The 57,671-nt window shown below is 26.5% G+C and carries 62 protein-coding genes and 1 riboswitch (2 of these 63 running past the window's edge); of the genes, 23 read left to right on the plus strand and 39 right to left on the minus strand.

What is annotated here, in order from left to right; all coding sequences use genetic code 11:
* The 3 genes from ACN6I1_RS06645 to ACN6I1_RS06655 form a co-directional block, all read left to right on the plus strand.
* Positions 1 to 161, plus strand: the 3' portion of a protein-coding gene (locus tag ACN6I1_RS06645) for a hypothetical protein (RefSeq protein ID WP_419743200.1). It extends 115 nt beyond the left edge of the window; the window shows 161 of its 276 coding nt (coding positions 116-276); its start codon lies off the left edge, out of view; its stop codon occupies positions 159 to 161.
* A gap of 97 nt (positions 162 to 258) precedes the next feature.
* The gene (locus tag ACN6I1_RS06650) at positions 259 to 492 is read left to right on the plus strand and encodes a hypothetical protein (protein ID WP_419743201.1); all 234 of its coding nucleotides are present in this window, start codon (positions 259 to 261) and stop codon (positions 490 to 492) included.
* Between the two features lie 161 nt (positions 493 to 653).
* A complete protein-coding gene (locus ACN6I1_RS06655) occupies positions 654 to 1,319 on the plus strand; it encodes an N-acetylmuramoyl-L-alanine amidase (RefSeq protein ID WP_419743202.1) in 666 nt (221 codons plus the stop codon).
* A 50-nt stretch (positions 1,320 to 1,369) separates the two neighbouring features.
* On the opposite strand, the gene ACN6I1_RS06660 is transcribed toward ACN6I1_RS06655, so the two are convergent.
* Positions 1,370 to 1,522 carry a hypothetical protein gene (locus tag ACN6I1_RS06660; RefSeq protein WP_419743203.1) on the minus strand — a complete coding sequence of 51 codons (153 nt, stop codon included), beginning with the start codon at positions 1,520 to 1,522 and terminating at the stop codon, positions 1,370 to 1,372.
* 174 nt (positions 1,523 to 1,696) lie between these two features.
* Between ACN6I1_RS06660 and ACN6I1_RS06665 the strand changes: the two genes are divergently transcribed.
* Positions 1,697 to 3,589, plus strand: coding sequence for a tetratricopeptide repeat protein (locus tag ACN6I1_RS06665; protein WP_419743204.1), 1,893 nt, complete (start codon positions 1,697 to 1,699; stop codon positions 3,587 to 3,589).
* A gap of 93 nt (positions 3,590 to 3,682) precedes the next feature.
* Here the strand turns inward: ACN6I1_RS06665 and ACN6I1_RS06670 are convergent, their stop codons facing one another.
* Both ACN6I1_RS06670 and ACN6I1_RS06675 read right to left on the minus strand, forming a co-directional pair.
* Positions 3,683 to 4,312 carry a manganese efflux pump MntP family protein gene (locus tag ACN6I1_RS06670; protein ID WP_419743205.1) on the minus strand — a complete coding sequence of 210 codons (630 nt, stop codon included), beginning with the start codon at positions 4,310 to 4,312 and terminating at the stop codon, positions 3,683 to 3,685.
* 228 nt (positions 4,313 to 4,540) lie between these two features.
* Positions 4,541 to 5,215 (minus strand): Crp/Fnr family transcriptional regulator, encoded by a 675-nt coding sequence (locus ACN6I1_RS06675; RefSeq protein ID WP_419743206.1) that lies wholly within the window; start codon positions 5,213 to 5,215, stop codon positions 4,541 to 4,543.
* Between the two features lie 577 nt (positions 5,216 to 5,792).
* On the opposite strand from ACN6I1_RS06675, the gene ACN6I1_RS06680 reads away from it, so the two are divergent.
* From ACN6I1_RS06680 to ACN6I1_RS06695, 4 genes are all read left to right on the plus strand, one after another.
* Positions 5,793 to 7,175, plus strand: coding sequence for a MotA/TolQ/ExbB proton channel family protein (locus tag ACN6I1_RS06680; protein WP_419743207.1), 1,383 nt, complete (start codon positions 5,793 to 5,795; stop codon positions 7,173 to 7,175).
* Entirely contained in the window at positions 7,165 to 7,788 is a 624-nt protein-coding gene (locus tag ACN6I1_RS06685) for an OmpA family protein (RefSeq protein ID WP_419743208.1), read from the plus strand. Before ACN6I1_RS06680 ends, ACN6I1_RS06685 begins: the two co-directional genes overlap by 11 nt.
* A gap of 87 nt (positions 7,789 to 7,875) precedes the next feature.
* Complete coding sequence (locus ACN6I1_RS06690) at positions 7,876 to 8,523, plus strand: DNA-binding protein (protein ID WP_419743209.1); 648 nt, start codon at positions 7,876 to 7,878, stop codon at positions 8,521 to 8,523.
* A gap of 292 nt (positions 8,524 to 8,815) precedes the next feature.
* Positions 8,816 to 9,085: a hypothetical protein gene (locus tag ACN6I1_RS06695; protein ID WP_419743210.1), complete on the plus strand. Its 270-nt coding sequence runs from the start codon at positions 8,816 to 8,818 to the stop codon at positions 9,083 to 9,085.
* Positions 9,086 to 9,136: 51 nt separating this feature from the next.
* Here the strand turns inward: ACN6I1_RS06695 and lexA are convergent, their stop codons facing one another.
* Together lexA and ACN6I1_RS06705 are read right to left on the minus strand one after the other, a co-directional pair.
* Entirely contained in the window at positions 9,137 to 9,772 is a 636-nt protein-coding gene (lexA, locus tag ACN6I1_RS06700) for a transcriptional repressor LexA (protein WP_021430583.1), read from the minus strand.
* Positions 9,773 to 9,868: 96 nt separating this feature from the next.
* A complete protein-coding gene (locus ACN6I1_RS06705) occupies positions 9,869 to 11,008 on the minus strand; it encodes a tyrosine-type recombinase/integrase (RefSeq protein ID WP_419743211.1) in 1,140 nt (379 codons plus the stop codon).
* A gap of 233 nt (positions 11,009 to 11,241) precedes the next feature.
* Positions 11,242 to 11,432: riboswitch (cobalamin riboswitch) on the plus strand.
* Positions 11,433 to 11,851: 419 nt separating this feature from the next.
* Between ACN6I1_RS06705 and ACN6I1_RS06710 the strand changes: the two genes are divergently transcribed.
* The 4 genes from ACN6I1_RS06710 (at position 11,852) to ACN6I1_RS06725 (ending at position 17,286) form a co-directional block, all read left to right on the plus strand.
* Complete coding sequence (locus ACN6I1_RS06710) at positions 11,852 to 13,324, plus strand: 4-hydroxyphenylacetate 3-hydroxylase family protein (RefSeq protein WP_419743212.1); 1,473 nt, start codon at positions 11,852 to 11,854, stop codon at positions 13,322 to 13,324.
* A gap of 37 nt (positions 13,325 to 13,361) precedes the next feature.
* A complete protein-coding gene (locus tag ACN6I1_RS06715) occupies positions 13,362 to 14,693 on the plus strand; it encodes an acetyl-CoA hydrolase/transferase family protein (RefSeq protein ID WP_419743213.1) in 1,332 nt (443 codons plus the stop codon).
* Between the two features lie 64 nt (positions 14,694 to 14,757).
* The gene (locus ACN6I1_RS06720; RefSeq protein WP_419743214.1) at positions 14,758 to 16,152 is read left to right on the plus strand and encodes an aldehyde dehydrogenase family protein; all 1,395 of its coding nucleotides are present in this window, start codon (positions 14,758 to 14,760) and stop codon (positions 16,150 to 16,152) included.
* A gap of 12 nt (positions 16,153 to 16,164) precedes the next feature.
* A complete protein-coding gene (locus ACN6I1_RS06725; protein WP_419743215.1) occupies positions 16,165 to 17,286 on the plus strand; it encodes a 4-hydroxybutyrate dehydrogenase in 1,122 nt (373 codons plus the stop codon).
* Positions 17,287 to 18,035: 749 nt separating this feature from the next.
* Here the strand turns inward: ACN6I1_RS06725 and ACN6I1_RS06730 are convergent.
* From ACN6I1_RS06730 to ACN6I1_RS06765, 8 genes are all read right to left on the minus strand, one after another.
* The gene (locus tag ACN6I1_RS06730) at positions 18,036 to 18,224 is read right to left on the minus strand and encodes a small, acid-soluble spore protein, H family (RefSeq protein WP_195946241.1); all 189 of its coding nucleotides are present in this window, start codon (positions 18,222 to 18,224) and stop codon (positions 18,036 to 18,038) included.
* 98 nt (positions 18,225 to 18,322) lie between these two features.
* Positions 18,323 to 18,583, minus strand: coding sequence for a stage V sporulation protein S (locus tag ACN6I1_RS06735; protein WP_046824075.1), 261 nt, complete (start codon positions 18,581 to 18,583; stop codon positions 18,323 to 18,325).
* 205 nt (positions 18,584 to 18,788) lie between these two features.
* Positions 18,789 to 19,715 (minus strand): acetyl-CoA carboxylase carboxyltransferase subunit alpha, encoded by a 927-nt coding sequence (locus ACN6I1_RS06740; RefSeq protein WP_419743296.1) that lies wholly within the window; start codon positions 19,713 to 19,715, stop codon positions 18,789 to 18,791.
* 4 nt (positions 19,716 to 19,719) lie between these two features.
* Positions 19,720 to 20,616: an acetyl-CoA carboxylase, carboxyltransferase subunit beta gene (gene accD / locus ACN6I1_RS06745; RefSeq protein ID WP_419743216.1), complete on the minus strand. Its 897-nt coding sequence runs from the start codon at positions 20,614 to 20,616 to the stop codon at positions 19,720 to 19,722.
* Positions 20,617 to 20,634: 18 nt separating this feature from the next.
* Positions 20,635 to 21,990 (minus strand): acetyl-CoA carboxylase biotin carboxylase subunit, encoded by a 1,356-nt coding sequence (gene accC / locus ACN6I1_RS06750; RefSeq protein ID WP_419743217.1) that lies wholly within the window; start codon positions 21,988 to 21,990, stop codon positions 20,635 to 20,637.
* A gap of 13 nt (positions 21,991 to 22,003) precedes the next feature.
* Entirely contained in the window at positions 22,004 to 22,477 is a 474-nt protein-coding gene (gene accB, locus ACN6I1_RS06755) for an acetyl-CoA carboxylase biotin carboxyl carrier protein (RefSeq protein ID WP_419743218.1), read from the minus strand.
* Between the two features lie 101 nt (positions 22,478 to 22,578).
* Positions 22,579 to 23,148, minus strand: coding sequence for a hypothetical protein (locus tag ACN6I1_RS06760; RefSeq protein WP_419743219.1), 570 nt, complete (start codon positions 23,146 to 23,148; stop codon positions 22,579 to 22,581).
* A gap of 79 nt (positions 23,149 to 23,227) precedes the next feature.
* The gene (locus tag ACN6I1_RS06765; protein WP_419743220.1) at positions 23,228 to 23,431 is read right to left on the minus strand and encodes a hypothetical protein; all 204 of its coding nucleotides are present in this window, start codon (positions 23,429 to 23,431) and stop codon (positions 23,228 to 23,230) included.
* Positions 23,432 to 23,619: 188 nt separating this feature from the next.
* Here ACN6I1_RS06765 and ACN6I1_RS06770 point away from each other — a divergent pair, with 188 nt between their 5' ends.
* Positions 23,620 to 23,883 (plus strand): hypothetical protein, encoded by a 264-nt coding sequence (locus tag ACN6I1_RS06770; protein WP_021431236.1) that lies wholly within the window; start codon positions 23,620 to 23,622, stop codon positions 23,881 to 23,883.
* A 10-nt stretch (positions 23,884 to 23,893) separates the two neighbouring features.
* Here the strand turns inward: ACN6I1_RS06770 and trmB are convergent, their stop codons facing one another.
* From trmB to ACN6I1_RS06785, 3 genes are all read right to left on the minus strand, one after another.
* Positions 23,894 to 24,535, minus strand: coding sequence for a tRNA (guanosine(46)-N7)-methyltransferase TrmB (trmB, locus tag ACN6I1_RS06775; RefSeq protein WP_419743221.1), 642 nt, complete (start codon positions 24,533 to 24,535; stop codon positions 23,894 to 23,896).
* 71 nt (positions 24,536 to 24,606) lie between these two features.
* A complete protein-coding gene (locus ACN6I1_RS06780) occupies positions 24,607 to 24,735 on the minus strand; it encodes a hypothetical protein (protein WP_021431238.1) in 129 nt (42 codons plus the stop codon).
* A 339-nt stretch (positions 24,736 to 25,074) separates the two neighbouring features.
* Positions 25,075 to 26,169, minus strand: coding sequence for a hypothetical protein (locus ACN6I1_RS06785; protein ID WP_419743222.1), 1,095 nt, complete (start codon positions 26,167 to 26,169; stop codon positions 25,075 to 25,077).
* Positions 26,170 to 26,333: 164 nt separating this feature from the next.
* Here ACN6I1_RS06785 and ACN6I1_RS06790 point away from each other — a divergent pair, with 164 nt between their 5' ends.
* On the plus strand, positions 26,334 to 26,639 hold the full coding sequence (locus tag ACN6I1_RS06790; RefSeq protein ID WP_114543974.1) for a DUF1540 domain-containing protein: 306 nt from the start codon (positions 26,334 to 26,336) through the stop codon (positions 26,637 to 26,639).
* A 40-nt stretch (positions 26,640 to 26,679) separates the two neighbouring features.
* Here the strand turns inward: ACN6I1_RS06790 and ACN6I1_RS06795 are convergent, their stop codons facing one another.
* The gene (locus tag ACN6I1_RS06795) at positions 26,680 to 27,171 is read right to left on the minus strand and encodes a hypothetical protein (protein ID WP_419743223.1); all 492 of its coding nucleotides are present in this window, start codon (positions 27,169 to 27,171) and stop codon (positions 26,680 to 26,682) included.
* Positions 27,172 to 27,451: 280 nt separating this feature from the next.
* Here ACN6I1_RS06795 and ACN6I1_RS06800 point away from each other — a divergent pair, with 280 nt between their 5' ends.
* The gene (locus ACN6I1_RS06800) at positions 27,452 to 28,567 is read left to right on the plus strand and encodes a tyrosine-type recombinase/integrase (RefSeq protein WP_419743224.1); all 1,116 of its coding nucleotides are present in this window, start codon (positions 27,452 to 27,454) and stop codon (positions 28,565 to 28,567) included.
* Between the two features lie 181 nt (positions 28,568 to 28,748).
* On the opposite strand, the gene ACN6I1_RS06805 is transcribed toward ACN6I1_RS06800, so the two are convergent.
* Both ACN6I1_RS06805 and ACN6I1_RS06810 read right to left on the minus strand, forming a co-directional pair.
* Complete coding sequence (locus ACN6I1_RS06805) at positions 28,749 to 29,582, minus strand: alpha/beta fold hydrolase (RefSeq protein WP_419743225.1); 834 nt, start codon at positions 29,580 to 29,582, stop codon at positions 28,749 to 28,751.
* Between the two features lie 49 nt (positions 29,583 to 29,631).
* Positions 29,632 to 30,588, minus strand: a complete 957-nt coding sequence (locus tag ACN6I1_RS06810; RefSeq protein WP_021432946.1) for a CorA family divalent cation transporter — start codon at positions 30,586 to 30,588, stop codon at positions 29,632 to 29,634.
* Positions 30,589 to 30,981: 393 nt separating this feature from the next.
* Between ACN6I1_RS06810 and ACN6I1_RS06815 the strand changes: the two genes are divergently transcribed.
* Positions 30,982 to 32,208 (plus strand): aminopeptidase, encoded by a 1,227-nt coding sequence (locus ACN6I1_RS06815; RefSeq protein ID WP_419743226.1) that lies wholly within the window; start codon positions 30,982 to 30,984, stop codon positions 32,206 to 32,208.
* Between the two features lie 45 nt (positions 32,209 to 32,253).
* Here the strand turns inward: ACN6I1_RS06815 and ACN6I1_RS06820 are convergent, their stop codons facing one another.
* The 6 genes from ACN6I1_RS06820 to ACN6I1_RS06845 are packed head-to-tail and all read right to left on the minus strand — an operon-like array spanning position 32,254 to position 36,612.
* Entirely contained in the window at positions 32,254 to 33,093 is an 840-nt protein-coding gene (locus ACN6I1_RS06820; RefSeq protein ID WP_419743227.1) for a 4-hydroxy-3-methylbut-2-enyl diphosphate reductase, read from the minus strand.
* Positions 33,094 to 33,103: 10 nt separating this feature from the next.
* On the minus strand, positions 33,104 to 33,703 hold the full coding sequence (locus tag ACN6I1_RS06825; protein WP_021431248.1) for a lysophospholipid acyltransferase family protein: 600 nt from the start codon (positions 33,701 to 33,703) through the stop codon (positions 33,104 to 33,106).
* 22 nt (positions 33,704 to 33,725) lie between these two features.
* Positions 33,726 to 34,373 carry a (d)CMP kinase gene (cmk, locus tag ACN6I1_RS06830; protein WP_025161907.1) on the minus strand — a complete coding sequence of 216 codons (648 nt, stop codon included), beginning with the start codon at positions 34,371 to 34,373 and terminating at the stop codon, positions 33,726 to 33,728.
* Between the two features lie 11 nt (positions 34,374 to 34,384).
* Positions 34,385 to 34,750 (minus strand): chorismate mutase, encoded by a 366-nt coding sequence (aroH, locus tag ACN6I1_RS06835; RefSeq protein ID WP_025161906.1) that lies wholly within the window; start codon positions 34,748 to 34,750, stop codon positions 34,385 to 34,387.
* Positions 34,750 to 35,955, minus strand: coding sequence for an NAD(P)/FAD-dependent oxidoreductase (locus ACN6I1_RS06840; RefSeq protein ID WP_419743228.1), 1,206 nt, complete (start codon positions 35,953 to 35,955; stop codon positions 34,750 to 34,752). Before ACN6I1_RS06840 ends, aroH begins: the two co-directional genes overlap by 1 nt.
* A gap of 12 nt (positions 35,956 to 35,967) precedes the next feature.
* Positions 35,968 to 36,612: a histidine phosphatase family protein gene (locus tag ACN6I1_RS06845; protein WP_419743229.1), complete on the minus strand. Its 645-nt coding sequence runs from the start codon at positions 36,610 to 36,612 to the stop codon at positions 35,968 to 35,970.
* 148 nt (positions 36,613 to 36,760) lie between these two features.
* Between ACN6I1_RS06845 and ACN6I1_RS06850 the strand changes: the two genes are divergently transcribed.
* Positions 36,761 to 37,987, plus strand: a complete 1,227-nt coding sequence (locus ACN6I1_RS06850) for a VanW family protein (protein ID WP_419743230.1) — start codon at positions 36,761 to 36,763, stop codon at positions 37,985 to 37,987.
* Between the two features lie 18 nt (positions 37,988 to 38,005).
* Here the strand turns inward: ACN6I1_RS06850 and ACN6I1_RS06855 are convergent, their stop codons facing one another.
* Entirely contained in the window at positions 38,006 to 38,902 is an 897-nt protein-coding gene (locus tag ACN6I1_RS06855) for a glycoside hydrolase family 73 protein (protein ID WP_419743231.1), read from the minus strand.
* 145 nt (positions 38,903 to 39,047) lie between these two features.
* On the opposite strand from ACN6I1_RS06855, the gene ACN6I1_RS06860 reads away from it, so the two are divergent.
* Both ACN6I1_RS06860 and ACN6I1_RS06865 read left to right on the plus strand, forming a co-directional pair.
* Positions 39,048 to 39,632 carry a DUF2284 domain-containing protein gene (locus ACN6I1_RS06860; protein ID WP_419743232.1) on the plus strand — a complete coding sequence of 195 codons (585 nt, stop codon included), beginning with the start codon at positions 39,048 to 39,050 and terminating at the stop codon, positions 39,630 to 39,632.
* Positions 39,633 to 39,699: 67 nt separating this feature from the next.
* On the plus strand, positions 39,700 to 39,981 hold the full coding sequence (locus ACN6I1_RS06865; protein WP_419743233.1) for a hypothetical protein: 282 nt from the start codon (positions 39,700 to 39,702) through the stop codon (positions 39,979 to 39,981).
* Between the two features lie 47 nt (positions 39,982 to 40,028).
* Here the strand turns inward: ACN6I1_RS06865 and ACN6I1_RS06870 are convergent, their stop codons facing one another.
* Together ACN6I1_RS06870 and ACN6I1_RS06875 are read right to left on the minus strand one after the other, a co-directional pair.
* Positions 40,029 to 41,864 (minus strand): FUSC family protein, encoded by a 1,836-nt coding sequence (locus ACN6I1_RS06870; RefSeq protein ID WP_419743234.1) that lies wholly within the window; start codon positions 41,862 to 41,864, stop codon positions 40,029 to 40,031.
* 254 nt (positions 41,865 to 42,118) lie between these two features.
* Positions 42,119 to 43,288 carry an AI-2E family transporter gene (locus tag ACN6I1_RS06875; RefSeq protein WP_195946222.1) on the minus strand — a complete coding sequence of 390 codons (1,170 nt, stop codon included), beginning with the start codon at positions 43,286 to 43,288 and terminating at the stop codon, positions 42,119 to 42,121.
* Positions 43,289 to 43,471: 183 nt separating this feature from the next.
* On the opposite strand from ACN6I1_RS06875, the gene ACN6I1_RS06880 reads away from it, so the two are divergent.
* Positions 43,472 to 43,648, plus strand: a complete 177-nt coding sequence (locus ACN6I1_RS06880) for a hypothetical protein (protein ID WP_195946221.1) — start codon at positions 43,472 to 43,474, stop codon at positions 43,646 to 43,648.
* A 306-nt stretch (positions 43,649 to 43,954) separates the two neighbouring features.
* Positions 43,955 to 44,455 carry an HdeD family acid-resistance protein gene (locus tag ACN6I1_RS06885; protein WP_021431260.1) on the plus strand — a complete coding sequence of 167 codons (501 nt, stop codon included), beginning with the start codon at positions 43,955 to 43,957 and terminating at the stop codon, positions 44,453 to 44,455.
* Between the two features lie 34 nt (positions 44,456 to 44,489).
* Here ACN6I1_RS06885 and ACN6I1_RS06890 read toward each other — a convergent pair whose 3' ends face one another.
* The 11 genes from ACN6I1_RS06890 to ACN6I1_RS06940 form a co-directional block, all read right to left on the minus strand.
* Positions 44,490 to 45,050 carry a hypothetical protein gene (locus ACN6I1_RS06890; RefSeq protein WP_021432962.1) on the minus strand — a complete coding sequence of 187 codons (561 nt, stop codon included), beginning with the start codon at positions 45,048 to 45,050 and terminating at the stop codon, positions 44,490 to 44,492.
* 154 nt (positions 45,051 to 45,204) lie between these two features.
* Positions 45,205 to 45,627, minus strand: a complete 423-nt coding sequence (mscL, locus tag ACN6I1_RS06895) for a large-conductance mechanosensitive channel protein MscL (RefSeq protein ID WP_053832979.1) — start codon at positions 45,625 to 45,627, stop codon at positions 45,205 to 45,207.
* A 157-nt stretch (positions 45,628 to 45,784) separates the two neighbouring features.
* A complete protein-coding gene (locus tag ACN6I1_RS06900; protein ID WP_419743235.1) occupies positions 45,785 to 47,011 on the minus strand; it encodes an aminopeptidase P family protein in 1,227 nt (408 codons plus the stop codon).
* A 108-nt stretch (positions 47,012 to 47,119) separates the two neighbouring features.
* Positions 47,120 to 49,138, minus strand: coding sequence for an FtsX-like permease family protein (locus tag ACN6I1_RS06905; RefSeq protein WP_419743236.1), 2,019 nt, complete (start codon positions 49,136 to 49,138; stop codon positions 47,120 to 47,122).
* A complete protein-coding gene (locus ACN6I1_RS06910; RefSeq protein WP_419743237.1) occupies positions 49,128 to 49,892 on the minus strand; it encodes an ABC transporter ATP-binding protein in 765 nt (254 codons plus the stop codon). Before ACN6I1_RS06910 ends, ACN6I1_RS06905 begins: the two co-directional genes overlap by 11 nt.
* 110 nt (positions 49,893 to 50,002) lie before the next feature.
* Positions 50,003 to 51,244: a sensor histidine kinase gene (locus tag ACN6I1_RS06915; protein ID WP_419743238.1), complete on the minus strand. Its 1,242-nt coding sequence runs from the start codon at positions 51,242 to 51,244 to the stop codon at positions 50,003 to 50,005.
* Positions 51,234 to 51,911, minus strand: coding sequence for a response regulator transcription factor (locus ACN6I1_RS06920; protein ID WP_419743239.1), 678 nt, complete (start codon positions 51,909 to 51,911; stop codon positions 51,234 to 51,236). The genes ACN6I1_RS06915 and ACN6I1_RS06920 overlap by 11 nt, the downstream gene beginning before the upstream one ends.
* Positions 51,912 to 52,057: 146 nt before the next feature.
* Complete coding sequence (locus tag ACN6I1_RS06925) at positions 52,058 to 53,170, minus strand: DUF1648 domain-containing protein (RefSeq protein ID WP_419743240.1); 1,113 nt, start codon at positions 53,168 to 53,170, stop codon at positions 52,058 to 52,060.
* Positions 53,170 to 53,553, minus strand: a complete 384-nt coding sequence (locus ACN6I1_RS06930) for a GntR family transcriptional regulator (protein ID WP_021432970.1) — start codon at positions 53,551 to 53,553, stop codon at positions 53,170 to 53,172. The genes ACN6I1_RS06925 and ACN6I1_RS06930 overlap by 1 nt, the downstream gene beginning before the upstream one ends.
* 144 nt (positions 53,554 to 53,697) lie before the next feature.
* The gene (locus tag ACN6I1_RS06935; protein WP_419743241.1) at positions 53,698 to 54,705 is read right to left on the minus strand and encodes a sensor histidine kinase; all 1,008 of its coding nucleotides are present in this window, start codon (positions 54,703 to 54,705) and stop codon (positions 53,698 to 53,700) included.
* A complete protein-coding gene (locus ACN6I1_RS06940) occupies positions 54,702 to 55,370 on the minus strand; it encodes a response regulator transcription factor (RefSeq protein ID WP_021431271.1) in 669 nt (222 codons plus the stop codon). Before ACN6I1_RS06940 ends, ACN6I1_RS06935 begins: the two co-directional genes overlap by 4 nt.
* 343 nt (positions 55,371 to 55,713) lie before the next feature.
* Here ACN6I1_RS06940 and ACN6I1_RS06945 point away from each other — a divergent pair, with 343 nt between their 5' ends.
* Positions 55,714 to 57,204, plus strand: a complete 1,491-nt coding sequence (locus ACN6I1_RS06945; RefSeq protein WP_419743242.1) for a PTS transporter subunit EIIC — start codon at positions 55,714 to 55,716, stop codon at positions 57,202 to 57,204.
* 19 nt (positions 57,205 to 57,223) lie between these two features.
* Positions 57,224 to 57,671: the 5' portion of an N-acetylmannosamine-6-phosphate 2-epimerase gene (locus tag ACN6I1_RS06950; RefSeq protein WP_419743243.1), read on the plus strand. Its footprint extends 197 nt past the window's final position; 448 of the gene's 645 nt are visible here — the first part of the coding sequence; it begins with the start codon at positions 57,224 to 57,226; its stop codon lies off the right edge, out of view.

Genomic DNA, 57,671 nt, shown 5'->3' on the forward strand with positions numbered 1-57,671 from the left:
TAAAAATAAATGGACTTAAATGGCTTAATTTAAAAACAGATGTCTTAGACACTGACAACTTAGCAAAAACGGTTATGCAAGCCTTAGATTATAATTTAACTGGTAATATAGTTAATATAAAAACTAAAAATAATGATTTAATAAAAATAAATATAGATTAAGTTTAAATTTCAATGAATTTAATATATAGTCTTGAATAAATATGAATTTTTTTATACTATATTAATAACTTTAAATTAATATCGAAAGGAATTTGTTATGAAAAGCTTTGAAATAATATTAACTAGAGAGACTTTTAGCTTTAGATTTAAACAATATGAGGGAATGTATTTTTTTGGAGAGCTAAATGAGGAAACTCAAATTGTTAAGTATAAGATAACAAAAGATAAAGAAGGATTAGAGTTAAAAGAATTTGGAAACACACACATAAAAGAGGACTTATTATACATCCCTCAAGTGGACGCTTACATAGATTTAAATAGTATAAAATAAAAATCGCCACCGATATATGAGAATCGGTGGCGATTTTTATTTTATAGATGTTAGTAACAGTTTCTTTGAAATCATAATAAGATATATAAACATCTAATGTAGAATTAAGGTTATTTAAGTAAATAGATAATATAAATTTGCAAAAGGAGAATGAGTAATATATGAAAAAAGTTTATATAGATTTAGGCCATGGTGGAAATGATGGTGGTGCTATAGGGGTTAATAACATACTTGAAAAAGACATAGTACTTAGTATAGGAAAAAAACTTGAACAAAAACTTAAAGATTGTGATGTAGATATTAAAATGTCTAGAAGCAATGATACGTTTAAAACCCTTGAGTATAGATCTAGTGAAGCAAATAAATGGGGAGCTGATTGTTTTGTGTCATTGCACTGTAATTCATTTAACAAATTAGCAAAAGGTGTAGAGACATATTGCTATAAGCTAAAATATAGAAAATTAGCAGATGATATACACGAAGAATTAGTAAAGGCTCATTTATACACAGAAAATAGAGGAGTAAAAGAGGGGAATTTTCATGTAGTTAGAGAAACAAAAATGGCTGCAGCTTTAATAGAGTTGGCATTTATAGACAATGTTGAAGATATAGATCTTTTGTTAAATAAACAAGATGAATTTGCAATAGCAATAGCTAAAGGTATATGTAAATTTTTAGGAATTGAATATAAGTATAACAATATCTCAGATAAAGAACAATTATGGGCAGTATGTGTAGGTGCTTTCAAAGAAAGAGAAAACGCAAACAGAATCTTAAAAGAAGCTATAGATAAAGGATTTAAAGATGCTTATATAATTCCTAGGTAATATAAAAACTACCACTGTAAAAAATACAGTGGTAGTTTATGTATAAAATATTATATTAAAATAATGACTTTATATAATATTAGTAGACAAAGTCCCATTAAAGCAATTTTAAATACTATATTTCCAATAAGCTTCACGCTTTTTATAACTATACCTGCAATAACTATAAAAACTAGCAATTTAAATAACATGTCTAAATCCATACTATTATCCTCCTATTCATATAAGAATTATATAAATTTTAACAGAATATAAGAATATATGCAATTTATATAAAATATAGAGGTATAATATATAATATTGGATATATATTGTATAATGATATATTATGGTAAAATATGTATAATATAATACAAAAGGTAGGTAGGGAGTTGTTTATGAATAAAATTAAATTTTCAATAAAAAAAATAAAAGATATCCCAACTGATCCTAAGATAATGTACGCTAAAGCTAGTTTTTACATTAAATTAGGGAAGGTTGATGATGCTATAGAACTATTAACTCAAGCTTCAATAAATCACTATGACAAGGCTCAATATACGCTAGCCAAGCTATATCAGTCTGAGGGGAATATAGAAGAATGTGAAAAATGGTTTAAACTGGCATTTAAAAACGGAGTTGAAGAAGCTGCTTATGATTTGGGAAGTATATATTATAATTTAGAAGCATATGAATACGCTATATATTGGTATGAAAAGATAGCATTGCTAGGACATTTGAAGGCTCAAAATAACTTAGGGGTAATTTATTTTAAGTTAAGAGACTATGAAAGTTCTATAAGGTGGTTGAAAGAAGCTAGCGATGGTAAACTATCTGATGCTCTTTTCAATCTAGGAATTTTATACAGATACGCAAATGATGTTCAAAATGCAATAGATTGTTTTAAAAGAGGTTCTATCTTAGGAAATAATCATGCAAAATATAATTTAGCTATGATATATCAAGAAAATGGAGACTTTAAAGATGCTATTTCAAACTATAAACAATTATCTAAAATAGGATACGAAAAAGCTTGCTATAATTTAGGACTTTTATTTGAATCAGATCAAAATTATGAAGAAGCTAAAATTTACTATAAAAAGGCTGCTGAAAAAGGAAATGAAAAATGTAGTTTTAGGTTAGCGTACATATATGATGAACAAGAAGACTATGAAGAAGCTAAAATTTACTATAAAATTGCTTATGATAAAAATAATATATTATCTAGCTATAAACTAGGTAATATTTATAATAAAGAAAATGATTTAAATACAGCTAAAATGTATTATAAAGAAGCTTCTGACAAAGGAATAATACAAGCTACTAATAATTTAGCCGGACTTTTATTTGAAGAGAAATTGTATGAAGAAGCTATTCCGATGTATGAAAAATGTATAGATTATGGATTTAGAGAATCTATAGAGAATCTAGGAGATTTATATAAACAAATAAATGATACAGATTCTGCAATTAACTATTACAAACAGATAGAAGATTTAACATCTGTTCAAGTTAAACTTGGTAATATATATGAACAATTAAAAAACTTTGATTTAGCAATTAAGTATTATCTAAAAGCAGCTGAAAATAATGACCTCGAAGCAATTTATAGATTAGGGATTATTTATGAAGAATTAGATGATTATGATAAAGCGATAAGTTTTTATGAAGAAGCTATTGAAAAAGATCACTTAAATTCTAGGATTCATTTAGGGAAAATTTTATTTGAGAAAGAAGAATATGAGCTTTCTAAAAAATTATTTGAAGTTCCCGCAAATGAGGATAATGGATACTCACAACATATGTTAGGTATAATATATAGCATTTATTATAAAGATTATGTAAGTGCTAAGTATTGGTATGAAAAAACAAGAGAAAAAGGGTGTATAGAATCTATATTTAATTTAGGCCAATTGAGTCTAAAATTAAATGAAGATAGTGAAGCTGAAAAATATTTTAAAGAAGGAAGCAAGTTAGGCAATAAGAAATGTGAATATATGCTAGCTAGCCTATATTATAAAAAGAGCTTTGAAGCTTATGAAAGTTTAGCAAACGAAAATTATGATAATAGTGAAGAAGTATTTAAAAAACTTCCGAAGTTAATTTTGAATTTTGATCAAATACTCATAGCGCCTTTTGAAACTATTAAACCTAATGAAGAAGAAGATATGTATGTGCCTAAGTATTTATTATATACAGATGAAAAAATAGATAATCTATATGAAAATGAGTTAACTCATATGATTGTAGATGGACATCTGGAGTTTAATATAGAAAATATAACTAAATAATACAAAAAAATGGATAAAAAAGCATATGCGAACAAATGTTCGAGAAGCTAGTTTTATCCATTTTTTATGTTAAAACACATATTTTTTTATAATTTACTTAAAAAAGTTAATAAAATTTGATAAAAATCCTGTATGCTCGTTGAATATGTTAATACCTATACATATTAATATAATACCACCTATAATTTCGGCATAATTTTTTAATATTGGACCTATTTGCTTTCCTATCAAAACACCTATAAAACACACTATAAACGTTATTATAGCTATAGCGCTTACAACTGGGACTATAGATATATTTAAAAATGCAAAACTAACACCAACGGCAAGTGCATCTATACTAGTAGCAACAGACAATACTATTAAATCTTTTGTTCTTATATCATTATCATTAAAGTTATTTTGAGTATTATCTTGAGCGATATCTAAAGCAACTTCATCCTCATCTTCACCTTTAATAGATTCATATATCATTTTTATACCTAAGAATGATAGTAAAATTAATGCGATCCAATGATCAAAAGCTTTTATGTATCCTTCGAAGCTAATTCCTAGTGCCCATCCAATTAGAGGCATTCCTCCTTGAAATAAACCAAAGAAAAAAGCTATTTTAAAAGCTAACTTTGTTGTTATATTTTTAATTGTCATTCCTTTAGTTATAGATACCGCAAATGCATCCATAGATAAAGCAATTGACGTTAATAAAATTGATATTAAACTCATAATTATTATTCCTCCTTAACTTTTTATAATATGCACAAAAAAAACGAGACTTATACACGAAAATAATCGTGTATGAGTCTCGCTATTTAAGACTAGACCAGACTTTATAGTCATTATGTTGATCTAATCACACTTTACGTGCTAGCTACTCCCTCAACAAGAGAATAGAAAGTTTATTCAATTCTTTTATAATTTTACATAATATGTAAGTATAAGTCAATTAAAACTTTATAACTGGCTTAGGTGAATCAATTTATCTCTATTAATTATAGTTATTTTACCTCTTTGAGATATGATTATATCTTTGTTTTTAAAATCTGTAAGTAGTCTAGTTATTACTTCGCGGCTAGTTCCTAACTCCTGAGCAATTTTTTCTTGTGTTAAATATAAATAATCACTATTATTAGTCCTTTTAGAAATATCTAATAGATACTTAGAAACTCTTACATCCATACGTTCAAAAGCTATTTCTTCCAATAAATTTATCACTTCTGTATATTTAGTAAATAAATTTGAAACCATATACTTTTGAAAATCTAGAGTATTATATATATACTTGTTAAAAATGTCAGTTGGAATAAAAATTATCTTTGTAGGTTCTATAACTTCTGCAAATGCCGGAAAAACTTCATTTGATAACATACAAGACATAGATAAATAACAAGTATCTCCGCTAGAAAGCTTATATAAAGTTACTTCTTTTCCTTTATCTGAAATTTTATAAACTCTTATAGATCCTTTTAAAATTAAAGAAAAACCCCTACACTGTTCTCCTCTAGCTATTATTTCAGAGTTTATATCGAAACTTTCAACCACTAATCTAGATTCAATAAGATTTTTAATTGGTTTATCTAATTTATTAATGAAACTGTATGTATCACATAGTTCTTTAAAAACTGTCATAAGATCCCCCCTAAATATAAGTTAAAATTATTTTTTATATACTAAAATTATATATTAATATATATTAATATCAAAGTATTTAATTTCACTATATAAATATATACATAATTTATATTTTAAATTAAACATAAATGAAGAGTGCCTTATAAAAGACACTCTTCTATCTAAATTAGGTTTGGCAGAGCGAGTAATTCTGCATCTCTCACAATTACTTAAAACCTTTAAGTAGAGTATTGGACCCTTTCCAACTTCAAAACCTAACTGATAATAGTATTACCTTTAAAATTAAATTTTATACTAAAATAAGTAACATATTTATATGCATATTCATATTCTTTAATAAGATTAAATATTTAACTATTAAAAATACTCTCTACATTAAATATTAGCTTCTGAGTTATCTACATTAATACAGATAAAACCCATAAATTCATCAGAAGTAGCTTGAGTATAAAAATAGTATTTATATCTTAGAAGGTACCTTGAAGTTAAACTAAAGGTATCTTCTTATTTTTTGTCTATTTTAACTAGTATGTACATATATATTATTAAAACACATTCAATTAAGGAGGTTAGTATGGGAAGTATAATAAGTAATTTATTTACATCGATATTTACAAATCCTATAACATTAATATTTATAGGTATTACAATAATTCACTCAGTTATAAACGTTATAAAAAACAATAAAATCTATGATTTTGTGCAAGAGAAATTGAAGGAGTTAAATTTAAATCCAGAAGAAAGTGATATAGTATCTATTGCTAATAATAAGTACGAATCATATAAAAGTACATATCCATATGCAGAAATAAACATGAACACATTTGTAGAAGAAGTTATATCTGATTTTTCTAAAGATAATAAAATAATAATAAATGAAATAAAGGCTGTTAAAAGCTCACCTTCATTATGTATATTGTTAGGAGTTTTAGGTACATTTGTAGGGCTTACAATAACTCTTGCAAGTATCGATAAGAGCAATATCGTAAATTCAATGACTCTAGCTATTGGGAGTATGCAGATTGCATTTGCTACAAGTATTGTAGGGATAATATGTTCAGTAACTATAAATGCATATATAAAATATAAAAATTGTGAGAGTATACTATTACAATTGATGCTTAAGTTAGAAAATATTATGACCGTTAAATCTAGCAATGACAAAGGAGAAGTTTTAGATTCAAAGTTAAATGAAATTAAGGTATGTATAAAGGATATTAGTAAGGCTATAAGCGCTATAGAAAGATTTGATAAAATTTCTAAAGATTTACATGACTTTAACGATGACTTTATATCTTCTATAGAGCAATTAGGCAATATGCTAAATGGATCAAATGATTCTATAAAGGCATTTGATCAAAGTATAAGAAAATTAGATAAACAATTTAGTATACTTAATTTAAAATTCGTTAAGTTATTTGATACATACGAAGCTCAAAGTGAAATTTACAATGAAATAGTAGAAAATGTAAAAGAGTCTTCAAAAGATATAAAAACAGTAAACCAAAGTCAACTTGCTATTAAAGACTATATAAGGGATGTAAATGCTGGATTTGCATTATATGAAAGAAATATACAAGATCTTATGGTGAAGTTAATTTCTCACGAAAATAATTTACTTATAAAACAAAATAGTATGAATGAAAACAATGTAAACTTAAAAGAGGATATACATAAATTAACATCTGTTATAGATGAACAGGCTAGATCAATCATTGACCAACTAGAACTTGTATTTAAGTATATCGATATATATAAAGAAGCTTTAGACATGTCAAATTCAATGTCACTAGAATCTATTGTTAAAAATAATGAAGGGTATGAAATTGTTAAAGAGTATAAGATAGATAACATAAATGAAGATTATGATAACCCCAACCAAACTTTCGATTTAGATGAATTAGACGAAATTGAATTATATGATGAAGAAGAAGAGGAATTAGAGTATGATAAATAAATATAGAAGAACTGTAAATAAAGAGGAAGAACATAGTAATTTTTGGCCCACATTTACAGATTTATTAGCAACTATTTTAATGGTTGTTATAATGCTTTTAATTAGCTCTGAAAGTATGGTTGGAGGAGTAGAACAAGGAATAGCAAGTAACGTTAATAACTCAGTAAAACAAACTTTAAAAGAAAATGGAATTCCAATAGAAATTGATAAGGACAGTGGAGAAGTTACGTTTGGAGAAACTGCATTATTTGATACAGATAGCGATCAGTTAAAGCCAGAAGCTAAAGAAATTTTAAAAGTATTTGTTCCTAAGTACGCTGAAACTATATATAAAGATTATGGTGATTATATATCCAAAATAATAGTAGAAGGGCATACTGATGATGTTGGAACCTATATATATAACTTAGACTTATCACAAAGAAGAGCTTTTAGTGTTGTAAATTTTATAGTTGGAGAAGAAATAGGGGATTATAAGTATAAAGATAAACTAACAGGAGATATAATAGCTGTAGGTCGATCTAAAGCTGAACCTATAAAAAATAATGATGATAGTGTCAATAGAGATAAATCAAGAAGGGTAGAAATAAAATACGAAGTTAATGTAAATTAAAACTCCGAATATATGTTTGGAGTTTTTTTGTATTTAATGCCAATTACGTGTTATAATTTATAGTGATTAGTTTGGAGGGATAAAAAAATGACAGATAAACAAAAATTAGATAAGTTTTTAAAACTACAAAACAAAGGAATTTCAATTGATGAGATAGCAACTCAATTAAATTCAGATATAAAAGCTTTAAGACGTTTTTTAAATAAAAATGGATATAAATCAGTAAAAGGAAAATATGTAAAAAAAGATGATATTCCTGTGAATGATTCAAAGCAAGATGCAAAACAATTAGAGTTAACAATGAATTCGACTAAATCATCTAAACCAGCAACTAAAGAATCTAAAACATCTACAAAAGCAAAAAATAATAATACTTCTAGCACTACTCCTAAAAAAAGTTCAAAACCTAGCACTACAAAAAGCCAAAAGGTATATAAATCTAAACCAGCAAAGGTTAATGTGAGCGCTGAAGATTTAGATAAACTTTGCGAAGTTTATGACTGGTACTTATCGGTTAAAGATATAAAATCACTTAAGCCAAAGATAACGAAATCTAAAAAGGATATTTTGATAGAAAAATGTGATATGACTGATTTAAAAAGCACTAGAGTTCAAGTTGAAAAATCTACATGGGAAGAGTTTGAACGATTATGTAGCAACTCTGATCATACTAAACAAGAAATAATAACTCAAGCTATAAAGGAGTTCTTAAAACAATATAAGAACTTAATTTAATAAAAAATAAATGAGCTACAGTATTTGCAGCTCATTTATTTTTTATTTATTATTTATTTATCACATAGTTTTTAATGTAAAAACTAAAGTAAACAAGAGCATAGGGATAAGTATTAGTATAGCTATTTTTTCAGAATTTTTTCTCATAAATCCCCTCCTAAAAAGTTTACTTATATACTATATATTATAATTATAGTATATTTATTCCAATATGTTAATTTAAAAATCAGAAAATTTAGTATATAATAAATGATATATAGAAATTTTAATTTAATAAGAAAGAGGAAAAGGTATGTTTTTATTATTGGGAGTACTATTTTTAGTTTTAGGTATAAGTTTATTAATGTCTTGTAAAAATGCAAAGAAAGAATATGATACAAAATTACAAAGTATAGAACAATCAAAAAGTGTAAAGAAAGATAAAAAAACTAATAATAAAATTAAAAACATAAAAGAGAAGTATGAAGCTGAAATAAAAAAATCAAAGGGAAGTGGATATAGCTTTTTAGTAGCAGGAATCTCATGTATGTTAGCAGAAATCATTTTGAAATATTTAAAATAATAAAATCTAAAATTACAAAAATAAAGAGATATGTCTATAAAACATATCTCTTTATTTTATTACTCTAAATACACCTCGTACATGTCCTAGTATACTAACTTCAGATGGGTCTAAAATTATAGGTTCCATAAATTCATTTTCAGGTTGTAATCTTATATGATTTTCTTCTTTAAAAAATCTTTTAACTGTTGCACTATCTTCTCGAACTAATGCAACTACTATTTGAGAATTATAAGCTGTGTTAGCTTTATCAACTATAACATAGTCTCCATCTAAAATACCTGCATTTATCATGCTTTCACCTTTTACTTTTAATATGAAGTTATCTTTTCCTACAATAAAATTTGCAGGTAATGGTATGTATTCTTCTATGTTTTGTTCTGCAAAAATTGGCTCTCCAGCAGTTATTTGACCTATAACAGGTAAATGAAGAACCTCTTGATTAAGACCATTAACACCTTCACCTTTATTAGAGTCTAAAACTTCAATTGCTCTAGGTTTCGTTGCATCTCTTCTAATATATCCTAGTTTTTCTAATTTATTTAAATGAGAGTGTACAGTTGATGTAGATCTTAAATCAACAGCTGCACAAATTTCTCTAACTGAAGGTGGATACCCTTTTTGAGTTAATTGATCTTTTATAAACTCAAGTATCAGTATTTGCTTATTCGTTAAATCTAGATACATGTTATCATCTCATTTCTAATATTAATTTTTAGTTTTATACTATATATTTTAGCATATTGACCAATTTTATACAAACATTTGTTCTTATATTAAATTTTATTCATTAATATCATCTAAGTCATCTATCCATTCAAAGTTATTAACAATATCTCTTTTAACATTTTTCTTATGAGCTGCATATAATTGAGTCGTTGTAACATTATCATGATCTAGTAAGTTTTGTACATCATATATAGAAAATCCATTTTGAATTAATGAAGTAGCCGCCGTAGCTCTTAACTTATGAGGACTATAACCTTTATCTCTAGAAGTATCCATAGAAATAGACGTATACTTTTTAACTAATTGTCTAATTGACTTTGGATCCATTCGTTTATTTTGCAGAGATAGAAATAGTGCATCTTGCATATCTTCACTTAACATTTCACTTTTAGGTCTTTCATTTAAAATGTAATCTCTAACAACTAGCTCACAAGTATTGTTTATAGGCATCAATACTTCTTTACCTCTTTTTCTATAAATTTTAAACTCTCCTCGTGAAAAGTTAAATGATGAAATATTAAGCTCTCTAAGTTCATTTAATCTAAGTCCATATGTAACAAACAAAGCTAATATAGCTTTATCTCGAAGCTTAGTCTTTTTCCAATAAACTTTCTCTTTATCAGTAAGACCCAAACCTGTATCAACAGCATCTAACATTTTAGCAACTTCATCTATTTCTAGGCGTTTAATAGCATCAGGTTGTGGTTTGGGAAGTTTGATTGGATTGAATCCATCTGTTATATTAGCTTCTAATTGATCATTTCTAAAAAGAAATTTAAATAGAGTAGACAAAGATGACTTTTTACGTGCTAAAGCTCGATTGTTATTTTCATATATATGAGTATTTTTATCAGTATACTTATAATATCTAGTACAATAATCTCCTAAGAATAGATTCACATCTCGTGCTTTTATTTGATTAAACTCATTAAGCGTAATATCTTTTATCTCATTAGCAATTGTAATTTCTTTAGTTTCTATTAAATATGAACAAAAAAATTGAATATCTTCTAAATAAGCTAATCTAGTAGTAACCGATACAGATCCTTTTAAATAAATACAGTAATCCTTCATAAACTTAGGAAGGTTGGTTTCAACCTGTATACATTTTTCGATAACTCTATTATCTCTAAGAACGATATTATCAGGCTTATCAGATTTATTATGTATTTTAATAGTTTTACTTTCTGCCATTTTAAAACCTCCAAATTTAAACTTTTAATATTTTTAATATAGCATAGTCTTTTTTTGACTTCAACTATTCCTTAAATAATATAAAAACTCAATTCAAGATTTCAATTATATTATCGATAAATGATACTATGTATTCAAAAAAGTTAATCTTGAAGGGAATTTTTCATTTTTGTTGATTTTATATATTAACAGTGCTATTCTAATAGCATAAAATGTATATGAAATAACAAAACTAAACAATAGAAAATATAGGTTTAATCAATATTGAGTATTGATTAATTAAAAGGGAATCAGGTGAAAATCCTGAACTATCCCGTAGCTGTATTAGAGGAATTTATGTGCAATATGCCACTTGAAAACAGGGAAGGCGCACATAAGTGATGATTCTTAAGTCAGAAGACCTGCCTATATTTAAAAGCATTAACTCTACGAGTGATAGGGATGGCTTTACATTCAATTATACATATTAAAACTATATGACAAATTTATTGTATATAATTTTAATATTCAAACGTAAATTATTTTTATTTTGGACGGAGGACTTTATATTAAGTTTTCAATTCAAGCCTATCACGCCAATAATTACAATTCAAATAATTCATTACAATTTCGTTATTTTTTTCACGCTAAATAAGTATTCGTAGAGTTATAATACCCACAATTTAAATTTGTTTAAATAATACATTTTTATATTTTCACAACACTTCTTTAATAATCTCGTTTTATAAATACTTTTATCATAATAACTTTAATCTTTTAGAGGGACAGTATGTAAAGCCTAGGTATAAAGTAAGTGAAATGAAATAGTGTTTCCAAAATATACACTATATAGGGGGTATTTTTATGTCATTAATGACAAAAGATCAATACATAGCAAGTCTTAGAAACTTAAATCAAAAGGTTTATTTATTTGGGGAATTAGTAGAAAATCCAGTTGACAATCCTATAATTCGTCCATCGCTTAATTCTGTAGCAATGACTTATGAACTAGCTCAAGATCCACAATATGAAGATATAATGACAGCTGTTTCTCACCTTACAGGTAAAAGGGTAAATAGATTCTGTCATATTCATCAAAGTACCGAAGATTTAATTAACAAAGTTAAAATGCAACGTTTATGTGGACAAAAAACAGGTTCATGCTTTCAACGTTGTGTTGGAATGGATGCATTTAATGCAGTTTACAGTACAACATTTGAAATAGATGAGACTCACAAAACTAATTATCATGAAAATTTCAAAAAGTATATGATATATATTCAAGAAAATGACTTAGTAGTAGATGGTGCAATGACAGATCCAAAAGGAGATAGGGGATTAGCTCCAAATAAACAAACTGATCCCGATTTATTCTTAAGAGTAGTTGAAAGAAGAGAAGACGGAGTTGTAGTAAGAGGTGCTAAGGCTCACCAAACTGGTATGGTTAATTCCCATGAAATCCTAGTTATGCCAACTATGACTATGGGGCCTGATGACAAAGACTGGGCAATATCCTTTGCTTTACCAACTGATACTGATGGAATATTTAGTATATATGGACGCCAATCTTGTGACACTAGAAAACTTGAGGAAGGTGCAGATATAGATATTGGTAACTCAACATTTGGTGGTCATGAAACGCTAACTATTTTTGAAGATGTGTTTGTTCCAAATGAAAGAATATTTTTAAATGGTGAAGTTGAGTTTTCTGGTATTTTAGTAGAAAGATTTGCAGGATATCATAGACAAAGTTATGGAGGTTGTAAAGTTGGTGTTGGAGATGTACTTATTGGAGCATCAGCATTAGCAGCTGATTATAATGGAGCCGGTAAAGCTTCACATATAAAAGATAAGCTTATTGAAATGACTCATTTAAATGAAACGCTATACAGTTGCGGAATTGCTTGTTCTTGTGAAGGATGTAAAACAAAATCAGGAAATTACCAAATAGATATGTTGCTTGCGAACGTTTGTAAGCAAAATATAACAAGAATGCCATATGAAATTGCTAGACTAGCAGAAGATATTGCTGGCGGACTTATGGTGACGATGCCTTCTGAAAAAGATTTTAAAGATCCTAAAATAGGTCCTTATATTGACAAGTATTTAAAAGGAGTTGATCAGATTCCTACTGAAGATAGAATGAGAATTTTAAGACTTATAGAAAATATTACTTTAGGAACTGCTGCTGTTGGATATAGAACTGAATCTATGCATGGTGCAGGTTCACCTCAGGCTCAAAGAATTATGATTTCAAGACAAAGCAATATAAATGAGAAAAAAGAGCTAGCTAAAAATATAGCTAATATAAAAGCATTAGCTAAGGCAGAGAACTAATAGTACTATAAGATCCTAGAATTCAAGGGGTGAAATAATGAACTGGAAGGCTTTATATAAAGAAAAATTAATATCAGCAGAGAGTGCTGCAAAAAAAATAAAAAATAACAGTAGAATTGTTACTGGCCATGCAGCAGGAGAACCAAAGAAAGTTATAGAGGCAATGGTTAACGAAAGTGAAAGGTATTCTGATGTAGAAATAGTTCATATGATTGGTATGGGTCCTGGTGAGTATGTGAAAAAGAATAAAGAGTTCAACTTTAAACACAACTCTTTATTTGTAGGAGCATCAACTAGAGAAGCGGTATTAGAAGGAAGAGCAGAATTTACTCCTTGTCATTTTTCTGAAGTTCCAAGACTTTTTAAAGAAGAATACCTAAAGGTAGATGTAGCTATCATTCAAGTTTCACCACCAGATAGAAATGGATACTGTAGCTTTGGGGTATCTAATGATTATACTAAATCAGCATCTGAGTGTGCAGAAATTGTAATAGCAGAGATTAATCCTAAAATGCCAAGGACATTAGGCGATTCTTTTATACATATAAAGGATATTGACTATATAGTAGAAGTTGATTATGACATTATAGAGCTTAAACCTTCTAAAATAGGAGAAATAGAAAAAGCGATAGGAGAAAACTGTGCATCACTTATAGATGATGGAGCGACACTTCAATTGGGAATAGGTGCTATCCCAGATGCTGTCCTTCTATTTTTAAAGGATAAAAAAGATTTAGGCATTCATTCTGAAATGATATCAGATGGAGTAGTTGAGTTAGTTGATGCAGGAGTAATTACAAATAGAAAAAAAACTCTCCATAAAAATAAAATGATAGTAACTTTTTTAATGGGTACACAAAAACTATACGACTTTGTCAATGATAATCCAATGATAGAGACATTTCCAGTAGATTATGTAAACGACCCTGTTATAATAAGTAAAAATGATAATATGGTGTCAATAAATTCTTGTATTCAAATAGATTTAATGGGGCAAATAGCTTCAGAATCTATTGGACTTAAACAGTTTAGCGGTGTTGGAGGCCAAGTTGATTTTATAAGGGGATCTAATATGTCCAAAGGTGGAAAATCAATAATTGCTATACCTTCCACTGCATCAAGAGGAACAGTGTCAAGAATAGTTCCATTCTTAGACAATGGAGCAGCAGTAACTACATCTAGAAATGATGTTCATTATGTAGCTACAGAATATGGGGTAGCAGAGCTTAGAGGGAAATCTTTAAAAGACAGAGCAAGGGAGCTTATATATATAGCTCATCCTAACTTTAGAGATAATCTTATAGAAGAATGGGAAAAGAGATTCAATAGTAAATTTGATAATTTAAAATATTACAAAGCTTATAATTAGTTTTAAATTTCAAGTTAAATAGGAATTGAATAAATATATTTTATCCTAGTATGGAGGGGTTTATATGGATACAAAATCATATATCGATGAATTAGTAAGTAACTCAAGGATAGCACAAAGTAAATATGAAAAATTTACTCAAGAACAAGTGAATGAAATAGTAAGAGAAATTGGGAAAGTTGTATATGATAGAGCAGAAGAATTAGCTAAAATGGCAGTTGAAGAAACAAGAATGGGAGTTTTTGAGGATAAAGTTGCTAAAAATAAAGGAAAATCAAAAGTTATTTGGAATAATTTGAAAGATAAAAAATCAATAGGAATATTAGAAGAAGATAAGAAAAATGCAATTATTAAAGTTGCTAAGCCTAAGGGGGTAATTGGTGCTATAACACCATGCACAAATCCTATAGTTACTCCAATGTGCAATGCTATGTTTGCATTAAAAGGAGGAAACTCTATTATTATTTCGCCTCATCCAAGATCAAAAAAATGTAGCAAATATATAGTAGACTTGTTTAATGAGTCTATTGCAAAATTTGGAGCACCAGAAAATTTAATTCAAATTATAGAGGAACCATCTATTGATTTAAGTTTAGAACTTATGAAATCTGCTGATGTAGTAGTAGCTACTGGTGGTATGGGTATGGTTAAATCAGCTTATAGTAGCGGAAAACCGGCTTATGGAGTAGGTGCTGGAAATGTACAATGTATAATAGATAGAAACACGGATATAAAAGAAGCCGTAACCAAAATAGTTACTGGAAGAACTTTTGATAATGGCATTATATGCTCTGGAGAACAAAGTGCAATAATACCTAAAGAAATATATGAAAAAACTATAGAAGAATTTAAGAAAAACGGAGCTTTCTATGTATCAGATGAAAAAACTATAGAAAAATTCGCAAATGTAATTTTTATAGATGGAAAGATTAATGGAAAAATAGTTGGTCAAAGTGTTCAATTTATTGCTAACTTAGCAGGTGTAGATATTCCAAAGGATACTAAGGTAATTATATTAAAAGCAAGAGGTAAGGGATTTGAAGATGTATTATGTAAAGAAAAAATGTGCCCAGTAATGATTTCATTTGAATATGACCATTTTAATGAAGCGGTAGAAATAGCTCAATCTAATTTAAATTTAGAAGGAAAGGGACATTCTTGTGCTATTCACTCAAATAATAAAGAACATATTAAATATGCTGCAGCTAATTTAACAGTAAGTAGACTTGTTGTAAATCAACCGTCATCAACTTCGGCTGGAGGAACTTTATATAATGGATTTGCTCCAACTACTACACTAGGCTGTGGTTCATGGGGTAATAACAGTATTTCTGAAAACTTAGATTATAAACATTTAATTAATGTATCAAGAGTAGGTTTTTATAATACAAAAGTAAAAGCTCCAACAGATGAAGAAATCTGGAGAAATAAAGAAGCATTGGCAAAATCTTTAAATTAAGGAGGAGTTCTAATGAAAATGATAGAATTAAAGCCTCAAATTTTTAAGTTTAACACTTGTAAAGCTTTTATTGAGGAATTTAAAGTAGGCAATGGAGATTTAATATTCACAAATAAATTTTTGTATGATTTTTTCTTAAAAGATTTTAAAATTGACAGTGAATATATTTTTCAAGAAGATTATAACTTAAAAGAACCTTCAGATGATATAATTGATAAAATAGTTAAATATATAGAACCTAAAAATATTAAAAGAGTCATAGCAATCGGAGGAGGTTCTATTATTGACATATCAAAAATATTAGCCCTTAAAAACGTTGATTGTTCTTGTGCTCTTTTTGAAAAAAGAGTTCCTGCAATAAAAGACAAAGAACTTATAATAGTACCTACTACTTGCGGTACAGGTAGTGAGGTTACTAACGTATCAATTGCAGAAATAAAGAGTAAAGAAACAAAAATGGGTCTTGCTGTACCAGAGTTATATCCAGATTATGCAGTACTTATTCCAGAGCTTGTGAAGGAATTACCTTATGATTTCTTTATGTATAGTTCAATAGATGCTTTAATCCATGCTATAGAAGCTTATGTTTCTCCAAATGCAAATAACTTCACAGAAATGTTTAGCATTGAGGCAATTAAAATTATAATAGATGGATACAAAAAGATTATTGAAAAGGGTAAAGAATATAGAAAAGAAATAATAGAAGACTTTTTAATAGCTAGTAACTATGCAGGAATTGCATTTGGAAACGCAGGAGTTGGAGCAGTTCATGCACTTTCATATCCACTAGGTGGGAAATATCATGTACCTCATGGCGAGGCTAATTATCAATTTTTTATAGAAGTATTTAGATACTATAATACTAAAAATCCTACTGGTAAAATCAAAAATTTAAATCAATTAATATCAGAGCTTTTAGGAATTGCGTCTGATGTAGATGTCTATGAAGCTTTAGAAGGTATGTTAAGCAATTTAATTGCAAAAAAACATTTATATGAATATGGTATGAAAGAACAGGAAATAGATTTATTTGCACAAAGTGTAATTGAAACTCAACAAAGACTTTTAAATAATAACTACGTTGATATGAATGTTCAAGATATAACTAATATTTATAGAAATTTATATAAATAAGCATAGAAACTCCAATAAATTGTTTATTATTAAGATAAACATATTTATTGGAGTTATTTTTAATTCAAATTACACATAAATGCCAATTTTAAAATTAAAATAGCTATTTAATAACTTTGTAAACATAAGAAGCTTAGTGAAGCATAGTTTGCATCAAATAACCATTGATAAGCTCTGTAAAAGCGCATAAATCAGTTTGAATTGCTAAAATGTAAAAACTCAAACAATAATTAGGCTTAGCATGGACAAAGGGTTAAAATCTAATGTTAATTGTCATATGAGTACAAACTATAGTTAAATATAAAATATAGTTTGTAAATTTAAATTATATTATAAGACTAATTAAAAAAAATTTCAAAAATTAATATTAATACAGATTTCAAAAAAATATAAGATATAAAACAAACAAAAAGAGAAGAAATGAATGAAAAAAATTAAACTTATACAAATTTAGTTAAAAATGCTAAAATACATATTTATATGAGTAAATATATTAATATAATACTAACTATACCCTAAATATACATTTAAAGGATAGTTATGTATTAAGAAATGGACTACTCTTCATATATGTATATATAATTAATGCAATTTCACATATATACATATATGGTAATTTTATAATAAGTATATATACATATTATATTAGTTCCTATATACGTTTATATTATATAGGCATGATTGTACTACAAATCCATGATAAAAAAACGTCATTTTAAGTTTAAATTAGCTTAAAATGACGTTTTTTATTATTTTTCGTTTTCATGTAATGATTCTAAATCAACTTCAAATTTTGAATCATCATTTAAAGCTTGTACATACGCTGTACCAATGTTATTGTCAACACTAACTAATTTTACTGGTTTATTGTAATAATAAAGTGTAATATTATTGTTTTCATTACTGTTGCATATCTCTGCTGCTCTTCTAAGTTGCATAATACACCTCCTTATATTTCTTAACTTATATTTTCCTAATATATATATCTTATTCAAAATAAAAGAGACTATTTTCATAGTCTCTAAATTTCTAAAATTTATCTTGGATTTACGACAAGCTTAATAGCTGTTCTTTCTTCTCCGTCTATATTGACATCAGTAAATGATGGAACACACACTAGATCTATACCACTTGGTGCAACAAATCCTCTTGCTACAGCAACAGCTTTAATAGCTTGGTTTAAAGCTCCTGCTCCAATAGCTTGAATTTCAGCACTTCCATTTTCTCTTATAACTCCAGCTAGAGCACCTGCTACAGAATTTGGATTAGATTTTGATGAAACTTTTAATACATCCATTTCAACATCCCCCTCTTATGTTTCTTTGTAGAATATTATTAAATTGTATAGTATCCTATTTAACTACAAATTCTATAAAAAAAATAAAACTCCTTTATTTTAATATTAAAATTAATATTATATTGATATAACTAAGCTTCATAGATTATTTACATATTCTAAGTAGAGATACTTCCATAAAAGTAAAAAGTCTATTAAGGTTTACTTAATAGACTCCTATGTTTCTAAACTTTCCGTATCTATGATTTACTATTTCATCTTTAGAAAAATCTTTATAAAAGCTTAATCTGTTTATTATATAATCTTTAATATCGTTTGATACAGCTTCTAAGTCACTATGAGCTGTACCAGGTGGTTCTTCTATAATATGATCTATTATTCCTAAGTCTTTTAAATCTGAACTCGTAAGTTTCATTATTTCACTAGCATCTTTAGATTTAGACGCATCTTTAAATAAAATACTTGATAGTCCTTCAGGGGAAATAACTGAATAAACTGAGTTTTGAAGCATTGCTATCTCATTTGAGACACCTATTCCAAGTGCTCCTCCACTCCCCCCTTCTCCTATAACAATAGAGAGTATAGGTACTTTAAGTGAACTCATTTCAAGTAAATTTTTTGCAATAGCTTCTCCTTGACCACGTTCCTCAGCTTCTATGCCACAAAATGCGCCTGGAGTGTCTATAAAAGTAATTATTGGTCTATTAAACTTTTCGGCTTGTTTCATAAGTCTTAGAGCTTTTCTATATCCTTCTGGATGAGGCATTCCAAAATTTCTTTTTATTTGTTCATTTATATCTTTTCCCTTTTGATGACCAATTAACGTAACTTCAAAGTCGCCTATTTTTCCGATTCCTCCAATTATTGATGGATCATCTTTGTAAAGTCTATCTCCATGTAGTTCTATGAATAAAGAACATATGTTCTTTATGTAATTTTCGGCATTAGGTCTCTTTATATCTCTACTTATAGAAACCTTATCCCATGCAGATAAATCTTTAGGACTAGTAGTTTCAATGTTTTTAAGCTTAATTTCTAGTTTTTCTATTTCGCAACTTAAGTCTATATTGCTTTGATTTGATAGTTGTTTTAATTGTTTTATGCTTTCTTTTATTTTATTTATATCTTCCATCGAACTAGTGTTCTGTATATGCAATTAAATCACCTTCTTTACAATAATCATAACCATGTAAGCTTAATAAGTTAAATAAAGTATCTCTCATCTGGTCTCTATTAACTATAAGGTCTACAAAACCATGTTCTAATAAAAACTCAGACGTTTGAAACCCTTTAGGTAAATCTTGTTTAATAGTTTGTTTTATAACCCTTGGACCAGCAAAAGCAATCAAAGCATTAGGTTCTGCTATAATTATATCCCCTAGAGTTGCAAAACTAGCAGTAACTCCCCCTGTAGTAGGATTAGTAAGTATAGATATATATAAAAGTCCTGCATCTGATAACTTAGACAGTGCTTGAGATGTTTTTGCCATTTGCATAAGAGAAACCATACCTTCTTGCATTCTAGCTCCTCCAGATGCACAACAAATTAACACAGGGAGTTTATTATCAATAGCATACTCTATAGATTGAGTAATTTTTTCTCCAACTATTGCTCCCATACTTCCCATCATGAATTTAGGATTCATTACACATAAAACGATTTCTACACCATGTATAAGCCCTTTACCTGTTATAACAGCTTCTTTTTCGTTTGTAGCATTTTTATACTTTGATATCTTAGTTTCATAGTCAGGGAAGTTTAATATGTTTTTAAATTCTAAATCATAATCAAATTCTTCAAAACTATTTTTATCTAATAACAATTTAATTCTTTTTCTAGCAGAAAAATCATAGTGTTTATTACACTTTGGACATATATTTAAATTTTCTTCAATATCTTTTCTAAATACTTGGCTTTTACAAGTTTCACAATAAATCCAAAACTTATCATCTACACTATTTTCTTTAAAATTCTGATTTAAATGAACAACTGCATAGTTTTGACCTTTTCTATTTAAGAACTTCTTAATCATAATCAAAATCTCCTTAACTTAAGCGTTTAAGCTTTTTATAAAACTAGTTTCTATAAATTTAGTATGATGAGTATTATCCATAAACTCATTAGAATTTATAAGTTGTTTTTGAAAATCTATATTAGTAGTAACTCCTTCTATGATTATCTCATCTAAAGCTCTATTCATTCTACGTATACATTCTTCTCTACTGTCAGCTATGCAAATTAACTTCCCTAACATAGAATCATATATAGGTGGTACTGTATATCCAGGATATATAAATGTATCAAATCTTACTCCGAATCCTCCTGGTATATGAATAGACTCAATCTTTCCTGGACATGGTCTAAAATCATTATCAGAGTCTTCCGCATTTATTCTACACTCAATGGCATGACCTTTAAATTTAATCTCATTTTGTTTAAATGGTATTTCTTTTCCACTAGCAATAAGCAGCTGTAAGTTTATAAGGTCTATACCTGTTATCATTTCTGTTACAGGATGTTCAACTTGTATTCTTGTGTTCATCTCAATAAAATAAAAATTCTTGTCTTTATCTACAATAAATTCTATAGTACCGGCTCCGATATAATCTACACCTTTAGTTATTTTTACAGCTGTATCATATAATTTTTTTCTTTGATTATCGTCTAGATAAAAACTTAAAGATTCTTCTACAAGCTTTTGGTTTCTTCTTTGCATAGAACAATCTCTATCTCCAAGATGTATTGCATTATTGAAACTATCCCCAAATACTTGAACTTCTATATGTCTTGGATTTTCAATATATTTTTCCATATATAAAGAACTGTCTCCAAATGAAGATAGCGCTTCTGCTTTTGCTATATCAAATAAAGAATCAAACTCACTTTCATTGTAAATTATTCGCATACCCTTACCGCCACCTCCACTAGAGGCTTTTATCATAACGGGGTATCCAATAGTTTTAGCTAATTTTTTAGCTTCTTCTCTATCTTCTAAAATTGATTTCGATCCAGGCACAACTGGAACGTCTAAATTAATCATAGTCTCACGTGCTTTTGATTTATTCCCCATTAGCTCTATTTGATTAGGTGTAGGCCCAACAAAGATTATATTGTTATCAATACATGCTTTAGCAAATTTAGCATTTTCTGATAAAAATCCAAATCCTGGGTGTATAGCATCACAATTCATTTTTTTTGCTAAGTATATTATATTATCGATGTTGTTGTAACTTTTACTTATATTATTAGGTCCTATACATATAGACTCATCAGCTAAGTATCTGTGTAAACTTTCTTTATCTATTTCAGAGTATATAGCAACTGTTTCTATGTTTAGTTCCTTGCATGTACGAATTATTCTAACTGCTATATCGCCTCTATTTGCAATTAATAATCTTTTAATCATAAACTGCCTCCTATTAAATTGTTTTTATTTTAAATATAGCCTGATTATATTCTACTAAATCTTCGTTAGATACTAATATCTCAACTACTTCACCATTTACATCACTATTTATTTCATTCATAAGTTTCATAGCTTCAATTATACAAAGAGTATCTCCTTTTGAAACTTTATCTCCTACTTTTACAAAAGTACTTGATTCCGGACCTGATGCTTCATAATAAGTCCCCATTATAGGAGCTTTAATTACATGGATATTGTCATTACTAACTTCTAAATCAACAGAGGCCTCTTCTTTATTGTCTTCATCATATGCGCTACTTACTTCCGTCAGTTTAAGCTCCTCTTTTTTGTTTTCTACTGTTTTTGTATTTACGGGAATTTCACCTTTAGATACTTCTAAAATAAAGTTCTCATCTTTTAAGTTTACATATGTCAAATTAGTTTTATCTATAGTCAATAATAATTCTTTTATCTCGTTTACTTTCATAATTACCTCCTTGTATTATTACCTGGTACTAACATTATATCACAAAAAATGGTTTTGCAAAGTAAAAAGTGCTACTTTTATAAAAAGTAGCACTTTTATTTTTATTCAATTCTTTGTTCTACACTTTCTAACTCTTGAATAGTAAGACCTGTAATTTCACAGATGAATTTTTTATCGGCTCCTTTTAATAGGAGTTCCACAGCCATATCTATTTTAGTTTTCATAAGATTTTTATTAGCTTCTTCATTTTTCACAATTGTTTTTTTATTTTCTATTACTTGAACTGCTTGAGAAACTTTTGTATTTAGATCTTTTCTGTTACCTATGAAATTTGAATAATATTTAAATAAGATAAATATAGCTGGAATAATAAAAAATAATTTAGACCCTATAAATCCAATTAAAGTTGTTAGTATAACTATAGTCTTATTTATATCTGGTAAATTTTCATTTTTTGAGAAAGATTCAAAAATCCCTAAGAATATTATGGCTATACATAAAGGAATCAATGTATAACTTGCCAAAAGCCCTCCTAAGCCTATTGAATCTATATTGTGAAGAATATTGCCATAAACTGCCATGTCCCCGTTTAAATAAGCACACATGCAAGCTATCAGGCCTATAATTCCACCGAGTGATTGTGTATACCAATTGAAAAAAGATTTGTCCATAATCATTCCCCCGTAATTTAATAATATCCCTATATAAGATATTATTCACTTAATATTATTTGTATTAACTAAATTTTATTTACCTTAAGGTTTTTAAGGCATCTTCTAGAAACGTTGTATCGTTATTTCCTTTTTCCTTTTCTATATCTATAAGCTTCTTAGTTAAATTTTGAGCATTATTTAAGTTATTATTATCTATAGATTCGAAAATTTGTTTTAAAATGAAGTAAGATTCCTCGTCAACAGTGTTAGAATTAAACTTGTTATAATAATATATACACATAATACTCTCCTTTTAATAATTTTTTTATATTTATATTATACTTATAATTTTGATATAAAATTCTAAGTTTTTAAAATTATTTTCATTATATTTAAAATCATCTTGTTAAAATTAATTCTTTTGTGTATACTTTTTGTATGTTTATTTATTAAATTATTATTTATAATCGAGGAAAAGGGAGTCTAACTATGTTAAATACTATTGAGATTATACTTAAAATTTTATTTTTCATTTTGTCTTTTGTATGGGCTGGAAAGATTATGATTTTAAGAAGTGATAAGCAAATAGTTATAAATCCATTACTTATTTCTATATCAGCGATTTTAGCTTTACTACCCGATGCAATATTTGGAATTAACCTTCAATTTGTTAATATAACATTATATTTCATATACGTAGTTATAATTTTATTCGGACTTTATTGTATGAAAAGAAAAAATGGAGTTTTTTAACTCCATTTTTTTATCGTTTAATACCTTCAACTCTATATATTTTCATGCCATAAGACATAAACTTATCTTCATATTCAGTTGTTACATTACCTTCAAATTCACTATTAGCTAAATCTAAAGTTATATTTTTAAGTTTTAGATCAGCTTCTGAAAACTCATTTAAACTAAATTCGAATAGTTTTTCATTATCTGTTTTAAAGTGAATTTCACCGTTTGCATTTAATATAGTTTTATAATTTTCTAAAAATCCTCTATATGTTAATCTTCTTTTGTTCCATCTTTTTTTAGGCCATGGATCACAAAAGTTTACATAAACTCTAGAAAGTTCATTTTCATCGAAATAAGTTAAGATGTTATTTACATCTCCCCATACAAACTTTATGTTAGTTAAGTTGTTTTCAACAGCCTTCTCAACTGCTTTTAATAAAACCTCTTCTTTTATTTCCATAGCTATATAATTGATCTCTGGGTTTTGTTTTGCTAAAGTTGTTATAAATTGACCTCTTCCTGTACCAAATTCAACGTGTATAGGGTTTGGATTTTCAAACTTTTCATTCCACTTTCCTTTGAAGTTTATATCTTCACCTTTTATAACATATTCTTCAAAACTTAATAATCTAATGTCGGCGCCTTTTTTCTTACGTCTTCTCATGATTTACTCCTATTTTATTTATTCAAAATTAAAGAGCATTGGAATCCCAATACTCTTTAATTAGTTATTAATTAATTTCCGCAGCCAGAACATCCGCCGCCGCATCCACCGTCAGCTTGGTTTTCTGGTGCAACTCTAAATCCATAACCAGTATCTTCTATAACTATATCTCCATAGTTATTGTAATCTTCTGTACTCATTATAAAGTTTAAACCTTCTACTTCGTAGTTAAGGTCATCTCCGCTTTGCTCATCCAGAGCAAGTCCAAATGATGGACCGCCTCATCCTGCTCCTGCAAAATAAACTCTTATATTTTTAGGTCTATCTTGACTGTCAGCTAAAATATCTTTTAATGTTTTCACAGCTGTATCTGCAACTTTAACTTTCATTTTAATACATCCTTTCAATTTTATTACATAAATTTATATAAAAACAAATTTATATATATATTATACCCATATAGAGTATATAATCAAACTTTTTTCTTAAATTTTTAAAGTTTTTTGCAAAATTAAAAAGAGTAGTAAATTAATACTACTCTAATGATCAATGTACTCTATTGATGAATTTATAATGAAACTTCCCTTTTCTTCTATATTTAAAACAACTACACTAGGTGAAGTATACACATAGTCCGATAAAACAGGAAATAAAATTGTATACTTTCCTGTTTGTATGTTATTAAATAAATACTTACCATTAATATCAATAGAGGAATAAACTATATCACCATATTCATTAATAAGTGTAACGACTTTATCCCTAAAAGAAGAAGATTCACTTTGTTTTAAATCAACTAACTTCTCCTCAGGTTTTATATATCCAAATATCTTAGATAAAGTAAAATCTGGGTTAGAATTATTAACTTGAGATTCTTTAGATTTTAAGTAAATTGGTTGAATTAAAGTCCCACTTAAGATTCTTGGAAAACTAGTTGTGTCTTCTTTATAAAAATCAGCCTTTAATATACAATTAGATTTTATATTATTTATAACTATCTCTGATATAGAATATAACATAGAAGGTCTTTCATTTGTATGAATACTGTCGTACTTACCATTGACCTGTATATTATCTAAAAAAACAATAGAATTAATATCCCAAATTATATTAGAAGAAAAAAATAATGATTTTTCCATATCAATTTCAATTGGATCAAGTATTATACATTGATCAGTTGCTAAAATAGTCGTGTTTCTAAAACTAGGTCTATTGAACTCTGATAAGTTTGATATCCTGTTATTATCTAAATTTACAGTTCGTAATTCGGTATTGTTAATGTTTGGTATAGCTTTTATATTATTACTATCTAATCCTAATCTTTTGAGCTTCTTTAAGTTTTTTATAAAGCTAATATCTTCAATTTTATTTTCATTTAACTCTAATTCTTCTACTTTGTTAAGTTTTGATAAAGGAGAAGCGTCACAAATATTGTTTTTATTTAGGTTTATATATACAGCATTTATGGCAAACTCTATTCCTTTTATATCCTTAATATTATTACCTGATAAATCTATTTCTGTTAATCCTTTCATGAAATCTTTTGTTATATCTGAAATATGCACGTTAAATTGCCTTGATAAAGCTAATTTAAGGCTGTTGCTTATATATGGATGTTGATTATTCTTTTCCAATGTCTATCATTCCTTTATATAGTAGTCACAATATAATATATGGTTATTTAATGGTACATGACACTAAATATCTATCCTTAAAATAGTACTTATTTTATCAATTTTTTATTGCTTTTTTGTACATACTAATAATAAATACTTATTTTATAAGGAGTGATGTTATTATGTCAAAAATAAACTGTAGTGCTATTACATGTAGTTATAATATAAACGGAAATTGCCATAGTGGAGCAATTAAAGTTGATGGATCTAAACCAAACAATTTAAAAGATGTTCACTGTACATCATTTATAAGTGTACATAAAAACTTAAAAAGTGATATTCAAAGTGAATGTGAGCATATTGTCTGTAATGCTATTGATTGTATCCATAATAAAAATTCAGAATGTAGTTGCTATAATATATTCGTGTCAGGGAATGATGCTAAGAATTTTAAACAAACTAACTGTTGTAGTTTTATATCAAAGTAAAAAAATAGGCGAGTTAAATTCTCGCCTATTTTTTATTTAATCACTTAACTTGTAATTTAGCCCATGCTAATGTTTGGTCTCCAGAGGCTTTACTAAAGTAATAATTTTCTAAGTACTCATTTCTGTCGGATATCGATTGAGTCTCCAAAAACAAAGTTAAAAAGGATAAAGACATACTATAATAATTTAGTGTATTTAAAAGTCCAAGAGAAAATGGATTTCTTTCTTCGTCTCCACTTTTTTCTTTATGGTAATCAGACAATGTTATCCTAAGTTCTCTTATCTGTGTTTTTATATATAATGCTTCTTTTAAAAGATCCTGTGTATCTTTTTTATTAATAATAGCATTAAGTGAGTTAGAAGCTAAAATTTCAACTTGGTTTCCTATCCTAGTCAATTCATTAATATATTTCTCCTCCACTGAACTTGTATTGCTAGGTAAATTTGGAGCGTATATATTTGCATATGAATTGATATTACTAAACATAATTATTGTAATAAAAGCAATTGTTGATACTAGTATTTTTTTCATAATAAAACTCCTTACATAATCTTATTTTATATTGCTTATCTTAAAATTAGTATTACTTTTAAACAAGTCAATTATTCATTTTTCATTATTTAATTACCTATAGAAACAAATATAGACATAAAATATATAGTTTTATGTCAAAAAAATATAAGTTAGTTATTTCAATGTATATATCGATTCAATGTATTATTATGTCAGTTTTATGTCAGATATTTAAATGTTTTTTATTTTGTTTTTATGTTACAATATATACTATAATGTTTCTTATTGGAGGATAAAGATGAGCTTTGCATTTATAAGGAAAAGAAGTAAAAATTACATAGTATATTTAGAATATAAAGACCCAGCAAGCAATAAAAAAATTCAAAAAAATATGGGTTCATATGATAAAAAAAGAGATGCTTCCAAGAAGCTCGCAGAGATAAAAGATAGCATATATAACGAAGATTTATTGCTTCCAAATGCTATGACTTTTGATATATTCTTAAAAGATTTTTTAGAAAAATATAAGATAAATTTATCGATAACAACCTATAATTGTTACACAAGAATATGCAATAAATATATAATTCCCATGCTAGGAAGATATAAAATTGAAGATCTTCGACCAATACATATACAAAATTACATAGATGACTTAGTTGGAATTTTAAGTCCACAGACAATAAAAATACATATAAATATATTAAAACTTGCTACAAAAAAAGCCTATAGATTAAAGTTAATAAGAGAAAATATTGTAGAATATGTAGAAGTTCCTAAGGTTAAAAAATTCAAAAATAACATATATAATAAGCAAGATATGCAAAAACTATTAGAAAAATGTACAGGAACTTCTTTAGAATTACCTATTTTTATAGCCAGCGGATTAGGCCTTAGAATATCAGAAATATTAGGTCTCACATGGAATAATCTAGATTTTAATAATAATTCTGTTACAGTAGAAAAGATAACTGTAAGAAATAATGGGAAAGTAATTTTAAAAGATCCTAAGACAGAAAGTTCTATAAGAACAATTTCTGCTCCAACAGAGCTTATGAATAAGTTAAAAAATTTCAAAAAAGAACAAATCGAATTGAAGCTTCAAGGTAAAATAAAAAATGAAAAAAACTTATTATTCTTTGATAAAAACGAAAATCCTATAGCTCAAGATGTGTTAAGTAAAAAATTTAGTAGATTTTTAAGTGAACATAATTTAGAACATATACGATTCCATGATTTACGTCACTCTCATGTTACACTTTTAATAAACTCAAAAGTTCCTATAAGAGTTATTTCTGAAAGAGTCGGACATTCAAATATAAATACAACCTTGAATATTTACTCTCATGTACTCAAAGAAATGGATAAAGAAGCTAGCGATAAAATATCAGAAGCTTTATTTAATTTAGGATAAAATAGCGAAAAAACAGACCTTTATATTTAGAATATAAGAGGTCTGTTTTTTATTTTTATATATTTGTATTATATTAAAGTATTAGCTTCTTAAAATCTAAATAAAAGCTTTTATCTAAATCAAAAGTTATAACATCAAAATATAGTTTAAAATAATAATATTATGTAAACCAATGTCTCTTTTAAATAAATACAGATCCAAAATCTTTTATAATATTTATTAATTTTGATGAATCCTCTATGTAAGGAGTATGTCTTCCATTTATAGTTTTGATTATGTTATTTTTAAATTCAAAACTTTCGTGATGATCTATTCCTACTGCATAGTCTTCACTTCCCGTTATTATTAAAGTCGGAATGTTTATGCTTTTAGTTAAATAGGTATAATCTAGAAAATAGTTTTTATTTTCAAATGCACGCTCAGACATTTTCGTATTTAAAATTTCTTTATCTAAATTTTCTAGCTTCTCATAGTTACTTATACTTTTAAATTGAAGCATATAATACATATTATATCTAACTAAATTAAAAACAACTTTTTTCCAAATACATATTAAGTTTTGCAAGTTTGTATCACAGTCAATCTGATCTACACCCAAAAGATTACACCCTTCTTTTATTTGGCTTTTTAATGCTTCTTTAAAATCTAGAGTACAGTTTATTAATATTATACCATCTAGATTTTCTCCATATTTACTTGCATATGAAGTTGCTATAATTCCACCAAATGAATGTGCAATTATTATAAATTTTTGTATGTTAAGCTTAACTCTAACTTCTTCTATATCCTCAACTAATCTATCAATAGAATAATTCGAGTTATATTCACCTTCAGATCTACCACAACCTCTTTGGTCTAAATACGTTATATTAAACATGTCATTCATATGAATGCCACAAAACTTTTCGAAATCTTTACTCCAAGCGCCAGGTCCTCCATGTACATATATACAGTCTAAGCCCTCTCCTTCTCTATTTACATAAAGATTTATATTATCATTAGTTTTTATATACATAATCTCCTCCAATTAATTAATGTATTTACATTATAGCAAAATTCAAATGCTAAAGCATTTTTTTAGATTTAAATATCATTATCCCTAATGCCAATATTAAAAACATAAACCCTATTGTACAATAGTATCCAAAACGCCATTGAAGAAAAGGCATGAAACTAAAGTTCATTCCATATATACCTGTTATTATAGTAAGTGGAGCTGAAATAGCTGTAAGTAATGTTAATTTAGTTATTAAACTATTAGTTTTTTCAGCTACTTGAGAAGAGTATATATCCAGCAACTTATCAGCCAATTCTCTAGTAGAAATAGCAAAATTGTACAACTTATCTATGCCAAAGTCGATGCTTTGTAAATTTTCAAGATTATGTTTTTTTATATCTGAATATGTTAAATATCGTATATTCTCTTTTAATATCCTATCTCCTATATAAAGTAATGGTCTAGTGTTTTTAACTACAGTCCTAGTTAAATTTCTAATATCACTGATTTCATGAAAATATTGATCTCTAACTCCTTGAAGCATTTTATCTTCTAACTCCAATATCATATCTTCTAATTTCTCTAAGCTTTCAAAGCTATTTACTATTATTTCTTTGAAAATTAAATAATTTATTTTAAATAGTGCTACAATTGGGTTTTCATCTACTTTAAAGTTATCTTTCATCATTTTTAAAATGTATTTATATATGAATGTATCTTTGTCACTTACTACAAGAATGTAATTATCAGCTAAATATATGTTTATTTCACTTATGATAGCTTTATTGTTTATAAGTTCAAATATATTTAAGCTTAAAAAATCATAGTTATCAAACAAATCTAATCGTATGCTATCATCAAAGTCTAAACAATCTTTAAATGTTATTTCATCTATATCTAAAATAGATTTTATTTTATTTAGTTCGTAAGGTGTTGACAATATCAAGTAACATTCATTACTATCATAAAAATCATCCTTAAATTGATTTAAATGATTATGTGTATTTAAATTAAGTATATTCATTCACTTCACTCCAAACCTGTTATAAATATATTATGTATATAAATTAAATATTAATTCATTGCATAAATACTTTATTTATTATCTATAATTTAGTAATGGTAGTTTTGGCTTTACAGAACATTTGTTCTGTAAAGCCAAAACTAAAACCAGTCAATTTATTGGAAATATAAGCTTTTTCAAAATGTATATTAATGTAATTGATTGATATATATTAATTTTAGTTTTTAAAGGTATTTAAATTGAATTTTATACACTTTAAAGAAAAATTCATAAAATTTGTTTAATATAATAATATTATGTAAACTTAATTCAAAAAAATAATAAAAATTTCAACTTAAGGATGCTTTATTATTATATAATTTAATTAATAAATATGTACTATTGGAGGTTACTATGGAATTTAAAATTAAATTAAAAAAATACGCTGAGTTAGCAGTAAAGGTTGGGGTAAATCTTCAAAAAGGACAAACGCTTCTTTTAAGAGCTCCTATATCTTGTACAGATTTTGCTAGAGAAATAGTAAATGCTGCTTATGATTTAGGTGCTAGAGATGTTGAGATTGAATGGAGCGATGAAGAAAGTTCTTTAATAAAATATTTAAAAGCTCCAGAAGACGTTTTTGATGAATTTCCTAAATGGAAAATAGAAAAATACAATTCATTATTAGACAAAGGAGTATGTATTATAAATATAGACTCTTCTAACCCTACTATATTTAAAGATGTAGATCCTATAAGAATGCAAAAAGCTAGTAAAGCATCTAGTGAAAGTATACCGTTATGGAGAGATGCTATTATATCAGATAAAATTAAGTGGACTATTGTATCTGCACCTAATAAAGAATGGGCATCTAAAGTATTCCCCGAGTTAGATGAAAATGAAGCTATAAATAAATTATGGGATTATATATTTAAGTGTACTAGAGTGGATACTGATAATCCTATAGTAGCTTGGAAAAATCACAATTCTAAATTAGCTGAAAAAGTTATGTTTTTAAATAACTATAAATTTAAATCTTTACACTTTAAATCTCCTAAAACTGATTTACATATAGATTTACCTGAAGGACACATATGGGCTGGAGGTTCAAGTGTAGATCCAAATGGTATAGAATTTACAGCAAATATCCCAACAGAAGAAGTATATACTCTACCTCATAAATTCAAAGTTAACGGTGTTGTTTCTAATACAAAACCATTTATATACAATGGAACTATAATAGATAAATTTACATTAACATTTAAAGATGGTAAAGTTGTTGATTACAATGCAGAGGTAGGTTATGAGTCATTAAAATCATTATTAGAATTAGATAATGGATCTTGTTATTTAGGTGAAGTTGCCTTAGTTGAAAATAACTCACCTATATCTAATACTGGAATAGTTTATTATACTACTTTATATGATGAAAATGCATCTTGTCACTTAGCTTTAGGTGGTGCATATAAAACAAGTATAGAAAATGGTAGCGAGATATCAAAAGAGGATATGGATAAATACGGTGTAAATGATAGTATAACTCATGATGATTTTATGATAGGTTCTAGTGATATGAATATATTTGGTTTAACTAAGGATGGTAAAGAAATACAAATATTTAAAAATGGAAATTGGGCATAAAATAATAAAAAGGGATATATAAATATATCCCTTTTTACAAAGTTTTTACAAAGCTTTAATATAACTTATAACTTCTTCAATTATCCAATCAGGAGTAGATGCTCCTGCTGTTAATCCCACTTTTTTAAACCCTTTAAAATCTTCTGGATTTAATTCATTTACTGTTTCTATAGCTAATGTAGGAACATAGTCCTGACATATTTGAACTAGTTTTTGAGTATTAGAACTATGCTTACCTCCAACTACTACCATCATATCAACATCCGATGATATTTCTTTAGCAGCCTCTTGTCTAACTTTAGTAGCAGAGCATATAGTATTATTGAATATTACATTATCAAGCTTATTAGATAAAGCTTCTAATATTTTATTATATAAATCAATATTAATTGTAGTTTGAGCAACTACGCAATATTTTTTATTTTTATCTAAACTGATATTTTCTAAGTCTTCTAAAGTTTTTATTATTATAGCTTCATTATTACACCATCCGTTAATTCCTATAACTTCAGGATGTTTCTCATCTCCTATAACAATTATATCAAACCCTTGAGAATAATGTTTTTTAGCTACCTCATGAATTTTTTTTACAAAAGGGCAAGTTGTATCAATTACATTAAGACCTTTTTCTTTTGACTCTGTATATACAATCTCACCTACACCATGACTTCTAATGATCATGCTCTTTGATGTAGGAACTTCTCTTACTTCATCAATAGTTTTTAATCCATTTTCTTCATATTTTAAAACCGCTTGTTTATTATGAATTAATGGACCAAGAGCATATATACCGTCTTCGCTTTTTTGAAGTTCATCCCAAGCCATCTTCATAGCTCTTTTGACTCCAAAGCAAAATCCAGCATTTTTAGCTATTTTAACTTCCATATTGATCCCCCTATTTTGCATTCTTATAATAATTTTCTTTTATTACATCTAGTACATTTTGAGATAATCTTTGGTAATCGTCACTTGTTAGCTTTTCTTTATAATAATCTTCAAATGAGATAGGTTTATCTATGTATATTGTAACCCTATTAAATAGTCTATAGTTAGTTATTATAGACATAGGTATTACTAAAGATTTTCCTTTTACCGCAAACATACCTAGACCTGCCTTAGCTTCTAAAAAACCAACATCCTTACTTCTAGTACCTTCAGGAAACATTCCTATGCATCCGTCATTTCTAAGGATTTTTAAAATGCTTTTTATCGTAGATGCAGTTGGATTCTCTCTATCTACAGGAATAACATTTATTTTATTTAATATATATCCTAAAGGTTTTACTTTAAACAATTCTTTTTTAGCAACAGCTGTAATAGGTCTGTTTTTGTGCATACATGCAGCTAAAAATATCGGGTCTAAATTTGACTTATGATTTGCAGCAATTATTATAGAACCTTCTTGAGGTATATTTTCAATTCCTTCAACTCTAAATTTAAAAAACACGCGTGAGAATACATTTAAAACGCCTGTTACAAAGTTATAAAATTTCACATTAATCTCCCTTCAATTTGACTTACTTTATTTTATCTATAACTGATTCAACTACTTTATCTATACTTTTTCCTGTAGTATCAATTTCAATTGCATCGTTAGCTTTAACTAAAGGTGCGAATTCTCTATTAGAATCAATTTCGTCTCTTCTTATTACATCATTAATAACTTCTTCTAAAGTAGTATTATATCCTTTTTTTATAAGTTCTTTATATCTTCTTTCTCCTCTTTCTTTTGAAGAAGCAACTAAGAAGAATTTATAGTCAGCATTTGGGAAAACATATGATCCTATATCTCTTCCGTCTAAAATAACAGAGCTTTTATTACCAATGTCTCTTTGAACATCCACCATTAAATGTCTAACATCTTTTATTTGTGCTACATTAGATACGTTATGGCTAACTTCAGGAGTTCTAATTTCCTCTTTTAAAATCTTTCCGTCAAGATAGATATTATTATCTTTAAAATCTATATCACTTTTTTTTGCAATTTCAATTACTTCATTTTCATTATTAATATCTATTCCACTTTGAAGCACTTTATATGTTATAGCTCTATACATTGCGCCTGTATCTATATAATTTATATTCATTTTATCAGCTACTATTTTTGCTATTGTACTTTTCCCTGCACCTGCTGGTCCATCTACTGCTATTACTAAATTTTTCATATTATTCACTCCTATTCAACTATGTCTGGTCTTAAACTTTTAGCATTATTTAGATATATATGTTTAATCTCAGACTTTGACTTTTCACTATTTATATTTACCATAACTCTAATACATTTTCTGAGACTACCTTGAATATACTTTTCTTCAAAATTAAGTAAAGGTGTATCACAAATATTTAATAAATCTCTTACAGCTACAGATGGATATACCACATCTAAATCACTAGTCATTGTAAAGACCATACTTATAATATCCTCTTCTAATATATCATTTTCTTTTATTATGTTTTCTATCAGTACTTTAGTTTCATTTAATATTTCTTCTATGGAGTTTTGATTAACTGTTGTCGCTCCTCTAACTGCTAATACTTTCATTAATAATCACTTCCTGCTAAATACCCTGTTGAAAAAGCTATTTGAAGATTATATCCGCCAGTCTCGGCATCTACATCTATAACCTCTCCAGCAAAGAATAAATTTTTAATTATTTTAGATTCTAAATTAGATGAATTTATTTCCTTTACACTAACTCCTCCACTAGTTACCATAGCAGCTTTAATTGTTAGCATCTCAGAAATAGTTAATTTCATACACTTTATATATTCAATAATTTTTAATTCATCTTCTTTTTTTAATTCATTAGGTTTTTTATCACTTAAATTAAGTAAAGTCAAAATTTCTTTTAAAAAGTTTTGTGGTAATATGCTTTTTAAATTTGTTAGTATATTTTTATTTGGATTTTCTCTTATTATCTTTGATAATTCATCACTTGAAGTTTTTTGTAAAAAGTCTATTGTAATTTCAATAGGATTATTATCAAGGGGTTTATTTATATATGAAGAAAACTTTAGTACTGCAGGTCCTGATATTCCAAAATGTGTAAATATCATGTCACCTTGAGTTTCAATTTTTTTCTTTTTAATTTTAGTACTTATGCAAACATCTTTCATAGCTACACCTTGTAAATTTTTTACAAAACTCTCTTGTGTAACTAAAGGGATTAATGCTGGATATAGCGGTTTTATTTCATGTCCATATTTTTTTAAAATTTCAAACATATACCCATCAGAACCTGTTGCTGGATAACTTTTACCACCAGTAGTTACAATTAATTTATCGCAACTAATTTTTTCTCCTTTATTAGTTATAACTCCTTTAGCTTCACTATTTTCTATAACTAAGTCACAAACAGTTGTGTTATACATTATTTCAACATTATTTTTTGAAAGGTTACTTAATAGTACATTTATAACATCATCAGCCTTATCTGACTTAGTATATACTTTTTCATCATATTCAACCTTGTACTCTAAATTATTCTCTTTAAAGTATTCTAATAAGTCGTAGTTTGAAAATGTATAAAAAGAACTATATAAGAACTTTTTGTTATTAACTACCTTATCAAAAAAATCTTCTATATTTCTATTATTAGTTATGTTACATCTTCCGCCACCTGTAAGTTTAAGCTTTTTTCCTATTTCATTATTTTTTTCTATTAAAATTACTTCATTTTGTTTTGAAGCTGATATTGCGGCCATTATGCCAGCCGGTCCACCTCCAACAACTATAACTTTTGCCATATTTATATCTCCTTACTCAAGTGCTGAGTTGTTTATTTTTTCATTGTTTTTGATATGAGTAGTATCATTCATTTTTATTATAACTGGTCCATAATCTCTATATTCAACTATATTTAAAGCAGTATTGTCTTGCTTAATTCTATATATATTTTCCATACCTGAATTTAAGAAAGATAAAAGCATAGCCCTAACAGTTACAGAGTGAGTTACAAGTAATATGTGTTTATTATCATATTTCTTATTAAGTTCATTTATAAAATTATCTACTCTATCTTTTATTATATGTAAAGTTTCTCCTTCAGGAATTTCAACTAAATGTGGTTCATTTCTCCATGTATTATATATATCTGCATAATTCATTTTTATTTCATCTATTAATAAACCTTCCCATTTACCAAATCCCATTTCTCTAAGAGCTGGCGTTTCACAAACGCTTATTCCTAAACCGTCTCCAAGTATATTAGCAGTTTGAACAGCTCTACCTAAGTCGCTTGAAAATATATAGTCTATTTTATGATTTTTAGCTAAACTATCAGCAAGCTCAGTAGCTTGTTCTATTCCTTTCTCTGTTAAATCTGAATTACCATGTCCTTGCGTTTTACCTAATATGTTCCAATTAGTTTGTCCATGTCTTACTATATAAAAAGTATTTGCCATAAGTAGCCTCCTATATTTATATATCTTTATTTTTAACGTTCATCAAAATTTTATTATATCATAATTTGACAAATTAAAAAACTTAAACATACAAATATTCATTTAAGGACAATATATATATGAATAATAATAAAGGAGTTTTTAAAATATGAAATCCAAATATCAATATTTAATTATTATAATATTTATATCTTGTTTATTGCTTGGAATAGGAATTAATAAATCAGAAATTGATACTTCATCTAAAATATATAAAAATATATATGTAGAAGATATTGATATTTCATACTTAACATTTGAGGAAGCACTAAATTTGGTTGAATCTAAATATAAGGAAAAGCCAATTAAATTGACCTATGGAGATAAAACTTATGTTATAAATCCATCAGATATAAATTTAAAATTCAATAAAGATAAAGCAATTAAAGAAGCTTATTTTTTTACTAGAAATGATGATATACTGGTAAACCTAAAAAGAAAATCAAATTTAAGATTTAAAGACAAATACAGTATAAATTTAATTAGTACCTATGATGAAGTTAAGTTAAGTAAACTAATTAATGATATCTGCAAAGAAATAGATATAAAAGAAGTTAATGCTACTATATCTATAAATGATGATGGTTCTATTAAAAGGACTAAATCTAAGCATGGTAAGAAAGTTGATAAAATTAAGTTAAAAGAATCCATATATAATATGATAGCAAATAAGAACATAAAAGATTTGAAAATTCCAGTAAATACTGTTGATCCTAAAGTAACCACAGAAAATGTTAACTCTATAAATACAGTACTAGGTCAATTTAGTACTACTTTTAACTATACGACTTCTAGAGGGAATAATATAAATGTTGCAGCAAGCAGTACCAGTGATAAATTAATAATGCCTCATAAAGAGTTTTCATATAATAATGCTACAGGCGCTAGAACATGGCATAACGGATATAAAACAGCTAAGGTTATAGTTGGCGGAAAGTATGTAAATGGCGAAGGTGGTGGAGTATGCCAAGTATCTACCACAATATATAACGCTGCATTACTTTCAGGAATGAATATATCAGAAGTTCATAATCATACATTTGTATCAAAATATGCACCTGCAGGTCGAGATGCTGCAGTATCTTATGGATATACAGATTTTAAATTTGAAAATCCGCTTATGCATCCTGTTTATATTAAAAATACAGTAAATAAAGGAGTTATTACATCTAAAATTTATGGATGTGATAAAGACAGAGAAAGACTTTACCTTATAACAAAAAGCAATTATGAAGAAGATAAAGTTAAGGTAGATACTTATAGAGTATATTTAGATGAAGAAGGAAATATCATTAGAGAAGAACTTATAAATAAAAACACCTACAAAAAGAAATAAGAGAATAGAACATTTGTTCTATTCTCTTATTTCTTGAACATAGCTATCGATTAATTGTAAGTTGTATTGTTGAATTATCTCTATTAATAAGTTTTTATATGTTAAATTTCCACTTTCATCTGAAACAGTACTATATCCAGCATTTTGAAGTTCTTCTGCTTGTTCTATATAAGTAGCTTTAGTAAGAACTTCTTTATATCTAGGGTTTTCACTTAAAAATTTAGCATGGTCTTGTATAGATTCTGATTTTGTTTTATAAACCCTAAATTTATCTGTGATTACTTGATCGTAATATTCACTAGTCTCTATATTAACATATTTACCTTTCCATGAATTGTTTGCTTTTATTCCAAATAAATTATTATACTTAGAAGATAGTTCAGATTTACCCCAATTAGACTCAAGTATAGATTGAGCTATAGTAATAGATGGTAAAATCTTGTACTTATTATAATTATAGATAGAACTATTTTTTACAGAGTCTATAAATGTCATATATTTTCCATCTGGATTTAATCTAGATGGCTTTAAACCAAAATATTTTAAATCATTTATATAATCATGAGTTCTCTTAACTTCTTTTGAACTAAATTCAAGCTTCTTTAAAACATCATCTAAATTTAAAACTTTGTATTTTTCTCCATCTTTAATTATGAATAAATTAGCAACATTTTTTATTTCATCATTACTCACATCTTTAAAATTATTTTTATTTTGTACCCCTATTATACTTGCTACATACTGCCAATTAACTTGAGCTTTTGAACTACTCACTTCGTCACTACATTTTATAAATTGATTGACATCTATTTCGTTTTTATTAATCTCTTTTAAATTAAATACCTTTACATACCAAACAAAAGATAAAACAAATAATAATGCAATCCCACTTAATATAAATAATTTTCTCCTCAAAAGACACCTCCAACTGCTATAAAATCACAAAACATACAAATAATTATACCACTTTTTGTATATTTTTACTGTAACAATGTTGTAAGATGTATCATGATATAATAATATTATAGTATTAGTAAAAAATATATATAGGAGTGTTACTATGATTACACTAAATTTTAAAAAAGATGGAAATGATATAAAACTAAAAGCAAATATATGTAAAAATAAAACTTTAGAAAATTATATGGATTTTAACTATTTCACAGGCCTTTGTAAGGATGGATGTCCTCACTATAATTTAAGTTATACATGTCCTCCAAACAGTCCAAAATTTACTGACTACACAAAAAATTACGAGTACTCTTTAGTTTTAGCAATGTATATGGATGTTGATGATAACAATTCAATAGAAACTGTACATCCATATCTAAGAAAAGTTTTATCTGATTTACTTATACCATTAGAGGAAATATTTGATGGACTTTTATCAGATGGTGGCCGTTGTAGATATTGTGAAAGATGTACATATATAGATAATATACCTTGTAGATATCCTAATAAAATGCGTTTTAGCATGGAAGCTATGGGCATTGATTTAGACAAAGTGTGTAAGGATATTTTAGATCATTCAATTTTATGGAGTAAAACTGGTGAAGCTAATTACTGTACAGTACTTGGTTCTATAAATTTCAATGGAAATTTTAATGAAGATGACTTTAAACAAGCTATACTAAAACTTTTATAATCCTAATAAAATTAGTTTACTTTGGATAAACTTAATTGTGATGACAATATTAATTTGGAGGTAAACTATGGACAATATGAGTGAAATGAGAAATAAACTAGATAATGGTAATTACGATTTAACACTTGAAATAGGCGAAAATGCTTACTTTAAAACATATGATGATGTTAATGAAAAATCAGCTGAAGATGTTGTAAGAAATTACTTAAGAAGTAATGCGGATGATGCACAGTTTAGTGATTTAGAAATAAAACATCACAGAAATAAACACACAGTAAGTGTTTGCGCAAAGTTAAGTTATAATAATGATAAACACACAGATTATTCAAAAAGAAATAAATTAATGTAAAAAAAGAAATTAGTAAATCATCTGATTTACTAATTTCTTTTTTTAGCTTATGCATATACTTTAATGACATCTGAATTTTCAATTATATAAAGTAGATTTTTACATATTACTTTATGATCTATATCATTTGTAGTTTCAATATCTTCTATTATTAAATCTTTAGCTTCTTCTAACTGCGCTAAATTATAGTATATAGGCATTTCATTGTTTCTTTTAAATTTTAAATATATGCAATACATACTATTAATTAATAATCTCTTTTTATTTAAGACTTCATATTGATTTTTATCTTTTACTAAATTATTCATAGATACTAACTTATCTTCTAGTAGGTTAGATATTAATAGAAGATTTTTTACTTTATGAAGATTTCCATAACCATCCACCGATAGCTGAACTTCTGTTTCCATTTCTTTAATTACATTTCTATACATATCTAGTAGTACTTCATATGCAGTGTTTGCATTATATGGTAATATTAACTTGTTTATAATTAACGCTATAATAATACCTAATGCAATAAATGCAACCCTATTTATAATAAATACATCAGGTGAAGTAAGCATACTAACAGAACCTATAGCTGATATTGTAATACATATCATTTCATATTTATAATCTATTTCTTTTGCATAACCACTTATATATCCAGTGAAAATTATAATAATTGCTCTCAAAGTCGGATCTTTAAATATTGAAAACAGTATAAATACTGATATACACCCTAAAATAGTTCCAAATAGTCTTTTCTTCGTTTTAATTATTCCATCTTCAGTGTATGGTTGTATAACAGAAAATATAGTATATAATATCCATCGACCTTCCTTTAAGTTGAAATAGTCCATTATAAATCCACCCAATGCAATTCCTATAGCAACTTTTGTAGCATAAGTAAACTTCATAGACTTAGTACTTATATGATCTTTATAAATATAAGATTTTTTGAAATTATATGGAATCTCTAAATTATCATAGATATTCTTTTTACTGCTATTACTTGTATACTCATTTAAATAAAAATATATATTTTCCATTGCATCGTAAAATTCATATAACTCTTTACTCATTGAATTTTTAAAATTTATTTCACTTTGATTTATATCTTTATTTAAATAAGACTTTAAATTATTTAATTCGTAGCTAATTATTGATAAATCTTCACTATTATACAAACTGGTATCTTGTCTATAATCATCTAGCATAGTATTTATTCTTTCGAAATTAAAAACTATATTAAAAACATTAGATCCATTACCAGTCAAGAAGAAACCTTTTTTTCTATTATCATAAATAATAGTTTTTATTTTTCTCATTGAATTGTTTATTTTTAAATCCAAAGGTTCACTATAGTCATTTTGATTTTTTAAGTATTCAGCTTTTTGTGCTATATAAATACCTAAGTCCATTAATACTTTATCACTAGTTTTTTCTAATTTATTTTTATTAACTAATATTTGTGAAATCATTATGATTAAAGCCCCAGCAGCTAAAGATGTTAGTCTTAAAGGTAGTTGATCTAAGCTCACAGGCGCTCCAATCATAAATAAATATAACAATCCAAACGCTACATCCAAATGACTTCTTAAATTATAACTAAATAAGTATGCTACTATAAACATAGCTACTAAATTACAAACAATTCCTAAAAATATATTTTGAACAGCTAAAAAAGAAAATATTCCCAAAAATAAATTGATTCCTACCAATTTAAATGTATTTTTAATTGGAGATATAGCTAAGTTTCGTTGTAGCAGCATTAGCAACATAGTTATAACTATAACACCTATTAAAGAATTCTCTTTTCCAAATATAGAAATAAAAATATTTATGAATGCAAATATAAATATAAACAGTAATGTTTTAGGTAAAATCTGTTTTTTCATAAAACCTCCTTTTCGAATTATATTTTAAATTTTTACGATAATATTAATTTTATCAGATTTATTATTTTATTCAAATTAAGTAAAATTCGAAACCACACGTACTTTAAACTTAAATAGATAATTTTATTTAATTACCTATCAGACATTAAGTAATGAAGATTCTATAAAAAAACTATTCCCCAACAAACGTTTGAATCTAAATTATAAAAATAAAAAAACTACCTAAATTTAAATTTAGGTAGTTTTTTTATTTTTTACTTTTTAAGATAGTCGTTTGTATTAACAGGTAGACCTTTTTTATCTAATTTTTCCTCTATTACTTCCTTAATAATTGAGTAAATTATTGCAAATAAAGGAACACCTATAATCATTCCCACTAAACCTAGGAACTTTCCTGCAACTAATAATGAAAATAAAATCCAAAATGCTGAAATACCTATAGAGTCTCCTAATATTTTAGGTCCTATTATATTTCCATCTAATTGCTGAATAACTATAATTATTAATATGAACCATAATGCTTTTATTGGTGATACGAATAGAATTATTATGGTTGCAGGTATAGCACCAAAGAAAGGCCCAAAAAATGGGATTATATTTGTTATACCTATAATTACTGATATAAGTAGTACATATGGCATTTTGAATATAGTAAGTACTACAAAAGTAAGCACTCCTATTATTGCAGAATCTATTATTTTTCCACTCAAGAATTTTCCAAATGTATCATTACTTCTATCAACTAACTGTAATATTCGTTTAGAATGTTTTTCATTAAATACTGCACATACTACTTTTCTTCCTAATGCACAAAACTTTTCTTTATCTATAAGCAAATAAATAGATATTATAACTCCAAGAACTATATTCCATATACTAGATGCTACTATTCCTAAAGCTTGTCCTACAACTGGTAGTAACCCCGCAGCAACGCTTATAAAATAGTTTATAAAATCAGTAAGTTTTGTAACTGCTATATCTAAATATTCCTTATCTATATTCAAATCTTTTGTATATTTAGTTAAAAGATCTGATAAATTAGTTAAATATGTAGGTATATCATTAACAAGTCCAAGCATGCTTTCTACTAATTGAGGTAATACAAATTGAATGAATAAAGCTAATAAGATAAATGCTACTATATAAGTAACTAAAAGCCCTATAGCCCTCTTACTTTTAGGCTTTAATTTATTTAATTTGTTTTTACTAAGCATTCTTTCTTCAACAAATACTAATATGAAATTTAATAGATAAGCTATAACAGCTCCTATTATAAATGGTTGAAGCGTAGATATAATACTGCTTATTTTACCCATAAACACACTTGTATCACTTGCAATGCGATAAAAAATAATACTACAGCAAATAACTATAAACGAATACACAGATATAGTCGTATATTTACTGTTCCAATTTACTTTCATTTTTACCTCCTAATATAATATATAAACTTATATCTTTAATATAAGCATTAAATGGTATTAAGTGTCAATAGATTAGAGTATAAATTCATATAAAATTCTATTTAACTACAAAATTTTATTTAGAATAAATTTAATATTTTAAGCTTAAAATAACTATATACTTAAAGCAAAGGAGATTTAAAAATGTCTAAAAAAACTAAAACTGAATTTAATAATCAATGGGCAAACTCTTTAAATGATTTAACAAGCAAGTCAGAATCTAAACAAAAAAATGAAAACAATAATCAATGGACTTCAACTTTGAAAAATTCCTCAGAAGCTTATTTAAAAGGTTCATCTTCTACAAAAAATAAAAAATAATCATTTTTATTTTCGTTAATGACTATGTCTAATTAGATATAGTCATTTTTATATTTTTGTTATTAAGATTAAATTTTATGTATTTTAAATAAATAAATTTATATTATTCAATATTATTTACTTATTTTGGTAAAAATACCCAATAATAAATACTTTTTATTTTTAAAATGAATATATATAATTCAACTTATTCATTTTAACTTTAAATATATTCTTTTGAAAAATTTCAGAATTATTTAACTTTAAGTTAGTATGTTTAGTTTAATATTTTTTTAGGGTATATGTATGTTCGAGGAGATGGTACATATGGAAAATAAAAGAAAATTAGAAACAACATTAATATTGGAGGGAATTCTATTTGGGATAATAGGTATATTATTTTTTATAAATCCAATAGAATCTTTCTTTAGCTTTACAACTGTGGCAGGAATACTACTAATTATAGCAGGAATATTTACGATAATAAGAGCCTTTAAAACTACTGAAAAAGCATATTATGTATTTAGTGGAATTATAAATATACTATTCGGGTTAATAGTATGGTTATCACCTATATCAACTACAGAAACTTTAATATTATTTTATGGAATCTGGGCAGTTGTAAGAGGTATATACTTACTAATAATATCAATAAAAAGAAGAAAAATTGGATTCAATTTAAATACTTTATATAATGTATTACTTATAGTTCTTGGAATATTAATCCTTGTAAATCCTATAGTAACACTATTTGCAACTCCATATATAATAGGTATTTATTTTATAATATCTGCTATATGTGAAATATGCCTAGGATTTGAAGTTTAAAAAAATGTGAACCTTTAAAGGTTCACCTTTTTTATTACTTATTATTTTCACTAGAATCTATAATATTTTCTATCATATCCAATTGTTGCTTAGATGCATTTATTTTTATTTTTAATTTATCAAGTTTAGCTTGCATTGACTTTTTTACTTTCTCGTCATCAGTACTTTCCATTTCATTTAATCCTTTTTGATATATGTTCTCTAATGTATCTATCTTTAATTTCATTTTATCATATACAACTTTAGGATTATTTTTAAATGCTAAAACCTTTTTTTCATTAGAAGATAGCATCTTGAAATAAACAAAGTAAATTAACATAGTAACGCTAATGTTAAATGTAACAAAGTTTCCACTTTGAGTAGTTAAGCTTACTAATTCAATACATATAAAGTTGAACAGTAATAATCTACTTAAAGTTTTTTGATTTTCTAATGTTGATTGATCTGTAACCTCTTTATTTCTCATAAACTGATATGGAATTAATACTGTTATTATTGGAGTTAAATATAATATATTAGATTCAAATATAGAATAGATTACACTAAATATTAAAATAAACGATTTTGCTCTTCTTATTGAACTCCCTTGTCTCATTTTACACCACCTCTTTAACCTTTATAATTGTATAACTTTATAAATTGTTTTATACTAAAATAATATTAATATCATATCATATTTTATGCAAAAAATAAATTTAAATTTATAAAGAAAAAGGATAAAGTTAAACTTTATCCTTTTTCTTTATAAATTAATTTTGATTTTGTAATAAATCTTTTATATCTCTAAGTAATAAAACCTCTTCAGAAATTTTTTCAGCCTTTTCTTCTTCAATAGCAATTTCTTCCTTAAGAGTTGCATTTTTTAGTTTCATTAATCCCTTTATAAATATAAATATACAAAACGATATTATTATAAAGTTAACTGTTGTTTGTATGAAATTTCCCAAGTTTAAAGTAACAGCTGGGGATTTGCCAACAGCTTCTTTTAATATAATTTTATATTCAGAAAAGTTTATACCTCCAGTTAACATTCCAACTACAGGCATTATAATATCATTTACTAATGATGTAACTATTTTAGAAAATGCGCCTCCGACAACAACCCCGACAGCAAGATCTATTACATTTCCTTTAACTGCAAATTCTCTAAATTCATTTAATATCTTTCTCATAAATTGTTCTCCTTTGATTATATAATTACCGATTACCAAAATTAAATACCCTGATACTTATTGTTTAAAACATAAAACTCACTTTACCTAAATATAAAAAAGACTTTAAAATGCACTTATATAATTTAATAAATACATTAAAAAGTCTTTTAAACTTTTATCTCATTAAGTTTTCTATATCTTCTATTTCAATAGGTATATCATTTGATAGATTTGTACACCCAAAATCAGTAATTAGTAAATCATCTTCTAATCTTATGCCAATTCCCTCTTCTTCTATATAAAGCCCTGGCTCATTAGTTATCACACACCCAACCTCAAGTTTTGAATCACTTATCCAAACATCATGCGTATCTAATCCTAATGAATGACCAATCGAATGGAAGTAATATTTTTCAATTTCTTCTTCTTTTGATATAAGCCCTATATCTATACATCCCTTTGATAAAGATTTTTTTGCAATATCATTTAAATCTCTTAACGTAATTCCAGGCTTAGCTGCTTTTTCAACCTCTTTCATACAATTTAAAACAATTGAATAAATTTGCTTTTGGCGTTCTGTAAACTTTCCATTAATAGGCATTGTTCTAGAAATATCTGAACAATAATAATTGTATTCTGCTCCTAAATCAAATAAAATTAAATCTCCATCTGTGCAATCTTGATTATTATCTTCATAATGAAGAACGGTTGCATTTTTACCCGCAGCACAAATAGTATTAAATGCATGTGCAGAAGCTCCTAATCGTTTTATTTCAAAGTCAAAATATGACTCTACCTCATATTCTTTCATGTTAGGTTTTATATTTTTAGCCATAGAAATAATACCTTCTTTAGTTATAGATATGGCTTTTTTTATAGTATTTATTTCATCTTCATTTTTTATCATTCTCAAACTAACAATTTGAGAATATATATTTTTAATTTTTATATATGGATATTTAACTTTTATTAAATTTGCCATATCTTGAGCCTTTGTTGACGGAATGTCTATTGATTGTCTTTCTAAATCAAAATATATGTTTTTTATTCCTCTTCTATCAATGTAGGATGAAATAGTACTTTCAAATTCATCAATGTATTTTATATTTTTAACCTTGCTTATCTTTCTAGCTTCATCTTTATTTATAGATCGTCCTACCCACTTTGCCATAAGCTCATCTTCTCTTTGTACATATACATTTTCTATAATTTCTGTTTCTGTTTTTAATATAGTTAATATAACTTTTTTATCATCTATTCCCGTTAAATAATAAAAATTTCTATTTGGTGTAAATTTATATTGTTGATCGGCACTTCTAAAAGGTGCATCCCCTGCAAATAATATAAGTAAAGATTCTTCTTTCATTTTTTTAATAAGATTTTTACGATTTAAATCAAACATAAACTTATCCCCCTTGAATTATTATAGTTACTTTAATTATAACAGCTTATGCCTGAATTTAATTTTAATATAATTATAAAAAGCTAACCTGATAATCAAGTTAGCTTTTTATTTTGAATTTTTAACTATATTCTTATACCCTATATATGTAGTATAAAAATACGATATATATACAATTATTAAAATAACGGCAGTAGATATAGATGAGTATTTAATATTTGGCTTATCTACTAATGATATAAAGTCAGATACAACTTTTATCCCTACAATAGAATGTATAAAAGCAAGTGAGATAGGAAGAGCAAAATATATGAGTGTCTGAATAAATATAGCTTTATTAATCATTTTTTCATTAACTCCTAAACGCATTAAAGATTTATATCTTTCTATACTATCACTAGCTTCTGATAATTGTTGGACAGCTAAAACAGCCATACTAGAAATTAAAAATATAATACCTAAATACATACCTATAAATATTATAATTGTAATTGTATTTCTTTGATCAGCATATATAACCTGTTTAGTATTTCCATTTAAAAAACCTACCTTATCATAACTTACCTTACCTTCTTTAAATGAGTCTAATAGGGATTCAAATTTTTTTTCTGATTTATTATAGTCTCCAGTGAATTCTACATTCAAATTAGAGCTCACAGGTTTTGCACTTTCAACTAAACTATCATTGACTATTAATGTTGATGTATTGTCTAGAAATTCAGATGATTTAAAGGTTTCTTCATATATTTCACCATTTTTTATATTATAATCTTTACCATATAAATTAATTTTTTTAGTTTTTCTAAAGGCGTCTTTAAAAATATTTAAATACTCACTTCTATTAGAAGTTAATATAACTTCATTTGGATTTATATGGATAGCTTTTTTTCCTTCTAATTTTCTAATATTATTATAATCTGAAATTTTTATCAATTCTAATTTTGCAAAATTAAAATTTTCATTTATTGTATTTTTATTTTTCACATATTTTTCATCAATTAAATTTTTTAACTTTATTCCAGAGTCATATATAGTAAAATACGTATATTTTTCAGTATCATCAAATTTAAAATTAAGTGCATTTAAGGAATCTTCGACTGTTTTTATCTTTTCATCCTCATCTATAAATTTATATGCACTTACATCAAATGGAGTAGAATTTCTTAATGATTTTTCTAAAACATTCTTAAAACTGATACCTGTTGAAAGTATACCTATTGTTAAAAATATCATTAAGCTTATAACTGAAATAGATAAGAAATTCGTATTAATTTTACTATTTAATTGTTTAATTATAAAAATATTCAACCCTTTAAAATATATTTTTTTATTTTTTGCTATTACTAATATAAATACTCCAGATAAACTATAAAAAAATAAAAATGTACCTAAAATTCCAAATCCTATAACCTTTAAAAACATATAATTTGTAAATCCCATTATACCTACTTTAAGAATCAGTTTATAACTTGTTAATAAAAGATATACACTTAATGAAAAAGTAATTATGTATATTATAGGATTTCTAAATTTTAAATTTTCAATTTTTTTGCCAGCATTAATTAAATCTATTATCTTATATCTTGCAATGGATATAAAATTAAATACCATTACTATTGAAAATATTATTCCAAAGTAAACTATAGTTTTTTGAATAGATTTTGTAGAAATTATAAATTTGTATTTACTCATATCAACCTCAAATAATTGAGATGTAAAAGCGGATAGTCCTTGACTTAATACAAGTCCTATTAATAAACCCACTACTAAAGAAATAGAACCTACTATTGCTGTCTCTATTACTAATACTTGGGATATTTTAAAATTTCCCATACCTAATGTTCTATATATACCCAATTCTTTTTTTCTTTTTTTTATTAAAAAATTGTTGGCATACAATATTAAGCTCCCTAGTATAAATGATACAAAGACAGAAATAATTTCTATTGATTGAATTAACATATCAATGTAACTTTGTGTAGATTTATTTAAATCATACATAGCATGCTGTGACTCTATAGAGTTGAAACTATAGAATATACTTACAGCAAGTGTTAGAGTTAAAAAGTATATTCTATAAACTTTAAAACTTTTCCTAACATTTTCAAACGCAAGTTTAAAATACATTTTCATCTCCTCCAAGCAAGGTGATTACATCTATTATTCTATTAAAAAAATTTTTCCTACTATCATTTCCACGAATTACTTCATTAAAGATTTCACCATCTTTTATAAACAATATTCTATTTGCATAGCTTGCTGTAAAAGCATCATGGGTAACCATCAAAATAGTAGTGTTGAATTCTTGATTTAATTTTTCAAATCTTTCAAGTAGTAACCTGGCAGCTTTAGAATCTAAAGCTCCTGTAGGCTCATCAGCTAAAACTAATGAGGGATTTGTTACAATAGCTCTAGCAGAGGCAACCCTTTGTTTTTGTCCACCCGATATTTGATATGGATACTTATCCAAAATATTATTTATTTCAAGGTATTTAGCAACTTCTTTAACTTTACTATCTATATTAGATGTTTTTTCACCCTTAATGGTAAGCGCTAATGCTATATTTTCGTAAGCAGTTAATGTATCTAAAAGGTTAAAATCTTGAAATATAAATCCTAGTTCTGTCTGTCTAAATTTATCTAGCTTTCTTGTTTTTAGTTTTGTAATATCTTGATCATTTATTATCACGCTTCCACTTGATACATTGTCGATTGTAGATATGCAATTTAAAAGCGTAGTTTTACCACTTCCGCTAGGGCCCATTATACCTATAAATTCACCTTCACTCACACTAAAGCTTATATTATCAATTGCTTTATTTATAGTATCTTTATTTCCATAATACTTTTCTATGTTTTTTACTTCTAATATATTTTTCATGTCTACCTCCTAACGAAACTCATATTCTTATTTTACACTTTTTTAAAAATAAAAGCCTTATAGTAAGCAAAAAATTAACTTACATTTTGGTAATACTTAGAATACAGTTTCTATTTTTTAGGAATGGAAAGAGTAAAAGTACTTCCTTCTCCATATTTAGATATAGCAGATATTTTCCCGTTTAAATTAGATACTAACACTTTAGCAATTGATAAACCTATACCAGATCCATCTCTATTGGATTCTCTTTGAGAACTAGCCCTAAAAAATCGATTGAAAATTTGTGATAGGTCTTCATTTTTAATACCTATCCCAGTATCTAATACATCAATTATTATATTTGTATTTTCATCATATATAGTAACTTTTATTATATCTTCATTATTTGTGTATTTTATAGCATTATCAATAAGTATGATTAATATTTGTTTTAACTTCTCCTTATCACTAAATATAATTTTGTCTTTTGATTTATATTCAAACTCCAGCTTTTTATGTTGCAATTCGCATATATCTTCATATTGTTCAGTTATATCAGATAACATAGATTTTAAATCAACCTCAGATTTATTTATAGTCACGATAGCATCTTCTTTTGTAAGTTTTAGCAAGTCAGAAACTAATTTATTAAGACGTCTTACTTCTTTCATAATAATTGTTAAATTTTTCATTTCATCTTCAACGCTATTGCTTGGCCTTTTTATTATACTTTCAATTTTAGAAAAAATTATGGTAAGTGGAGTTCTTAATTCATGAGAAGCATCCTGTACAAATAAAGCCTGTGTTTTCCAAGATTCCTCTATTGGTTCTAAAGATTTTTTAGTTAAAAATTTACTTGCAATAAATATAAATACACAAGCTATAACTGCTGAAATTATAAGCACATGTCTAAGCTTAGCTAAAAGTCCCTCTTCAATATCCACTAGTTTGATTATCTCAATAGTATATGGTCCACTGACTTTTTTAAACTCTCTGAAGCTTGAACCTTCATACTCATAAGAAATTATACCTTCCTTTAAGTTTTTACTTTTTTCATATGGTTTCATGTAGTTAGTAATATCGTATGGATAAGACTTAATGATTGCCCCATTTTCCCACACATATACTAAGCTTCCTTTTGACATCATATGAATATCATCCCTATTAGGAATTGGATTTCTTTCGCCATTCATTAAATCATTTTCAGTTTTTTGCATTTGCATTTGTAGGTCTTTATCAACTCCATTATAAGTTAAATCATAAAAAAACTTATATATAAATAAAGCAAATACTATAAAGACGATACCTACAACTATCATATTTATTGTAATTAACCTTTTTCTTGTATTTTTCAATATATTTTTATTCATCATCAAATATATATCCTATTCCTCTTTTAGTTTTTATATATTTATTATATCCTTTACACGATAAATTTTTTCTAAGACCACTTATATGAACCTCTACTATTTCTAGCGGAATATCACACTCAACTCCCCAAATTCTATCATATATTTGTTCTTTTAATAAAACTTGCCCTTTATTGATTAAAAAGTATTCCAAAATATCATATTGTTTCTTGTATAGTTCTATTTCCTCTCCATCTATATATACTTTTCTAGAGTTTAAATTTATCTTTAAGCTTTTAAATTCTAATATATTTTCGCTAGATATTACTCCTGTGGTTCTAAGAACTGCGTAAACCCTAGCTATTAATTCCTCCATATAAAATGGTTTTGTTATATAGTCATTTGCCCCTATTGAAAATGCTCCAACTTTATCATCTAACTCTTCTTTTGCTGTTAGCATTATAACTGGCGTTTTAAATCCTTGATTTCTTAATGCCTTTAATATTTCTATTCCGCTTAAATCAGGTAACATTATATCTAAAATTATAATATCATATATATTTCTCTCTATATTATACAACGCTTCTTCCCCGTTATTAAAAACTTCAACATTAAAATTGTTTTGATTTGATAACTCTTCTTTTATAGTATCTGCCAAAATAACATTATCTTCCACCAATAAAATTCTCATTAATTGTCCTCCTAAGTTTATATCAATATAGTAATTATATACGCTTTACCTTTAATTAAACTTAAAGTTTTTCGTTTAGTATTAATTTATATAAAATAAATAAAGATAAAAGGACTACATAAATTTGTAGTCCTTTTATCTTTATTTTAAAATCCAATAATACTCACTATAATTAATAAAACTAAGAATACACAAAGCCACTGACTTTTTTTATTTGCCATATTAAATGTCCAACCAGCACCAATCCTTTTTTCAACCATAAATGATGGGTCTTCTTTGTTATAATATATAAATCCATAAATCCATTTTTCATCATCACTTTCTATTACATATGAATTTTTATTTTTAGACTTCAATGTAGATATCATTATCATAATATATATTAAATAAATAGTAGATATCATAGGTAAAAATATACTTATAAAAAATACTAGAGTTGGTACGTTAACTCCACTAACTAGAGACCATTGCATAGGGATTATCGTTAGTTGTATACTTAAAGTTAATATCCAAAATGCGTAACCCATTTTACTTAAGTATCTTAAAGCCTTTTTTCTAATCTCTTCTTTATTTTCGGTATCTATATAGCTTCTAGATCCTATAGTCTCAATAGTTAAATAACTAAACATTAAAACCATTGATATATTTAAAATATTTAGCATAAAAACATTTTTTAATGTTTTTGGAGCAAATGTATCTGGTTTACCTTCTATTCCCCAATGAGTTGGGATAGTTTCCGGTAGACTATTATAATTTAACCCAACATAAATGAATGTTATTAAAGATATTAGTATGCATATACCAAATAAAACTTTAAATTTATTCTTAATTTTAGATTTTTCATTTATAAATTTAGTATCTATAGACATAGTTTTGACATTTGTATCTTTATCCCCATAACTATTAGATGTAGTCACCAATTTACTTTTTAATTGAATTACATCTATATAGCTAGATCTTAAATAATAAAAATTTAGTATTAAATATAATATTAAAATAAATGTCAATGTCAAGTCCCCATTAAAATTAAATAGTTGATGTCCTAGTAATGAAATAATTACCAATAAAACTAAAGTAATATTTAATTTCTTTTTATAACTTCTATCAACTCTTTGTTTATCATTTTCTTCAAGTTCTATATTTTTTACGTATACTCCATAAAAATAATTTTTGCCACTGAATGCCTGAACATAAAGCATTAACAAATGAACAATTACTATTATTGGAACCATCATCATAAAAGTTGCTAAATTTCCCATTATTTTTTCACCCCATATTTTTCAAAATAATTTTCACATAAGTCTATAAACTCGCTTTTATCTATCCCTTTTAAATAACTCTCTGCTACTAAAAGTTCTATTTGATCTTTAATTTGATTGAAATTGTTAGTATCCTTATCTATAGGAAGATTATTAATTACTGCACCTTTTCTTCTATCAATACTTATATAGCCTTCATCCTTTAAAAGGTTATACGCCTTACTCACAGTGTGAAGGTTTATTCCAATTTCATCAGCTAAACTTCTAACAGACGGAAGAGATTCATAAATTTCTAACTCTCCATTTGCAATTGATTTTATAACTTCTTCTCGTATTTGTATATAAATAGGCTTATCACTATTAAAATCTAAGTTTAATATCAAGTTGTCACATCCTCTCATATTTTTTAACACATATTCTATATGTTATATAAATAATATAACATATAGAATATAAACTCGCAATATTTTTCTAAAAAAATAAACTAACAAAATAAGAATAACATCCTTACTTTATTAGTTCATTTTCTAAAGATATCTTTCACCTAGAGGGAATACTAATCTTACAGTCGTTCCTTCATCTATTTTTGAATCTAATTCAATATTAAGTCCTAATTTATTACATAATTTTTTGCATACATAAAGTCCAATCCCTGTTGATTTAGAATATGTACGTCCATTTTCTCCTGTAAATCCTTTTTCAAAAACTCTGCAAATATCTCGTTCACAAATTCCTACACCATTATCAACTATATTTAGCACAATATTATTCTTATTCACTACACAGTCTAAATTTATACTAGGATTTTCATTCTTTGAATATTTTATAGAGTTAACCATAATTTGATTTATTATAAACTCAACCCATTTAGGGTCACTATAAACTGTATGATCTATATTTCCTATATTTATAGCAATTTTTTTATTAATACAAGATCTAGCATTTTTTCTTATTACTTTTCTAATAGAGTTTTCTAGGCTAAAAGATTTAACAATATAATCTTTATTTACATTATTACTTCTAGAATAATATAAAACTTGCTCAACATAATCTTCTATTTTTTGAAGCTCTTCTTTTATATATCCAGGAATAGTGTCTGAGTTATTTTCTATAAATAGCATAGTAGAAGCTATAGGTGTTTTTATTTCATGCACCCAGGTTTCAATATACTCTTTATAATCGTTTTGCATATTTTTATAATAATTAACATTATCTCTCATTGATTTATTAGTTTCTTTTAATATATCATAAATTAAATATTCATTTAGATTTTTTGGTTTTTCTATAACTTCTGATAGTAAAAACTTTTTATCTAAATTTTCACATATACTAATTACATTATCAAAATATTTTTTCTTTCTTCTAAAGTCAATAATCATGTATGATAAAAATGGACCTACCCATATAACAATTAATAAGAAGATAAGTTGGTAACTAACATTTGATGCTAATAACCCTATAGATAATATAAATATTATCATAAAGTTTATTATTAAAAAAATTAAATTATCTTTTATATAATCAACTAGTTTCATCTTAATATATATCCTAATCCTCTTCTAGTTTCTATATAGTCTTTTAAATCTAATTCTTCTAGTTTTTTTCTTATTCTTGTCATATTTACAGATAGAGTATTATCATCTATATAAACATCTGAATTCCACATATAATTCATTAAATCGTCCCTTGATACTATTTTTTCTTTATTTTTCATAAGGTGAGCTAAGATTTTTATTTCATTTTTGCTTAACTCAACACTTTGTCCAAAAGCAGTTATTGTCCCTTTAGATAAATCCAAGCTTAAATCTTTATAAACCAGTACATCTGAACTAACATCTGTGTAAGTTCTTTTAAGAACGGCACTTATTCTAGCTAGAAGTATTTGGGTATTGTATGGTTTAGTTATAAAATCATCTGCACCTAAGTTCATACTCATAAGCTCATCTATTTCACTATCCCTACTAGTTACTATTATTATAGGTATATTTAGTGTCTTTCTTACCTCTCTACATATATGGAATCCATCATATACAGGAAGGTTTATATCTAGTAATATAAGTTCTGGTCTTTCTTTTTCTATATCTTCTAATATATTTTCGAAATTTTCACAAGCAATTACATTATATCCATATCTTGTAAGTAATGATTTTAATTCTTCTCTTATAATTTGAGAGTCTTCTATTATCATTAGTTTATTCATTTATAGCCTCCTTAAAACTGTTCTTTCTTAATAGTTTATCATTTATAGAATTATTATTAAAGTATTACATTTTTTTATGTACATTACAAATAATTTAATTTTCTGAATATTCTTTTGCTTTTTATCATAATTATAAATATCTCAATTAAAAACTTTACTTCATTTTAACTTTATAAAGGCAAGAATATACACAGTGCAAAACTATGTATTCTTGCCTTATTTTTTATTTTTCAAATTCACTATTGTTATGAAAACCTTTTTATAATATAATGTAATCATAAATATGAAAATATTTTTCATTAATTAATAATTTTTAAAAATAATTTCTAACAAGGAGGATATTATGTTCAAACAGCTTCAAAAAATCGGAAAATCATTTATGCTTCCAATCGCAATATTGCCTGCAGCCGGCTTATTGTTAGGAATCGGAGGTGCTCTATCTAATCCTAACACTGTACAAGCATATCCATTTTTAGATATCGCTTGGTTACAAGGTGTATTTAAAATAATGTCATCTGCTGGAGATGTTATATTCAGCAATTTAGCTCTTATAATGTGTATAGGTCTTTCAGTTGGACTTGCAAAAAAAGATAAAGGGACTGCTGCATTAGCAGGTGCGGTTGCTTTTCTTGTAATGAACGCTTCTATTAAAGGAATGATTGGAGCATTTAATCCATCGGTAGAATCTATCGACACAGGAGTAGTTGGTTCTATAGTAATAGGTTCATTAGTTGCATATTTACACAATAGATACCACAATATCCAGCTTCCAGCAGTTTTAGGTTTCTTTGGAGGATCAAGATTCGTACCTATAATTTCTTCATTTGCTGCTATTGGAGTAGGTGCATTATTCTTTTTAATTTGGCCTACTTTCCAAGGTTGGTTAGTTAATATTGGAAATGGGATAGCTACATTAGGCCCAATAGGAACATTCCTTTATGGATTCTTATTAAGATTGACTGGTGCAGTTGGATTGCATCATATGATTTACCCATTATTCTGGTATACAGAATTAGGTGGAGTTGCTCAAGTTGCAGGAAAAACTGTAACTGGTGCTCAAAATATCTTCTTTGCACAATTAGCTGATCCAAATCATGTGGGATTATTCACAGAAGGTACAAGATTTTTTGCTGGACGTTTTGCAACAATGATGTTTGGTTTACCTGCTGCATGTTTAGCTATGTATCATTGTGTTCCTAAAGACAAAAGAAAAACAGTTGCTGGATTATTTTTAGGTGCAGCGATTACATCGTTTATAACTGGTATAACAGAACCAATTGAGTTTATGTTCCTATTTGTAGCACCTTGGCTATATGTAGTACATGCAATTTTTGATGGGTTATCATTTTTCTTAGCAGATATACTAAATATATCTATAGGTAATACATTCTCTGGAGGTTTAATAGATTTCTCTCTATTTGGAGTATTACAAGGAAATGAAAAAACTAATTGGATTTATGTAATATTTATAGGTATTTTATGGGCTATTTTATATTATGTAACGTTCAGATTTTTAATCACTAAATTCAATGTTCCTACTCCTGGTAGAGAGCCTGATAGCGAAGAAGTTAAAGTTATCACTAAAGATTCTATGAACGAACTGGCTACTGAAATACTAGCCGCATTAGGTGGTAAAGAAAATTTAGATGATGTCGATGCATGCATAACTAGATTGAGGGTTGCAGTAAAAGATGTAAGCAAAGTAGATAAAAACAAGATCAAATCCTTAGGAGCTACTGCTGTTCTTGAAGTTAAAGGTGGCGTACAAGCTATCTTTGGCGCAAAGGCAGATCCTCTAAAACAAAAAATTAATGAAATTATAGATAAAGAATAATATTTAAGGAGATAACAAAATGAATAAAGGATTAATAGTATCATGTCAAGCATTACCAGATGAACCACTATATAGCTCATTCATAATGGGTAAAATGGCTTTAGCTGCAAAAGAAGGTGGTGCTGTAGGAATACGAGCTAATACCGTGGCTGATATTAAAGCAATAAAAGCCGAAGTTGATTTACCTATAATAGGAATTATAAAACAAGATTATGATAATATGATTCCATATATTACGCCTACTATGAAAGAAATTGATGCTTTGGTTGAAGAAAATATACATGTAATAGCATTAGATGCTACAATAAACCAAAGTGAAAATTTTCTTAAGGAAGTTTTGAATAAATACCCTAATCAAAAATTCATGGCTGATATATCAACTATAGAAGAAGGGTTGAGAGCTGAAAGTTTAGGATTTCAATTTGTAGGAACTACATTAGTTGGATATACAGAACAATCTAAAAATA

Origin of the sequence: Paraclostridium dentum, from assembly GCF_048568265.1 — a bacterium.
Lineage (GTDB): Bacteria > Bacillota > Clostridia > Peptostreptococcales > Peptostreptococcaceae > Paraclostridium > Paraclostridium dentum.

What these genes read in the sequence shown, in the direction of transcription:
- ACN6I1_RS06840 (WP_419743228.1), bottom strand. Translation starts at nt 35,955, where the DNA reads ATGGCAAAAGTTATAGTTGTTGGAGGTGGACCGGCTGGCATAATGGCC.
- ACN6I1_RS06695 (WP_419743210.1), top strand. Translation starts at nt 8,816, where the DNA reads ATGTTTTTATTATTGGGAGTACTATTTTTAGTTTTAGGTATAAGTTTA.
- ACN6I1_RS06885 (WP_021431260.1), top strand. Translation starts at nt 43,955, where the DNA reads ATGGAAAATAAAAGAAAATTAGAAACAACATTAATATTGGAGGGAATT.
- accC (WP_419743217.1), bottom strand. Translation starts at nt 21,990, where the DNA reads ATGATTAAAAGATTATTAATTGCAAATAGAGGCGATATAGCAGTTAGA.
- ACN6I1_RS06795 (WP_419743223.1), bottom strand. Translation starts at nt 27,171, where the DNA reads ATGAAAAAAATACTAGTATCAACAATTGCTTTTATTACAATAATTATG.
- ACN6I1_RS06860 (WP_419743232.1), top strand. Translation starts at nt 39,048, where the DNA reads ATGATTACACTAAATTTTAAAAAAGATGGAAATGATATAAAACTAAAA.
- ACN6I1_RS06730 (WP_195946241.1), bottom strand. Translation starts at nt 18,224, where the DNA reads ATGCAACTTAGAAGAGCAGCAGAGATATGCAACAGTAATGAAAACAAT.
- ACN6I1_RS06710 (WP_419743212.1), top strand. Translation starts at nt 11,852, where the DNA reads ATGTCATTAATGACAAAAGATCAATACATAGCAAGTCTTAGAAACTTA.
- ACN6I1_RS06725 (WP_419743215.1), top strand. Translation starts at nt 16,165, where the DNA reads ATGAAAATGATAGAATTAAAGCCTCAAATTTTTAAGTTTAACACTTGT.
- ACN6I1_RS06715 (WP_419743213.1), top strand. Translation starts at nt 13,362, where the DNA reads ATGAACTGGAAGGCTTTATATAAAGAAAAATTAATATCAGCAGAGAGT.
- ACN6I1_RS06920 (WP_419743239.1), bottom strand. Translation starts at nt 51,911, where the DNA reads ATGAGAATTTTATTGGTGGAAGATAATGTTATTTTGGCAGATACTATA.
- ACN6I1_RS06780 (WP_021431238.1), bottom strand. Translation starts at nt 24,735, where the DNA reads ATGAGTACAGAAGATTACAATAACTATGGAGATATAGTTATAGAAGAT.
- ACN6I1_RS06900 (WP_419743235.1), bottom strand. Translation starts at nt 47,011, where the DNA reads ATGTTTGATTTAAATCGTAAAAATCTTATTAAAAAAATGAAAGAAGAA.
- ACN6I1_RS06665 (WP_419743204.1), top strand. Translation starts at nt 1,697, where the DNA reads ATGAATAAAATTAAATTTTCAATAAAAAAAATAAAAGATATCCCAACT.
- ACN6I1_RS06740 (WP_419743296.1), bottom strand. Translation starts at nt 19,715, where the DNA reads ATGGAAGATATAAATAAAATAAAAGAAAGCATAAAACAATTAAAACAA.
- ACN6I1_RS06935 (WP_419743241.1), bottom strand. Translation starts at nt 54,705, where the DNA reads ATGAAACTAGTTGATTATATAAAAGATAATTTAATTTTTTTAATAATA.
- ACN6I1_RS06660 (WP_419743203.1), bottom strand. Translation starts at nt 1,522, where the DNA reads ATGGATTTAGACATGTTATTTAAATTGCTAGTTTTTATAGTTATTGCA.
- ACN6I1_RS06765 (WP_419743220.1), bottom strand. Translation starts at nt 23,431, where the DNA reads ATGTGTATATATTATTATAACAAGTTTAATTCTAACACTGTTGACGAG.
- cmk (WP_025161907.1), bottom strand. Translation starts at nt 34,373, where the DNA reads ATGAAAAATTTAGTAATAGCAGTAGATGGACCAGCAGGTGCAGGGAAA.
- ACN6I1_RS06880 (WP_195946221.1), top strand. Translation starts at nt 43,472, where the DNA reads ATGTCTAAAAAAACTAAAACTGAATTTAATAATCAATGGGCAAACTCT.
- ACN6I1_RS06690 (WP_419743209.1), top strand. Translation starts at nt 7,876, where the DNA reads ATGACAGATAAACAAAAATTAGATAAGTTTTTAAAACTACAAAACAAA.
- ACN6I1_RS06735 (WP_046824075.1), bottom strand. Translation starts at nt 18,583, where the DNA reads ATGGATGTATTAAAAGTTTCATCAAAATCTAATCCAAATTCTGTAGCA.
- ACN6I1_RS06800 (WP_419743224.1), top strand. Translation starts at nt 27,452, where the DNA reads ATGAGCTTTGCATTTATAAGGAAAAGAAGTAAAAATTACATAGTATAT.
- ACN6I1_RS06915 (WP_419743238.1), bottom strand. Translation starts at nt 51,244, where the DNA reads ATGATGAATAAAAATATATTGAAAAATACAAGAAAAAGGTTAATTACA.
- ACN6I1_RS06670 (WP_419743205.1), bottom strand. Translation starts at nt 4,312, where the DNA reads ATGAGTTTAATATCAATTTTATTAACGTCAATTGCTTTATCTATGGAT.
- ACN6I1_RS06705 (WP_419743211.1), bottom strand. Translation starts at nt 11,008, where the DNA reads ATGGCAGAAAGTAAAACTATTAAAATACATAATAAATCTGATAAGCCT.
- ACN6I1_RS06905 (WP_419743236.1), bottom strand. Translation starts at nt 49,138, where the DNA reads ATGTATTTTAAACTTGCGTTTGAAAATGTTAGGAAAAGTTTTAAAGTT.
- aroH (WP_025161906.1), bottom strand. Translation starts at nt 34,750, where the DNA reads ATGAAAGTATTAGCAGTTAGAGGAGCGACAACAGTTAATCAAAACTCC.
- mscL (WP_053832979.1), bottom strand. Translation starts at nt 45,627, where the DNA reads ATGAGAAAGATATTAAATGAATTTAGAGAATTTGCAGTTAAAGGAAAT.
- accB (WP_419743218.1), bottom strand. Translation starts at nt 22,477, where the DNA reads ATGAAAGTAAACGAGATAAAAGAATTATTATTGACTATAGATAAAACT.
- ACN6I1_RS06650 (WP_419743201.1), top strand. Translation starts at nt 259, where the DNA reads ATGAAAAGCTTTGAAATAATATTAACTAGAGAGACTTTTAGCTTTAGA.
- lexA (WP_021430583.1), bottom strand. Translation starts at nt 9,772, where the DNA reads ATGTATCTAGATTTAACGAATAAGCAAATACTGATACTTGAGTTTATA.
- ACN6I1_RS06940 (WP_021431271.1), bottom strand. Translation starts at nt 55,370, where the DNA reads ATGAATAAACTAATGATAATAGAAGACTCTCAAATTATAAGAGAAGAA.
- ACN6I1_RS06870 (WP_419743234.1), bottom strand. Translation starts at nt 41,864, where the DNA reads ATGAAAAAACAGATTTTACCTAAAACATTACTGTTTATATTTATATTT.
- ACN6I1_RS06805 (WP_419743225.1), bottom strand. Translation starts at nt 29,582, where the DNA reads ATGTATATAAAAACTAATGATAATATAAATCTTTATGTAAATAGAGAA.
- ACN6I1_RS06675 (WP_419743206.1), bottom strand. Translation starts at nt 5,215, where the DNA reads ATGACAGTTTTTAAAGAACTATGTGATACATACAGTTTCATTAATAAA.
- ACN6I1_RS06820 (WP_419743227.1), bottom strand. Translation starts at nt 33,093, where the DNA reads ATGGAAGTTAAAATAGCTAAAAATGCTGGATTTTGCTTTGGAGTCAAA.
- ACN6I1_RS06850 (WP_419743230.1), top strand. Translation starts at nt 36,761, where the DNA reads ATGAAATCCAAATATCAATATTTAATTATTATAATATTTATATCTTGT.
- ACN6I1_RS06890 (WP_021432962.1), bottom strand. Translation starts at nt 45,050, where the DNA reads ATGAGACAAGGGAGTTCAATAAGAAGAGCAAAATCGTTTATTTTAATA.
- ACN6I1_RS06865 (WP_419743233.1), top strand. Translation starts at nt 39,700, where the DNA reads ATGGACAATATGAGTGAAATGAGAAATAAACTAGATAATGGTAATTAC.
- ACN6I1_RS06720 (WP_419743214.1), top strand. Translation starts at nt 14,758, where the DNA reads ATGGATACAAAATCATATATCGATGAATTAGTAAGTAACTCAAGGATA.
- trmB (WP_419743221.1), bottom strand. Translation starts at nt 24,535, where the DNA reads ATGAGAAGACGTAAGAAAAAAGGCGCCGACATTAGATTATTAAGTTTT.
- ACN6I1_RS06945 (WP_419743242.1), top strand. Translation starts at nt 55,714, where the DNA reads ATGTTCAAACAGCTTCAAAAAATCGGAAAATCATTTATGCTTCCAATC.
- ACN6I1_RS06910 (WP_419743237.1), bottom strand. Translation starts at nt 49,892, where the DNA reads ATGAAAAATATATTAGAAGTAAAAAACATAGAAAAGTATTATGGAAAT.
- ACN6I1_RS06790 (WP_114543974.1), top strand. Translation starts at nt 26,334, where the DNA reads ATGTCAAAAATAAACTGTAGTGCTATTACATGTAGTTATAATATAAAC.
- ACN6I1_RS06815 (WP_419743226.1), top strand. Translation starts at nt 30,982, where the DNA reads ATGGAATTTAAAATTAAATTAAAAAAATACGCTGAGTTAGCAGTAAAG.
- ACN6I1_RS06845 (WP_419743229.1), bottom strand. Translation starts at nt 36,612, where the DNA reads ATGGCAAATACTTTTTATATAGTAAGACATGGACAAACTAATTGGAAC.
- ACN6I1_RS06760 (WP_419743219.1), bottom strand. Translation starts at nt 23,148, where the DNA reads ATGGACAAATCTTTTTTCAATTGGTATACACAATCACTCGGTGGAATT.
- ACN6I1_RS06925 (WP_419743240.1), bottom strand. Translation starts at nt 53,170, where the DNA reads ATGGGAAATTTAGCAACTTTTATGATGATGGTTCCAATAATAGTAATT.
- accD (WP_419743216.1), bottom strand. Translation starts at nt 20,616, where the DNA reads ATGATTAAGAAGTTCTTAAATAGAAAAGGTCAAAACTATGCAGTTGTT.
- ACN6I1_RS06810 (WP_021432946.1), bottom strand. Translation starts at nt 30,588, where the DNA reads ATGAATATACTTAATTTAAATACACATAATCATTTAAATCAATTTAAG.
- ACN6I1_RS06770 (WP_021431236.1), top strand. Translation starts at nt 23,620, where the DNA reads ATGTTAAATACTATTGAGATTATACTTAAAATTTTATTTTTCATTTTG.
- ACN6I1_RS06685 (WP_419743208.1), top strand. Translation starts at nt 7,165, where the DNA reads ATGATAAATAAATATAGAAGAACTGTAAATAAAGAGGAAGAACATAGT.
- ACN6I1_RS06680 (WP_419743207.1), top strand. Translation starts at nt 5,793, where the DNA reads ATGGGAAGTATAATAAGTAATTTATTTACATCGATATTTACAAATCCT.
- ACN6I1_RS06875 (WP_195946222.1), bottom strand. Translation starts at nt 43,288, where the DNA reads ATGAAAGTAAATTGGAACAGTAAATATACGACTATATCTGTGTATTCG.
- ACN6I1_RS06655 (WP_419743202.1), top strand. Translation starts at nt 654, where the DNA reads ATGAAAAAAGTTTATATAGATTTAGGCCATGGTGGAAATGATGGTGGT.